43 protein-coding genes and 1 tRNA gene (2 of these 44 running past the window's edge) are annotated in these 57,671 nt (G+C 65.4%); 22 read left to right on the top strand and 22 right to left on the bottom strand.

Annotated elements, in window-relative coordinates; genetic code table 11:
• On the top strand, nt 1-433 hold the 3' end of the coding sequence (locus tag IPM18_05465) for a hypothetical protein (protein ID MBK9119040.1). Its footprint begins 1,163 nt before the window's first position; 433 of the gene's 1,596 nt are visible here — the last part of the coding sequence; its start codon lies off the left edge, out of view; its stop codon occupies nt 431-433.
• A 1,289-nt stretch (nt 434-1,722) separates the two neighbouring features.
• On the opposite strand, the gene IPM18_05460 is transcribed toward IPM18_05465, so the two are convergent.
• Complete coding sequence (locus tag IPM18_05460; protein ID MBK9119039.1) at nt 1,723-2,166, bottom strand: hypothetical protein; 444 nt, start codon at nt 2,164-2,166, stop codon at nt 1,723-1,725.
• A 231-nt stretch (nt 2,167-2,397) separates the two neighbouring features.
• Here IPM18_05460 and IPM18_05455 point away from each other — a divergent pair, with 231 nt between their 5' ends.
• The 3 genes from IPM18_05455 to IPM18_05445 all read left to right on the top strand — a co-directional run bounded on the left by IPM18_05455 (nt 2,398) and on the right by IPM18_05445 (nt 4,419).
• The gene (locus IPM18_05455) at nt 2,398-2,991 is read left to right on the top strand and encodes a DUF2703 domain-containing protein (GenBank protein ID MBK9119038.1); all 594 of its coding nucleotides are present in this window, start codon (nt 2,398-2,400) and stop codon (nt 2,989-2,991) included.
• A 72-nt stretch (nt 2,992-3,063) separates the two neighbouring features.
• The gene (locus IPM18_05450) at nt 3,064-3,564 is read left to right on the top strand and encodes a sigma-70 family RNA polymerase sigma factor (protein ID MBK9119037.1); all 501 of its coding nucleotides are present in this window, start codon (nt 3,064-3,066) and stop codon (nt 3,562-3,564) included.
• A 162-nt stretch (nt 3,565-3,726) separates the two neighbouring features.
• Nucleotides 3,727-4,419 carry a DNA alkylation repair protein gene (locus IPM18_05445; GenBank protein MBK9119036.1) on the top strand — a complete coding sequence of 231 codons (693 nt, stop codon included), beginning with the start codon at nt 3,727-3,729 and terminating at the stop codon, nt 4,417-4,419.
• A 35-nt stretch (nt 4,420-4,454) separates the two neighbouring features.
• Here IPM18_05445 and IPM18_05440 read toward each other — a convergent pair whose 3' ends face one another.
• From IPM18_05440 to IPM18_05430, 3 genes are all read right to left on the bottom strand, one after another.
• Nucleotides 4,455-5,399, bottom strand: a complete 945-nt coding sequence (locus tag IPM18_05440) for a TIGR01777 family protein (protein MBK9119035.1) — start codon at nt 5,397-5,399, stop codon at nt 4,455-4,457.
• A 249-nt stretch (nt 5,400-5,648) separates the two neighbouring features.
• Nucleotides 5,649-6,359 carry a hypothetical protein gene (locus tag IPM18_05435; protein MBK9119034.1) on the bottom strand — a complete coding sequence of 237 codons (711 nt, stop codon included), beginning with the start codon at nt 6,357-6,359 and terminating at the stop codon, nt 5,649-5,651.
• 71 nt (nt 6,360-6,430) lie between these two features.
• Nucleotides 6,431-7,315, bottom strand: a complete 885-nt coding sequence (locus tag IPM18_05430; GenBank protein MBK9119033.1) for a putative Ig domain-containing protein — start codon at nt 7,313-7,315, stop codon at nt 6,431-6,433.
• A gap of 216 nt (nt 7,316-7,531) precedes the next feature.
• Here IPM18_05430 and IPM18_05425 point away from each other — a divergent pair, with 216 nt between their 5' ends.
• Complete coding sequence (locus IPM18_05425) at nt 7,532-8,557, top strand: FAD:protein FMN transferase (protein ID MBK9119032.1); 1,026 nt, start codon at nt 7,532-7,534, stop codon at nt 8,555-8,557.
• A gap of 19 nt (nt 8,558-8,576) precedes the next feature.
• On the opposite strand, the gene IPM18_05420 is transcribed toward IPM18_05425, so the two are convergent.
• The 3 genes from IPM18_05420 to nikR form a co-directional block, all read right to left on the bottom strand.
• On the bottom strand, nt 8,577-11,282 hold the full coding sequence (locus IPM18_05420; protein ID MBK9119031.1) for a HEAT repeat domain-containing protein: 2,706 nt from the start codon (nt 11,280-11,282) through the stop codon (nt 8,577-8,579).
• Between the two features lie 20 nt (nt 11,283-11,302).
• A complete protein-coding gene (locus IPM18_05415; GenBank protein ID MBK9119030.1) occupies nt 11,303-12,571 on the bottom strand; it encodes a Gfo/Idh/MocA family oxidoreductase in 1,269 nt (422 codons plus the stop codon).
• A gap of 105 nt (nt 12,572-12,676) precedes the next feature.
• On the bottom strand, nt 12,677-13,099 hold the full coding sequence (gene nikR, locus IPM18_05410; protein ID MBK9119029.1) for a nickel-responsive transcriptional regulator NikR: 423 nt from the start codon (nt 13,097-13,099) through the stop codon (nt 12,677-12,679).
• A 277-nt stretch (nt 13,100-13,376) separates the two neighbouring features.
• Here nikR and IPM18_05405 point away from each other — a divergent pair, with 277 nt between their 5' ends.
• Both IPM18_05405 and IPM18_05400 read left to right on the top strand, forming a co-directional pair.
• Complete coding sequence (locus tag IPM18_05405) at nt 13,377-14,597, top strand: PLP-dependent transferase (GenBank protein MBK9119028.1); 1,221 nt, start codon at nt 13,377-13,379, stop codon at nt 14,595-14,597.
• A gap of 110 nt (nt 14,598-14,707) precedes the next feature.
• Nucleotides 14,708-15,769 carry a collagen-like protein gene (locus tag IPM18_05400; protein MBK9119027.1) on the top strand — a complete coding sequence of 354 codons (1,062 nt, stop codon included), beginning with the start codon at nt 14,708-14,710 and terminating at the stop codon, nt 15,767-15,769.
• 96 nt (nt 15,770-15,865) lie between these two features.
• Here the strand turns inward: IPM18_05400 and cysK are convergent, their stop codons facing one another.
• Nucleotides 15,866-16,810, bottom strand: coding sequence for a cysteine synthase A (gene cysK / locus IPM18_05395; protein MBK9119026.1), 945 nt, complete (start codon nt 16,808-16,810; stop codon nt 15,866-15,868).
• A 343-nt stretch (nt 16,811-17,153) separates the two neighbouring features.
• On the opposite strand from cysK, the gene IPM18_05390 reads away from it, so the two are divergent.
• Complete coding sequence (locus tag IPM18_05390) at nt 17,154-17,861, top strand: hypothetical protein (protein ID MBK9119025.1); 708 nt, start codon at nt 17,154-17,156, stop codon at nt 17,859-17,861.
• A 70-nt stretch (nt 17,862-17,931) separates the two neighbouring features.
• On the opposite strand, the gene IPM18_05385 is transcribed toward IPM18_05390, so the two are convergent.
• Nucleotides 17,932-18,984, bottom strand: a complete 1,053-nt coding sequence (locus IPM18_05385; protein ID MBK9119024.1) for a DUF89 family protein — start codon at nt 18,982-18,984, stop codon at nt 17,932-17,934.
• Between IPM18_05385 and IPM18_05380 the strand changes: the two genes are divergently transcribed.
• From IPM18_05380 to IPM18_05340, 9 genes are all read left to right on the top strand, one after another.
• A complete protein-coding gene (locus IPM18_05380; GenBank protein ID MBK9119023.1) occupies nt 18,983-20,035 on the top strand; it encodes a DHH family phosphoesterase in 1,053 nt (350 codons plus the stop codon). The two genes, IPM18_05385 and IPM18_05380, sit on opposite strands and share 2 nt — an antisense overlap.
• A gap of 237 nt (nt 20,036-20,272) precedes the next feature.
• On the top strand, nt 20,273-20,890 hold the full coding sequence (locus tag IPM18_05375; GenBank protein ID MBK9119022.1) for a peroxiredoxin: 618 nt from the start codon (nt 20,273-20,275) through the stop codon (nt 20,888-20,890).
• A 688-nt stretch (nt 20,891-21,578) separates the two neighbouring features.
• Nucleotides 21,579-22,304, top strand: coding sequence for a hypothetical protein (locus tag IPM18_05370; GenBank protein MBK9119021.1), 726 nt, complete (start codon nt 21,579-21,581; stop codon nt 22,302-22,304).
• Nucleotides 22,305-22,920: 616 nt separating this feature from the next.
• Nucleotides 22,921-23,688, top strand: a complete 768-nt coding sequence (locus IPM18_05365; GenBank protein MBK9119020.1) for a hypothetical protein — start codon at nt 22,921-22,923, stop codon at nt 23,686-23,688.
• A 253-nt stretch (nt 23,689-23,941) separates the two neighbouring features.
• Nucleotides 23,942-25,654, top strand: a complete 1,713-nt coding sequence (locus tag IPM18_05360) for a hypothetical protein (protein MBK9119019.1) — start codon at nt 23,942-23,944, stop codon at nt 25,652-25,654.
• Nucleotides 25,563-28,295 (top strand): tetratricopeptide repeat protein, encoded by a 2,733-nt coding sequence (locus tag IPM18_05355; protein ID MBK9119018.1) that lies wholly within the window; start codon nt 25,563-25,565, stop codon nt 28,293-28,295. The genes IPM18_05360 and IPM18_05355 overlap by 92 nt, the downstream gene beginning before the upstream one ends.
• Nucleotides 28,296-28,642: 347 nt before the next feature.
• Entirely contained in the window at nt 28,643-29,824 is a 1,182-nt protein-coding gene (locus IPM18_05350; GenBank protein MBK9119017.1) for a polysaccharide biosynthesis/export family protein, read from the top strand.
• A gap of 85 nt (nt 29,825-29,909) precedes the next feature.
• Nucleotides 29,910-31,151: a peptidylprolyl isomerase gene (locus IPM18_05345; GenBank protein MBK9119016.1), complete on the top strand. Its 1,242-nt coding sequence runs from the start codon at nt 29,910-29,912 to the stop codon at nt 31,149-31,151.
• Nucleotides 31,148-31,627: a peptidylprolyl isomerase gene (locus IPM18_05340; GenBank protein ID MBK9119015.1), complete on the top strand. Its 480-nt coding sequence runs from the start codon at nt 31,148-31,150 to the stop codon at nt 31,625-31,627. Before IPM18_05345 ends, IPM18_05340 begins: the two co-directional genes overlap by 4 nt.
• 54 nt (nt 31,628-31,681) lie before the next feature.
• Here the strand turns inward: IPM18_05340 and IPM18_05335 are convergent, their stop codons facing one another.
• The 7 genes from IPM18_05335 to IPM18_05305 all read right to left on the bottom strand — a co-directional run bounded on the left by IPM18_05335 (nt 31,682) and on the right by IPM18_05305 (nt 37,568).
• A complete protein-coding gene (locus IPM18_05335; protein ID MBK9119014.1) occupies nt 31,682-32,731 on the bottom strand; it encodes a hypothetical protein in 1,050 nt (349 codons plus the stop codon).
• Nucleotides 32,710-33,585: a hypothetical protein gene (locus tag IPM18_05330; protein MBK9119013.1), complete on the bottom strand. Its 876-nt coding sequence runs from the start codon at nt 33,583-33,585 to the stop codon at nt 32,710-32,712. Before IPM18_05330 ends, IPM18_05335 begins: the two co-directional genes overlap by 22 nt.
• A 38-nt stretch (nt 33,586-33,623) precedes the next feature.
• Nucleotides 33,624-34,601, bottom strand: a complete 978-nt coding sequence (locus tag IPM18_05325; GenBank protein ID MBK9119012.1) for a formylglycine-generating enzyme family protein — start codon at nt 34,599-34,601, stop codon at nt 33,624-33,626.
• Nucleotides 34,602-34,723: 122 nt separating this feature from the next.
• Nucleotides 34,724-35,728 (bottom strand): hypothetical protein, encoded by a 1,005-nt coding sequence (locus IPM18_05320; protein ID MBK9119011.1) that lies wholly within the window; start codon nt 35,726-35,728, stop codon nt 34,724-34,726.
• A complete protein-coding gene (locus tag IPM18_05315; protein ID MBK9119010.1) occupies nt 35,721-36,149 on the bottom strand; it encodes a hypothetical protein in 429 nt (142 codons plus the stop codon). Before IPM18_05315 ends, IPM18_05320 begins: the two co-directional genes overlap by 8 nt.
• 248 nt (nt 36,150-36,397) lie before the next feature.
• Nucleotides 36,398-36,471: transfer RNA gene (locus IPM18_05310), tRNA-Leu, on the bottom strand.
• Between the two features lie 38 nt (nt 36,472-36,509).
• A complete protein-coding gene (locus IPM18_05305; protein MBK9119009.1) occupies nt 36,510-37,568 on the bottom strand; it encodes a folate-binding protein YgfZ in 1,059 nt (352 codons plus the stop codon).
• Between the two features lie 131 nt (nt 37,569-37,699).
• Here IPM18_05305 and IPM18_05300 point away from each other — a divergent pair, with 131 nt between their 5' ends.
• Nucleotides 37,700-38,974: a competence/damage-inducible protein A gene (locus IPM18_05300; GenBank protein MBK9119008.1), complete on the top strand. Its 1,275-nt coding sequence runs from the start codon at nt 37,700-37,702 to the stop codon at nt 38,972-38,974.
• A gap of 193 nt (nt 38,975-39,167) precedes the next feature.
• Nucleotides 39,168-40,379 (top strand): tetratricopeptide repeat protein, encoded by a 1,212-nt coding sequence (locus IPM18_05295; GenBank protein ID MBK9119007.1) that lies wholly within the window; start codon nt 39,168-39,170, stop codon nt 40,377-40,379.
• A gap of 107 nt (nt 40,380-40,486) precedes the next feature.
• On the opposite strand, the gene IPM18_05290 is transcribed toward IPM18_05295, so the two are convergent.
• Nucleotides 40,487-45,340 (bottom strand): proprotein convertase P-domain-containing protein, encoded by a 4,854-nt coding sequence (locus tag IPM18_05290; protein ID MBK9119006.1) that lies wholly within the window; start codon nt 45,338-45,340, stop codon nt 40,487-40,489.
• A 450-nt stretch (nt 45,341-45,790) separates the two neighbouring features.
• On the opposite strand from IPM18_05290, the gene IPM18_05285 reads away from it, so the two are divergent.
• Nucleotides 45,791-50,995 carry a S8 family serine peptidase gene (locus IPM18_05285; GenBank protein MBK9119005.1) on the top strand — a complete coding sequence of 1,735 codons (5,205 nt, stop codon included), beginning with the start codon at nt 45,791-45,793 and terminating at the stop codon, nt 50,993-50,995.
• A 19-nt stretch (nt 50,996-51,014) separates the two neighbouring features.
• Here the strand turns inward: IPM18_05285 and IPM18_05280 are convergent, their stop codons facing one another.
• The 4 genes from IPM18_05280 to ald form a co-directional block, all read right to left on the bottom strand.
• The gene (locus IPM18_05280) at nt 51,015-52,136 is read right to left on the bottom strand and encodes an ABC transporter ATP-binding protein (protein MBK9119004.1); all 1,122 of its coding nucleotides are present in this window, start codon (nt 52,134-52,136) and stop codon (nt 51,015-51,017) included.
• 113 nt (nt 52,137-52,249) lie between these two features.
• Complete coding sequence (locus IPM18_05275; GenBank protein ID MBK9119003.1) at nt 52,250-52,456, bottom strand: hypothetical protein; 207 nt, start codon at nt 52,454-52,456, stop codon at nt 52,250-52,252.
• Between the two features lie 20 nt (nt 52,457-52,476).
• Nucleotides 52,477-53,655: a hypothetical protein gene (locus tag IPM18_05270; protein ID MBK9119002.1), complete on the bottom strand. Its 1,179-nt coding sequence runs from the start codon at nt 53,653-53,655 to the stop codon at nt 52,477-52,479.
• A gap of 140 nt (nt 53,656-53,795) precedes the next feature.
• A complete protein-coding gene (gene ald / locus IPM18_05265; protein MBK9119001.1) occupies nt 53,796-54,905 on the bottom strand; it encodes an alanine dehydrogenase in 1,110 nt (369 codons plus the stop codon).
• Between the two features lie 66 nt (nt 54,906-54,971).
• Between ald and IPM18_05260 the strand changes: the two genes are divergently transcribed.
• The gene (locus IPM18_05260) at nt 54,972-55,547 is read left to right on the top strand and encodes a hypothetical protein (GenBank protein MBK9119000.1); all 576 of its coding nucleotides are present in this window, start codon (nt 54,972-54,974) and stop codon (nt 55,545-55,547) included.
• 33 nt (nt 55,548-55,580) lie between these two features.
• On the opposite strand, the gene IPM18_05255 is transcribed toward IPM18_05260, so the two are convergent.
• The gene (locus IPM18_05255) at nt 55,581-56,621 is read right to left on the bottom strand and encodes a phosphotransferase (GenBank protein ID MBK9118999.1); all 1,041 of its coding nucleotides are present in this window, start codon (nt 56,619-56,621) and stop codon (nt 55,581-55,583) included.
• Between the two features lie 369 nt (nt 56,622-56,990).
• Between IPM18_05255 and IPM18_05250 the strand changes: the two genes are divergently transcribed.
• Nucleotides 56,991-57,671, top strand: the start of a protein-coding gene (locus IPM18_05250; protein ID MBK9118998.1) for a S8 family serine peptidase. Its footprint extends 3,126 nt past the window's final position; only the first 681 of its 3,807 coding nucleotides appear in the window; it begins with the start codon at nt 56,991-56,993; its stop codon lies beyond the right edge, outside the window.

Genomic DNA, 57,671 nt, shown 5'->3' with positions numbered 1-57,671 from the left:
TGGTGCAGGGCAGTGTGAGGGCACAGTTACGTATCGAGGCGGGTGCTATTGGACATCCGAGCTGAATTACTTGCTGTGGGGTCGGATGCGCCGGAAATGCGCCGATAGCCTAAATGTCAAGGATCCAATATTGCGTGTTGCCATGGGCATCCATGATATCAACGATGATATTACACTTCGGGGTAGTATTTCTCTAATGCAAGGATGGAGACTTACCACGATACACAGGATTGCAGAAACAGAATGCCAATACAAACGGCCTGGCTGGTTGGATCCCACGGTCGCCCGGGAGCGGATGATCAGAGCAGGCTGGGATTGGAACCTCTTTCTCATCGAAAGCACCAGGGTTTCGGGTTGCACACCTTGTCGCACGAAGTACAGTGGGACTCTGTGGGGCCATGTTGGCCGCTTGACCCTCAGCATAACAGAGTGAGTCATCGGAGTAATGCTGCCGCCGCATTCTCCCTGGAGGCTACGTGCGAAGCGCCAGTGTGGGGAGGTGTGTGGAGAGGCAGGATCGATCGATGTTTCATGGCGAAGATGAACGTGAGAGTCGTACGAGGGGCCGGCAGCAAGGCGCGCCGCCGACGGTGGTAGAGTGCCTCGTCTGCGCACTTAGCACCGTCCTTCTGCTCGATGCATTTAGTAGTCCAGGCGGCCTGTTCGCGCTAGGTTGGGGAGTATACCCTCTTTCGCCCATGCTCACGCTGATTATTCCACTCGGGCTTCTGACGAGCGTTACCGCATGGATGCTAAGGCTTCGTCGGAGACTGCGTGCTGGCCAAACGGAGCGGGCCAAGGGCGTGCCAGACGGGAACCCTTGCATCTGCGAAGGCGGAACGAATGGAGCGTCGCGCATCCAGAAGGATCAGCCGCGCGTCCATGCCAACGGTGTCGCTGTTCTGTGGACTTGGTGTGTTGCGCCAGTGTGCGCACTAACGCTGGCGGTAGCGGTTACGAATAGTTGGCTACTGAATAGCCGGTTCGAGCTCAGTCGTCGTGCGTTCGAAAGCTACGTGAATGATCTGGTGCAGTCGCCCGGTGCCGCAAGCGGACCCCAGCAGTATGACTGGGGGCTTCGTAGAATCGGTTTGTATCCTGTGCGCGGGATCCGTGTCTGGGGCCAGCCACGTCGGATAACCTTCTTCACAGGTGGGTTTATTATGGGTTCCTTCGGATTTGAGTACCGTGCCGACGAGGATGTTGCCGAAGTTGCCAGATGGGGTGTACAGGAGCCATGGAGTATTATGATCAGTGAAAAGTAGATTCTGCTACGTGAGCCGGGTAGGGTGGAATGCCATGAGGCTATCTCAAAACCGGGACACTTGTTGACTTTGTACAATGATGCATGTTGACACTCACGGATGAGCAATTGGATTGGCTGGCGGACAGGATTCCGGATCGGCCGAAGAGTCCGAAGGGCGGCCGGGCTGTTTGAGCCAGGTAGAATGGTGGGCGGCGGTACTCCGCTGCCCACCATTCAGCCGCAACGAGGTACAAGGGAGTGATGTCCGAATATCGACGGATGTTGCAACCCGGCGGCACGTTTTTCCTGACGCTGGTCACGTATCGCCGGGAGACGCTTTTTGCCGACTCGCAGTCCTCGTTCTACGCCTGGCGGCGGAAGTTGCGGGGTGCTACGGACTGCGCTGAGGTGCGGTTTACGCCAGCGGCGCATGCCCCGTCCGCGGCGATCCGGGGACAGGAGCGCGATCGGAGGCCTCAGCCCACGGCCGTAGGCGGCACCCGGGAGGTAGCAGCCCAGAACGCTACGTTCCGGCCGCCGCCAGCCACAGCGAGCGGCGACTGCTCGAGTTGCAATTCGTCCGCGGTGCAGACCAGCACGCGCGCGCTGGGGTCGCTGATCGGCCGCACCCGGCCGGGCAGCTCATCCGGCAGACTGGCGAAGTAGTAGCCATCGGCTCCCTGGCCGACGTGCAGCGGCTTGCCGCGGCGGACGACCAGCAGCCGGTCCGGCCGGCGCCAGACGCCCAGCAGCGCCAGGTCGCCCGCGACCTGGTCGGCCGCCCAGACGGCGCGGCGCGTGATCGTGCCCCGGCCGCGGGCCAGCAGCAGCGCGATAACCTCGCTGTCGCATTCGCTCTGCGGCCGCGGCGGCGCGGGCGGGAGGTGTGGCAACGGCGGTTCTGGGAGCACACGATCCATATATGGGACCGTACGTACGGGGGTGTGGGAGGCGGAGGCCGCAAGGCCCGCGCTTCCCGATTCTTATCGATCCACGATTCAATTCATCGCGGAATGACGGATTGCCTGCGTCCAACCGCGTGCTCGTCCGTCTTGAGTGGTGTCAAGGAGTTATGGATGCGATCACTGAGCTTCTTCGCGTTGCTGGCTCTCTGCGGCTGCAGCGCGGGTCACCTGGAAAGGAAGGGCACCATGAACATTGAAACCGCCTCCCGCAAACTCACCATCGAACTGCTCGCGCTTGATCTCCAGGCCTGCGGCCGCTGCACCGGCACCGGCGCGAACCTCGATTCCGCGATCGAGATCTGCGCCGCTGTGCTCCGCGAAGCCAATGTCGAGGTGGAGATTCACAAGACGGTCGTTACGTCGGCCCAACAGGCGGAACAACTCCGCTTCGAATCCTCTCCCACGATCCGAATCAACGGACGCGATATCGCGTTGGAATACCGTGAGAGCAACTGCGGCGATTGTGGGGACATCTGCGGTTGCGAGGGCCAGGTCGATTGCCGCGTGTGGGTCTGGCAGGGCCGGGAATACACGGAAGCGCCCCAAGCATTGATCGTGGATGCCATTCTGCGTGCCTACAGTCAAGCATGGGAGCCCGTGCCGCAGGCCAAGACCTTTCGATTGCCCGACAATCTCCGCAGGTTTTTCGAGGCCGCAACGGTGAAAGCCGCACAGGCGGACAAGGATTGCTGCGATCGCACCATGTGCTGCGATGAGAGCGTGCGGGGGGAGTGCTGCGGCGCGGGTGCGAAGCAAGAGGTTTGTGGGTGCAAGGGTTGAGTTGTGAGCACGAACACCGCGACATTATCGGCTGAGTTTCTCACCCGCTTCCGGACATTTGTCCGGAGGCGGGTGCGTTCGGAGCATGATGCCGAGGACATCGTACAGGATGTGCTCACCAAGCTCGTCGAGCACGATGAGTCCATCCACTCGGCATCTGTCTATGCCTGGATGTTCACCGTGGCACGGCGGGTAATCATCGACCGGTCGCGCGCCGTGTCCTGCCGCGATTCCGCCAAGATGCGCGACGGGCCGCCTGTCGATCTCCCGGATGATCCAGCGGTCTCCAGCGACCTCGCGCGTTGCATGGAGCCCATGCTCGATGTGCTTAGCCATGATGAGCGCATCCTCTTGCAACGCGTAGACATGCGCGGCGAATCGCAAGCCGATCTGGCGCGCGAAGCCGGGCTGTCGCTGTCCGGGCTCAAGTCGCGCGTGCAGCGTGCCCGGCAACGCTTGCGAGCCGCGCTGGAGGCCTGTTGCACGATCGAACGCGACCGGGCCGGCCAGCCCGCTGACTACCAGCGCAAGCCGGATCGTCTGTGCCCCTACGGTGATTGCGGTAGACTTTGAGGGACTTGAGGTCACTCTGCACTCGAGTATCCTGAGCCCCAAGCCGAGCGCCGAATCGTTTTCAACCAGGACCGCTAGGGCGTCTCCGGGCAGTCCAACCTGCCGTCGCCGCCCGAATGATCGAACGCAGGAATGAGTCAACCTTTCGGGAGGATCCCCACCATGACCGTCCAGGAAGTCCTCGCACAACTCGAGTCGCTCGGCGACGAAGCCCGCCGCAAGTACAACGCCAAGGTCGGACCCGATGGGATCCCCGGCGTCCCGCTCGACAAGCAGTTTGGCGTCAAGACCGGCGACCTCCGCAAGCTCGCGAAGAAGCTCAAGACCGATCACGAACTTGCGCTGCAGTTGTGGCGGACCGGCCACGGCGATGCGCAGATGCTGGCGATCCTCATCATGAAGCCGAAGGAGCTGTCGGCGCAGGAGCTGGACCAGATGGTGCGCGCGGCCCGCTTCGGGTGGGTGGCGGAGTGGCTGATGTCGTACATTGTCAAGGAGCAGCCCCCCGCCGAGAAGGAGGCGCTGCGCGTGAAGTGGCTGAAGGACAAGGACGGCTGGGCCGCCCGCGCGGGCTGGCATCTCACCGCCAGCCGCGTGAGCAAGGACGCTGACGGCCTCGACCTGGCCGCGCTGCTCGATCGCATCGAGAAGGAAATGCCGACGGCCGCGCCGGAGGTACGATGGACGATGAACAACACGCTCGGGGCGATCGGCATCCACCACGCCGCGCATCGCAAGCGCGCGGTCGCCATCGGCGAGAAGATCGGCCTGTACAAGGACTGGCCGGTGTCGAAGGGCTGCACGCCGCCGTACGTGCCGGTGTGGGTGGCGGCGATGGTGCAGCGGAAGGGGTGAGATGGGGCGCTAGTCTCCCCGCTGTGGCGCGCTGCTCACCCGGCGGGCCCCAGCAGCTCGGCCAGCGCCGCATCCAGCCGCGGGAACCGGAATTCGAAGCCCTCTTGGACCAGCCGATCCGGCACGACGTAGCGGCCGTACAGCGCCAGCTCCGGGTCCGTGCGCATGACCAGTGGAGCCCCGAGGCGGACCATCCACTCGAAAGCCGGCAGACCGATCGGCATCCGCATTGCGCGCCGCAGCGTGCGCATGAACTCGGCCTGTGAGACCGGGTGGGGCGCGGATGCGATGTACGCGCCGTGCATGCGCTCGTCGCGAATCGCGCGCTCGAAGATGCGGTTCATGTCGGCCTCGTGGATCCAGCTCATGCCCTGACGACCCGAGCCCACCCGGCCGCCGAGGCCGAAGCGGGCCAGCGTGCGGAGCCGCCTGAGCGCGCCTCCGCCCGCGCCGCGGTCGCGGCCGATCACGAAGCTCGTGCGCAGGATGACCCGGCGCTGCCCCGGGAGCGCGCCGGCGTCGAACGCGTCTTCCCAGGCCCGCCCCACGAACGGCGCCAGCCCATATCCGAACGGTGAATCCTCGGTACAGACCACGCTGGAGGGATCACCGTAGATGTGCGCCGTGCTCATCTGTACCCAGGTCTTTGGCGGCGAACCGACCGCGCGGACCGCCCGCCCGAGAACCTGCGTGGCTTCGACACGTGACCGGAGAATCTCATCCTGGTGGTCCGGCGTCTTCACACAATCGACCGAGCGCCCGACGAGGTTCACGAGGGCTCCGGCGCCGTCCAGCACACTTGCCCAAGCCCCGAGCGTGCGCGCATCCCACGATACGTGCCGCCATGCCCCCTGCGGCCGCGGCCGCGTGCGCGACAGGATGACGACGGGCATGCCACAGGCGCGGAGGTGGTTCGCCAGGGACACGCCCAGGAACCCGCTACCGCCCGCGATGATGACAGGTGCCGCTACGTCGGTCATGGCCGGGAACAATAATTACTCGAAGGTCTTCCAGCTACCGCCTCCGAGACGAGCTGGTTGCGATCGCACCCGCGCTCGGCATACGACTTGAGGGGGCTGACCTGCCCGACGCGGAAGCGGATGCGATCAACGCGGACCTGGAGGTGGACGCGGACTGTGGATAAAACGCATCGTCCGGCTGTGCCTCTTCGAGGCGGCCAGGTTGAGCATTACGCACCGCGCGGCGCTCCGTTCTCCTGCCACGGGCGGCTATGGCCGCGGAACTGCAATCCGCGTGGCCGTGCGACCGATCGTGATCTTGCCGCTGCTGAAGCCGCGCAGCCCGTCCGCCCGAACCAGCTTCGTGACCTCGATGAACAAGTCGGCACCCTGTGCGAACACGGCCAGATCGGCGGCGCTGAAGGTCACACTGCCCCCGTCTTCGAACGGGCCGAACGCACGCGACACCGGCACGCCGAAGACCGTCTGGGACAGCCGGAGTTCGACCTGCTGACCTGGGTCGGCACCGGTCCAGGTGACGGTGAAGCCGGAGAGCGAGGCCGGTCCACCCTGTCCCGGCGCCGTGATCTCAAAGGGGCCGGGCCCCGCGACCGTCGTCTGTTCGACCCCGCGCGTCGGTTCACGCACGGTGACCGTGTACGCCGCCGCAACCGGCACAGTCGTCGTGAACAGTCGAGCACTGTTCGGGCCGACCAGTTCCAGGGCGTTGATTTCGACGACTTGATTGCTGCGCAGTTGCAGTGTGCGGCCGCTCGCATCCACCAGCGTCGCACTGACGTTTACGGCCGCCGCGCCGACAATTTCCGCGATGACGATGTCCGCCCGGGCGCGATCGAGCGTCGTCTGCACGGTGCCACCAGGCCGTGGCGTATCCGGATCGGCGGGGCCGATCGTAATGGTGCAGGCGGCGAGCAGTCCGGCGAGCGCCACGCAGCCGAGCAAGGCGAAACGACGAAGCATGGTTGTATCTCCGTGCGAGATTCGTATGACCGTATGCGGCGGCGTCCGGGCGGCGGCACGACGTCCGCGCCTCAGGGTGCGATGCTGATCGTAAGTTCGGCCGTGGCCGTCGAGGCCGGGTTGTCGGCGTCGGTCACGGTGACTTCAATCGTGCTGGACACGGCCGCCGTCGTCGGCGTACCGCGAATTTCACCCGTCGCCAGTTCGAGCCGCAGACCATCCGGCAGGACGCCGCCACTGATCCGCCACTGGTACGGAGGCCGGCCGTCCGAGGCCGCGAGAAACGTGCTGTAGGCCTGCCCGATCGTGGCTGCCGGCAGCACCGCCGTCACGATGACCACGCCCGGTGGCTTCACAACGAGCGTCGCCGACGCGGTGGTGCTCTGTGCCGGTGTACCCGCATCGCCCACTTGTACTTCAATCCGTCGGCCGATGTCGCCGTTGACGGGCGTCCCGAAGATGCGACCGGTGGTGCGGTCGAAGTCGAGCCCGGCCGGCAGGCCCACCACCTGCACGGTGTAGCCGGGTACGCCGCCCACGATCGTAGGCAGCGCTTCGTACGGCACCCCCACGCGTGCGATCGGCAGCACGAGTGCGACCTCGAGTCGCGGAATCACGACGAGCGTATAAGCTCGCGTTCCGCTGCGGGCAGGCAAGCCGCGGCTGCTCGCTGCGAGGGTGAAGTCGTAGAAACCAGGGGTGGTCGGTCGTCCGGCGAGCGTACCGGTTGCAGCGTTCAGTGTCATCCCCGGTGGCAGCGTGCCTTCCACCAGCCGCCAGGTATCCTGCGCGACATCTGTTTGCAGCGTCACGCTGTAGTTCTGACCCTGCACGCCCTGGGGGAGCTCCTCCGGCAGCAGCGACAGCAGCGGACCAGTACAGCTTGCCGTGCCCAGCAGGAGAATCATCCCTGCCGTTGTCGCCAATCCGAAACGGAAGGAACTTCGTGGTATCAAGAGCAACCTCCGGTGTGTTCGGGCCGGGTGTGCTACGGTGCAGCCCGACCGCTTCCGCAGGGCGCACCACCGCAGCAGAGTGGTTCGCACCCGGCTGGCGCGCTCATTATAACTCTGTCGCGGAGGTTGCGAGGTGTCCGTGCGTGTGCCAGCGGTGGGATTCCGATCCTTCGCAGGGGGTCTACCCGGTCCGCACCGAGTGGTATCATCCGCGACATGTACACCAGAACATCGCTTGCCTGGGGCGCTCTGAGCGCGACCCTGTTTCTTTCGGGCTGCAGTCGTGATGTCCCCACGAAGCACACGCATGCCCAACTCGTCATGGGTACCGAGGCCCGTGTGACCGCCATCGCCCTGGGTGCGACGCGCGCACGGGCCGCCGTGAGTGCCGGCTATGCACTCATTGAGCAAGTCAACGCCCTGATGAGCGACTACATCGCTGAGAGCGAGGTCGGCCGCATCAATCGCCTTGCCGCCGAAGAGTCACTGGTCGTATCCCCACTGACGTTCTTCTGCCTCTACGAGGCTCGGAAGGTCTCCGAGCAAAGCGGTGGGGCATTCGACATTACCTGCCGGCCGCTTGTCTGGTTGTGGCGCGAGGCGGGTAAAACCCAGCAGTGGCCCGGTGAAGATGCCCTGTCCGCCGCGCGCGCCCGGGTCGGTTGGCAGAAACTCACGTTGGATCCGGCCACTCGTGCCGTGCGACCACTCGTGGCGGGCTTGCAGATCGACCTTGGCGGTATTGCAAAGGGCTACGCCCTTGATCTCGCTGCCGATGCAATGCGTGCTGCCGGCGCGACCGGCGGTCTTGTGGACATTGGAGGCGATGTGTTGGCCTTCGGGTCGCAGGCCAACGGCGAGCCATGGCGCATCGGTGTGCGCGATCCATTCGCGCCCGGGCGTGAAGTGCTCCTCACGCTCGCGGTGCAGGATCGCGCCGTCGCGACGTCCGGGGTGCAGGAGCGCTTCATCGAGATTGCCGGCGAGCGTTATTCGCACATCATCGACCCGCGCAGCGGACAGCCCGCGGCGCAGTCTCCCAGCGTGACGGTGATCGCGAAGGATGGTCTCACGGCCGATGCGTGGGCCACCGTGCTCAGCGTCATGAGTGTTGAGGAAGGACAGGAACTGCTGCGTCAACCGCACGCACCCGAGCTCGAGGTTTTGTGGTTTGTACGCACCGGCGACGAAGTACGGACCGAGCAGACGCAGGGCTTTGCGCAATTTCTCCAGGTGAAATGACCACAGCCACCGGCTGGAGTCAATCCGGCGTTGCTTCCACCGGTGGCACGGTCGCGTAATCCTCGCCCTCCAGGGGGCCGCCGTCAGGTTGTCGCACGGCGCACGAGAATGCCCAGCCACCCCCTTCCTGCGTGACCTTCAGCAACACGGTGTTCCATCCGGCCTGCAAGGTAACTGCGATCGCGTCTTCAAACGGCGTGTGGCCGCGTGTACCGCGGGTCTGGTGGATGGATGCCCTGTTCAGCCAGACATGCACCATGTCATCGCTGCCGACTTCGAGCCGCGCCGGCTGCGCTGTCGGTACATACACCGCGGTGCGCACATAGACGCACCGATGTTCGCCACCAAGGTGCGTAAGGTCGAAGTTCCAGGGTGCATTGCGATTGCGTACTTGCAGCGGCTCCCAGTGGACCGGCTCCGAAGCGGCCGGGTCCTCGGGTGCGAAAAGGTGTCCGGCGACTTCATTGGCCTTCAGCCCGTCGACCCAGTACGGCCCGGCGATTTCCCAGCGCGTGAGTCTCCCGGCCTGCTGATCGATCGTGGCCAGCGCCCGTTCCGCGCGCGCGCGGAGTTGGTCATCCGTCGCCGAATCCGCGAGCTGTCGCAGCACGTGCCGGGCGACACTCCGTTCAAGATGGCCGACGTTCTCCGCGGCCGTCACTGCGGCGGCCGTTGCTTCCCGCCCGAGTTGTGCATCGCCCAGCAGTCGCGCCACGAACGGCAACGTCCGCGGATCGAACACCCCCGCCAGGGCTGCCAGCACCTGCCGCCGCTCTTCAACGCGCTCGACGCGCTCGAAGGCCTCGGCGAGCGCTGCGAACTGCTCGGTTGTTGGGCGGGCGCGGTCCGTCGCGAGCAGCCGCACATAGCCCTGTTGGCACAGGATTCGATGGGTACGCGAGGCCCGCGGATGGGCATCGAATCCGAGTCGCCCCAGGGCATCGAGGGCGGTTGCCTCGCTCCACGCCGCCAGCACCCGAACGGCGGCGTCGAACACGGTTTCCTCCTCGTCCTCCAACGCGGCCTCGACGCGGGCGAGTGCGGTGTTGCCGCCCATCCGGCCGAGTACGCGCAATAACGTCACGCGCCCGGCGCTGTCCACGGTATCCCAAGCGACGAGCAGTGGTGTGGGGTCCGGGTCGTCTCCGCGACCGGTCAACGCAGCGAGTGTCTCCTCGCCGGCGTTGCGCTCGGCTTCGTCTGTCGTGGAGAGGACGTACGGGAGCAAGGTGGGCAGGTGATGGGTGTCAGCCAGCTCCGCCAGAGCGCGGCATGCTGCCATGCGCACCAGGTGTTCCGGACTCAGCGACACGGTTTCGAGCAGGATCGGCACAGCGCCAGCCGTCCGCCGGGCGGCCAGAGCGCGACAAACCGCCGCGTACGTCTCTGGTGCCAGAGGGGTGCTCATCTCGCCCGACAGAATGCCGAGCAACTGCTGATCAATCTGCGGATCGCGGATGCGCCCGAGCGCCCGATCGGCCGCCGCCTGTTCGTCACTGGGAGCGCCTGCCGCCAGCCGTAGCAGGTGCGACAGCGCTGCGACATCGCCGACTACGATCAGGGTATCGATCGCCGCGCGGCGCACCTGGGATGCAACACTCCGGAGCAGTTCGAGCACGGCCGGCTGTGCCATGGTGAGGCGCTGCGTCTCGATGGCAGCCAAGGCGAACGGTTGGACGCGTGCCGGAAGCTCGCCCAGCGTAGCGCACAACGCCGCGGGTCCCTCCGCATCCTCCAGTTCCGCCAACGTCTGCGCCACCGTCGCAGCCACCGCCGCAGCCACCTCGGGCTCCTGCAGCACGGCCAGCAAGGTTTCGATGGCGGCCGCGCGTCCGGCCTTCGCCAGGCCGCGGAGTCCGGCGCAGCGCAAGGCGGGGTCTGTCAGTCGCGGGTTCAGCGCAAGCAGGTGCGTGTACGCCGTCTCCGGATCCATGGTTGCAAGCTTCGTCGCTGCTTCCACATGGGCCGCATAGATCGCCCGGCGGCGCTCCGGCGGCACGAACTCCTCCAGCTCTGCCAGGGCCTCGCACGCTTCGCGCGTGCCGAGCGACCCGAGTGCCGCGACCGCCAGCTCCGCGAGCGTCGCATCTTCGGCCACGGCGAACACCCCGATCAGGTCCGCCGCCTCAAGGGCATCCGCTTCCGCGAGTGCTTGCAGTAGCGCGATTCGACAGGGAACGTCGGTGGCGGACATGAGCGCCTGAGCAAGCACGGCACGTGCGCCGCGGTTTGCTCCGCTGGTCAGGGCCCGCAGCGCGGCGGTCCGCACTTCGGGCTCGGAAGCGGCAAGCATGGTTGCCAGCGGCTGGTTGCTCTCGGCGCCCGCCACCCACTCGAGTTGTCGCAGCAGGGCAACGCGTACGGCCACCGGCCGATCGCTCGCCAGTTCGTGCAGGAGTGCCTGTATCCACACACCGCGCTGCTCGATCGCTCCCGGGCGGCCGGCTGACAACGTGATACGCTCCATGTGGTGCAGTGCGGCCTCCTGCTGAGCCGGATCCGTCTCGGTCAGCAGCGGAAGCAGCCGCGTGAGGGCCTCCGTGTACCGCTCCGCAAGCCCGGTCGCAGGTAGTTCTGTACCACTTAACTCTGCGACGAGTTCTTCGAGTGTACGCGCGTCGGGTGCCGTGGATGGAGCACTCCCCGGCGGTACTTGTGCCGCGAACAATAGGGCGGGCAACCCAAGCGTGGCAGCCAGTGTCAGTGCGAAAGAGAGAGGTTTCATGATACGGTGTCCGTGCAGATTTACAGGTGCCAGGGGGCTCGTCGCGGGCGCGCGAGCCAGCGGGCGGCGAGCGGATCGTTCAGTAGTGTACGTGTCCCGGGATTCCAGCGCAGCGTCCGGCCGAGCCACCAGGCGATATTGCCGAGGTGACAGACCACGACGGAACTGGCACCGATGGCCACGTCGCAGATTGGGCGGCGGCGCGAGCGCATGCATTGGAGCCAGTCCTGGATATGGCCGGGACTTTCATAGAGATGCTCTGCGTGCGCCCCGAACGGTGCCCGTGCGAGGGACTCGGGCTCCGTGCGCAGGTAGCCGCGATTAACTTCGACGACGCCCTCCGTTCCAGTAAACCGCACCCCATTGGCGCCACCGTGGTACATCTCCACGCCGTCGGCATAACGATAGGTCAGCGTGCCGCGTTCCGCCTCGTTGGGTGGGATGATCTCGACCGGCCCGGAGCCGTCCCTGCCAAGGCCCCACTGCGCAATGTCGAAGTGATGTGCCCCCCAATCGGTCATCAGCCCCCCGGAATAGTCCCGAATCGCGCGCCAGCCGCCGCCGCCCCATGTCCCACTGGCACGCTCGCTGCTGTACGGCTGCCACGGTGCCGGTCCCAGCCACCGATTCCAGTCGAAGCCCGCCGGCACCGGCTCGGCCGGCAAGACCTTGTCCGTGCTTGGACCGCCGATGCCGACGTGGACCGTCTGCACCGATCCGATCCGGCCGCTCCGCACCAGCGCGCAAGCCCGGCGGAAGTTCCCCTCGGACCGCTGTTGGCTGCCATTCTGAAAGACCCGGCCATAGCGGTGGGCGGCAGCTTCCATCGCGTACGCTTCATCGACCGTCAGCGAGAGCGGTTTCTCGCAATAGACGTCCTTACCAGCCCGGCAGGCGGCGATGGCGATCTGGGCATGCCAGTGATCGGGAGTTGCGACCAGCACCGCGTCGATATCACTGCGCGCGAGCAGGTGCTCGAATTCGTGGTAGGGCGTACAGCTTGCGTCCCCCGCACCCCCACGCCGCGCGTGGGCTTCCTGGACGATCCGAAGCGCACGTTCACGCAGGTCCGCATGGACGTCACACACCGCAGCCAACTGCACCTCGGGGTGGTTGGCGAGTGTGCCGACGTGCTGGACACCGATGTTCCCCAGCCCGATAAGCCCGATGTTGATGCGCTCGTTCGCGGCCGTCGCCCCGCGGGCGCGGCGCGTCAGGACATAGGGCGCGAGCGCCGTGGCCGCCATGGATTTCAGGAAGGTACGCCGGGAGGTGGAGGAGGTCGGCATGGGGGTACTGCTCCGTCGGGGCTGCGCCGTGGCGCGCGCCGGGTGACAGATTCTCCCCGCGCCCGCTGCAACCCGCAACCGCGTTCGGAACTGCTCTCACCCGCTTCAATGCAGTTCCGCCCCGGTTGAGCTCGTTGCCAGTGCCGCGTGCAGCACGCCGCGCTGCCGCCGCAGCGTGTCGGCGAGTAGACGGATGTGCTCGGCCTTGCCCCGCACCATGATCATTTCAGCGCACAGGTGTGCACTGAGGTGCACGTGGGTTGACGCCAGAATCGCTTCGTGGTGCTCATGCTGAATGTCGATCAGCCGGTCGGTCAACTGGCGGGCGTCGTGGTCGTATACCAGCGTGATCGTGCCCACGACCTCGGTGGCACTGGCCCACTCCACTTCGACCAGCCGTTCGCGGATCAGGTCACGAACGAACTCCGACCGATTCCCGTACTTGCTGCGCTGCACAAGCGCTTCGAGTTGATCGAAAAGCGGCTGCTCCAGGGAGATGCTTAGTCGAACCAGTTGGGATGATGTCATGCCACGCCTCGGTGAGATCGACTGCGATTTCGCGCTGAGTTGAACCAAGGAAGCGGGTGCCCGGTACGTGCGGCGGCGCTCGCCCGGCACTATAGCGTGGGCCGGGCAGGACAACAGGGGGTCAGACTTGAACGGGTTCAGCGTTTTCGCTGCGGTTGCCTACCCAGCGCGGTTGAATCATTCACGCGCAACGCGTACGCTCCAATCTGGAGTCGGCCGGGTCCGGCACGTTCGATCGCCGATCCCGCGATCTCTAGCCACCCACCAGAGACCACGCATGATCCCGCGCGATTTTGCTCTCGAAACTTTGGCGGTTCACGGCGGCGACGCGGACAATGCTCTGCGGCCCGTCGTCGTTCCGATCTACCAGACCTCCACTTTCGGCTTTCGCAACGCCGAGCACGGCGCGGCCCTCTTCGCGGGCGCGGAACACGGATACATCTACAGCCGCATGGGTAATCCCACCGTCGAAGCGCTTGAGCACGCCGTCGCCCTGCTCGAGGGCGGCTACCGCGGCCTGGCCTGCGGCAGCGGCATGGCGGCCGTCCACACGGTGCTCGGCGGCCTGCTCAAGACCGGGGAGCATGTCCTCTGCAGCGAGGCGGTCTACGGCCCGACCTGCACCCTCGTTTGCAAGATCCTGTCCGAATACGGCATCCAGGGCACGATGATCGACACGAGCGATGTGGCACGCGTCGCGGCGGCGATGCGGCCGAACACACGCGTGCTCTACATCGAAACGCCGGCCAACCCGACGCTCGCACTCACAGACCTCGCGGCGATGCGCGAGCTCGCAACGCGTCACAACGCACTGCTGGTGGTGGACAATACCTTCGCGAGTCCTTACCTCCAGCAGCCGTTCCGCTTCGGAGCCGACATCGTTCTGCACAGTCTGACGAAGTTTCTGAACGGGCATGCCGATGTCGTCGGCGGCATGATCGTCGTGAAGGATGAAGAGCTCTACTCCCGGCTCCGGCGGATGCTCAACCACTTCGGCGGCGTGTTGCCACCCATGGAATCGTTCCTCGTGCATCGCGGCATCAAGACGCTGCCGCTGCGGATGGAACGGCATTGCGCGAATGCACAGCGTATCGCGGAGTACCTCGAGCAGCATCCGCAGGTCGCATGGGTACGCTACCCGGGCTTGCCCAGTCACCCGCAGTACGAGTTGGCACGCCGCCAGATGCGCGGTCCCGGTGGGGTCATATCGTTCAGTCTGCGCGGCGGACTGCCTGCCGGGCGGGCGATGATGGACGCCGTCCGGCTGTGCGTCCTGGCGGTAAGTCTGGGCGGCGTGGAATCCCTGATTCAACATCCGGCCAGCATGACCCACGCCTCCATGGGGGCCGAAGCGCGGGCGCAGGCCCATATCGAAGACGGCCTCGTGCGACTTTCCGTGGGAATTGAGCATGTGGATGACATTCTTTCGGACTTGGAACAAGCCCTGAAAGCTGCGGCCGGGGCCACGGCAGTCACGCCAGAGCGGGCGGCGCGCTAACGCCCGCGGGTGGAATCAGGTTGGGTCTTGGCCTGAACCCCAGCCGGGCCATATACTTGAAGGCGTTCGGACCCCAATCCGAGACCATTCCGGGAGTTGGAGAAACGATCATGCGCATCAAGCAGAGACGAGCGCGGACCATGACGATGGTGTCGCTGGCGCTGGTGGGAGCGCTCGGCTTCGGCTGCGTGCCAGGCACGCTGCTGGAAAATCTCGTGGGCGGCTCGGGCAGCAACCTGACGCTCGATACGGCTGCACTCGTGGCTGCGCTGGCAGCCGCCAGCGTGACGCCTGCCGATTTGGGGCAGCTCAAAGGGGACCCAGGACCTCCGGGACCGCCGGGTCCGGCGGGCCCACCGGGTGCCGATGGTCAGTCCGGACAGGATGCCCCGGCGATCCCCGGTCCAGCCGGACCGGCGGGTCCGGCGGGGCCGCCGGGCTTGGCCGGGGAACCGGGTGCGCCGGGTCCCGCGGGCCAACCCGGAGCGCAGGGTCCTGCCGGTGTCCCTGGCGCACAGGGACCGCAGGGGCCCACGGGTGAACCTGGTGCCCAAGGTCCGGCGGGTGAACCGGGCGAGCAGGGTCCAGCCGGCCCGGTGTTTTTCGACTTGTGGGTCGACGAGTTCATGAGTGTGCCCCGAGATCCAAACGGGCTTGGTTCGGCTGCCGGGCTCTCGTCACAGGTCAGCCGTCCGACACTGGCGCAACCCGTGGGCTGGCAGATGGCACTGCCATATCGGTATTCCGGTGAGAACCCGGTAACGATGCGGGTGTTCCTGATGCTGAGACTGACCAGTCAAACGACGACCGAATGCGAGATTTTCCGACTCGCATCGGTGCGGCGCCCGGCGCGGCAGTTCGACATCCAGTTCCAGGAGAAGTACCTGCGCGTGCAAATCCCACCGATACCGCGCACCGAGTTTCTGACGATTCCGCTGGTGCTGGACATCCCGCTTAACAGTGTCGCCGGATTGAACGCGCACTGGGGCATGCAATCGGGTGACCTGCTCGCGTTCGGCCTGGAATGGGTCGATATCGAGTGCCGTTGGGGTGACAACTACTCGATTTGGGGTGTCGAATTCTACGAGACTCCCTCAGGTGAAGAGCAACTTGCGGGTGTCGAACTGCTCAGCGAAATGCCGGACGAGTGCTTCTGCCCGAATCCGGACTAGCACACTGCCAGCTTCAACCTACAACGCGGTGCGATCCCGGGTCTGACCCGTGGAGCGCACCGCGTTTCTCCAGGTCGGCTCGTTCCCGGCGGGGGATCAGTTTTCTTCGAACAGTGCGGTCGACAGGTAACGCTCGCCCGCCGAAGCGAGCACGACGACGATCAGTTTGCCCGTGTTCTCGCTGCGCTGGGCGACCTGGTTTGCAGCGCACAGTGCCGCCCCGGAGCTGATACCGCAGAGGATACCTTCTTCGCGCGCGGCCCGGCGTGCCCAGGCGAAGGCCTCGTCGTTGGAGACCTGCACAACCTCGTCGATGACGTCGAGGTTGAGAATGCCCGGGATAAAGCCCGCGCCGATGCCCTGGATCTTGTGCGGCCCGGGCTGCAGGTTCTCGCCGTTCCGCTTCTGGGTAATCACCGGAGAGTGTGTCGGTTCCACGGCGATGCAGCGGAATTCCGGCTTGCGACCCTTGATGACCTCGCCGACACCCGTGATCGTGCCGCCCGTACCTACGCCCGCGATGAGAATGTCAGCCGCCCCGTCGGTGTCGCCCCAGATCTCCTCCGCGGTGGTTTTACGGTGAACTTCGACGTTGGCGGGGTTTTCAAATTGCTGCGGCATGAACGCGTTCGGGGTTTTCTCGACCAGCTCGGTGGCCTTGTTGATGGCGCCGCGCATGCCCTCGGTCGCGGGGGTGAGGACGAGTTCCGCGCCCAATTGTCGCAGCACCTTGCGGCGTTCGACGCTCATGCTTTCGGGCATGGTAAGTGTGAGCTTCAGACCACGGGTGGCACACACGAAAGCGAGGCCGATGCCGGTGTTCCCAGAGGTTGGCTCGATGACGGTGGTGTCCGGCTTGATCTTTCCCCGGGCGAGACCGTCTGCGATCATGGCGACGCCAATGCGGTCCTTCACGCTTTTGAGCGGGTTGTAAAACTCCAGCTTCGCGTAGACGCGCGCGGGACCGGGGATGATGCGGTTGATGCGGACGAGGGGGGTTCGCCCCACGGCCTGGAGGGAGTTGTCGTAAAGATGGCCCATGCTGGATTCTCCTGTATGCACGCGGTCGATCGGAACAGGGTGAGCCCGAATGTCACGACCAGCGCTTCTGGCCCGAAGAGCGCTTCACGGCCGGAGATTGTACCGCACTCAGGATGCTGGAAAAGAGAATTCGAACCGTTTCAGTCGTGGTTGCTGGGGCTGTCGTGACAACTTAGGTCCCCGCACGTACCGCATTCCCGGTACGGTTTCGATGTTCTTGGACCGGTCTACAGGCCGTGGACTGGAGATTGGGACGCTTCGACGGCGCTTGGAACAGGCCGTCCCGCGCGATACGCTGCCTCTTGTGCCGGGGTGGTCATGCCCCGTGCCTCGGGAGGCGCTGATGAATACGGTGGGTCGATCTGTTACCGGGGGGATGATCGCGATGTTGTTCTGTATCTCGCCTGTGAACTCGGGGGTGTCACTTGAACTCGTGCGCGTCGGTCCCCCTGTCGAGCCCGGTGGCACGATCTACTACGAGCTTTGGCTGCACGTGCCGTGTGACGATCCCACCGCCCGCGCGACCGGATTCCAGGCCTTTCTATACTACCACCGCGCGCAGCTTGTTTTCGTCCGCGGACGTTACACGCCGTCGCCATTCGGCCAGCCGCTCCTGGCCATCGCTGCTCAGGACGGCACGCTTACGCTCGCCGCCGGCCTCAACGCCATGGCCGGCCAGCCGCCCGCGTGTGGTTCGCATCTACTCGCGGTACTGCGGTTCGAAGCGCTTGCGACCGAGGGCCCGTGCAGTGCACTGGCATTTCGACCGCACACACCTGCATCCAAGGTCGTCGGGCTCTGGGGGGCGGAACTGAGTCCGCTCGTACTCGTGTCTTCCGCGTTACCCATGCCGCCGCTCGATCTCGATGGCGACTGCCGCGTAACCGGCTGGGACGGCGTACAACTCGCCGCCTGCCTCGGCGGTCCGGCGCAGGACTGGCCATCGGCAGACTGCAATCCGCTCGTTTTCGCGGCCGGTGATCTCGATTTCGACGGCACCGTCGATCTTGCGGACGTCGCCGTGTTCCAGGCCCTGTTCGCCCCGGAGTGATGCGCGGATGGTAGTGGTTTGTCCCTGGTAATCAGTGGGGCCGGCCAGCCGTGAACCGGTCTTCCACGGATTACAGCGGCCGCACGAAGCGAAAGACGCAATCAAACAGATTGGCACCGCAGTAATCCGCGACGCTTTCATCCTTGATCATCGCGGTCCACACGGCGGGCACGCGAAACCGGGCCAACCGATTGCTCTCCACTGCGCGGCCCATGCCGTGCAGCCATACCAGATCGGCGGCTGCGACTGCCGTGACGAAATCCGCATCCAGCCGCGCCAGATCGATCAGCGGTGCGGCGTTGCCCGAGGCCCGCACCGTTAGCCGCCCGTTCGCGACCGCCGTGCCCAGTTCGGCGTCTCGGGCATGCACCTGCTCAAGCAATTCCACCAGTTCCGCCGCGAGCACATCGTTGAGCGCCGGTTCGCTGTTGGCGGCCAGTGTCACCTGGGCACCGCGCTGTATCAGCCAGCGCACCATCGGCAGTACCCCGAGCACGATGTCGCTTCCCGCGTTATCTACAAACCATAACACGTGCTGCGCCCCGCCCTGTTCCCAGTATTTCCAGAACGCGTTCAGGTCATCCACGAACCATGGCCGTGGTGGTAGTGCCTCCAACGCCGTATGGAAACCTGCGTGTCCGGCCGCATGTTTCGCAATGGTTGCCGCTGCGCCCAGGTCGAACATGTTCCCCGCCAATACGCCCTCGGCCAGCCACAGGCGCGCCTCGTTTTCCGGCGCCGCGTCGACCTTCGCCAACCAGGCGGGGAATTCCGCCAGTGCAGCCGCGGTCTCATGCCCCTTCACGCTGCGGAACGGGTCCGGGCACCCGTGCGATGCCAGCAGCGCGTGCCGCACCTCGTCCATCATCAGGATGTCAATCTGTGGAAAGCGTTCGGACGCCTGTTCGATCTGTTCAAAGAGGTCGTCGTACGCCCGTGTCAGCGCCACGAGCGACTCCACCGCCAGCGCGGGGTACTCGGTCCGTATCAGCGGTCGGAGCACTTCGTGAAAATGCCAGCGAAAATGCTGGCACCAGAGGGTCCGCCCGGCGACATCGTCACGCAGATTCCAGTCGCAGGCGCGATAGGGGCGGCTCGGATCGAGTTGCGCGAGTATAGCCATGACGCCTCGGGGTGGTCGCGGGGAGCCGTGGGGCTACAATGCCCGCCTGATGATCCCCCAGGAATCCTATCGTAATGCTCGGGACTGGCTTGCGTCACGGCGCCAACCCCTCCTCCTGACGCACCGTCGGCCCGACGGCGACGCGCTTGGAGCCATGGTTGGTCTGGCACTCGCGTCCCGCACACTCGGACTTGCCCCCCGGCCAACGTTGTTCGAGCCCTTGCCCGCCCGCTACGGTCTCTGGGCCGACGTGGTTTCGTGGGATCAGTGGCACCCCCAGGCCGGGCCGCCCGCTGGCTGCGATGCTGTTGTGATCCTCGACACCTGCGCCCGCGCCCAGCTCGAACCCGCGGCGGCGTTTCTCGAATCCGCCCCGCCGCTCCTGGTGATCGACCATCATGTCACGGGTGACGGCTACGGGCAGCGTCCGGACGACCTGCGGCTTATCGATCCGACGGCCGGTGCCGCGAGTTTGCTCGTTGCCGAGTGGGTTCGTGCTGCCGACATCCCGCTGACCATTCCCCTCGCCGAAGCCCTTTTCACCGGCATCGCCACCGATTGCGGCTGGTTTCGTTTCTCCAACACGGACGCCCGTTTACTGGGAGTTACGGCCGAACTCGTCGCGGCCGGCGCCGAGCCAAATCGACTCTTTGGACGCATCTTCGAACAGGAGCCCCTTGCCCGACTGCGACTGGTCAGCCGCGTGCTGGCCGGGCTGTCGCTTGAGCTCGGCGGCCGTGTGGCGGTGATGACCCTCCGCGACAGCGATTTCGAAGCGACCGGGGCCGACCGCACCATGACTGAGGACATCGTGAATGAAGCAGGCCGACTCGGTGGTGTCGAAGTATATGTGCTTCTCACTGAAGAGCCCGAAGGCGTGGTACGTGTCAACCTGCGTAGCCGGAACGTGGTGAATGTCGCCACTGTCGCGGCGGAATTCGGAGGCGGCGGGCATGCCCGCGCGGCCGGTGTGCGACTGACTGGGTCGCTGGAAGCTGCTCGGGCAACGGTCCTTACGGCCGTCGCGGGGCACCTTGATACGGGGGCGTGAATCCTTGGACCGGTTACGGTCCCGCAGGGTGTGGCAACCTGTTCGAGTGCGAAGCCCCGGTATACAATCGCCACATACGTGCCAAGCCACGCCCGCAGGTCCGCTCAGTCGAGCGGTTTCTCCGGTTGTGGGGCCGCGGAACACCGGTGCCTGGGGCGCCAACTTGTTCCGGCGGCACGTCTCGGGTTCACACGCAAAACTGGTTCACATTCAGCCCCATATGCACAGGAGCAACCGATGAGCATTCCCACCGCGACGACCCCCACTGCCTGTATCGGTAAGCCGGCCCCGGATTTCAAGGCCACCGCCGTCGTCGATGGACAGTTCAAGGAAATCAAACTCACGGATTACCGCGGCAAGAACGTGGTTCTGTTCTTCTGGCCGCTCGATTTCACGTTCGTCTGTCCGACCGAGATCGTGGCCTTTAGCGATTCGGCCGCGAAGTTCGCCGAGCGCAACACGCAACTGCTCGGCGTCTCGATCGACAGCCAGTTCACGCACCTCGCCTGGACGAAGCAGCCCCGTAATGAAGGGGGCCTTGGCAAGGTGGCCTTCCCGCTACTCGCCGACCTCACACACGACATCAGCCGCAAGTACGGCGTTCTCTGCGAGGAGGCGGGTGTGGCGTTCCGCGGCCTGTTCCTGATCGACAAGAACGGTCTGGTTCGTCACCTGCTTATCAACGATCTGCCACTCGGGCGCAGCGTGGACGAGGCCCTGCGCATGGTCGATGCGCTGACACACTTCGAGACGCATGGCGAGGTCTGCCCGGCGAACTGGAAGCCGGGCGACAAGGCCATGAAGGCCGATCCCGAGGGCTCGAAGAGCTACTTCGCAGCAGTCGGCAAGAAGTGAAGTAGAGGCGCACGGCCAAACACGCCGGGGGGCGCATGATCCCAGGAGCACGGCCGGTGGCCGTTCGTTCGGGGGGGAATTGCGCCCCCTCCGCGGTTTCGTCGGGGGATGAGCCAGCCGCTCTGCATGTAACTGGTACGGGGCGGTCATCGTCACCGGCACATGATCGGACATGAGGAGCGTGTTATCTCTCGCGGGTGAATTCAAACGATCGGCGCCACATCCCAGCGGGTCAACCAAAAGCATACTTTTATAGGTTTTAGGTAAAATGGGAAATCTGAGACGAGCTTTGATTTCGTCTGGTAATGGAAGATCGCTATCAGATTCCCGGATAGAGTAGATGCAAACCTCGTATAGATCTGAATTTAGAGCAGGTCCGGATTGATGTGAGCACGGTGCAACAGAAAATTACCGGGCAGGCAACAAAATTTCACTAGCGGAACAGCCCTCACGCGTCCTATACTAGATGGATTGCTGCGGTGTTCGCGGCCGCTTCCGATTCGAAACTTGTTGAGACGTACTGAATTCCTGGTTGGTTCCAGCTAGGGATGCAGGAACGGTTTCTGTGCAACAAGCGGTCCTGAATGCGAAGGGCACGGGAAGCGACGGTTTCCGAGAGAATGGGTCGAAGGAGCGTGGCGCGGGACGAAGAGTCGCCCCTGCGAGGGCCACGGGAGGTGAGATGGCAATGAGAAAACTGGTTGCATGGAGTGTGCTGTTTGCAGTCGCGGCCGCGGCGCCGGCTTGGGCTTCGTTTACCGGAGGTGCGTTCCGCTGGGCGCCGGGTGGTGCAGGCAGCAGCCCGGCTGTCGATTTGTACGCCCACACGCAAGTGAAGCTGCAGACGATCGGCGGCGGGGCATCTGGCGGTCCGTTCAACGTAGAGCTGGTGGGGAATGGTGACGGCCAGGTGCCGTTCTATCCCGGTTCGATCGGTGATTTTCTTTTCCGGACGTGGTGCATCGAAAGCCAGATCAACTTCACGCCGAACGTGGCCTACTGGATCAGCGTTGACAAGCGCGCTTATTCGGGCGGTGTCGCCGGTGTAGCTGGTGATCCGATCTCGGACGTGACCGAGTGGATTTACGACCAGTGGAATGCCGGCAATCTGAATGCTTATACGAATAACCAGATCAGCCGGGCCATCTGGTGGGCGGAAGGCGAAGCGACGGGTCAGAAGAATGCTGTTGCCGATGCTGCCCTCTTGGCGCTTGGCTACAACGTCCCGGCCCCTGGGCCGCTGGCGCTGGCGTCGCACACCTGGGCGCTGAACCTCTGGACAGGTTTCCAGCAGGTCAATGGCGTATGGTACGCGAATGATGTGCAGTCGCACCTGATTACCGTTCCGGTGCCGGCGGCGCTGCTGCTGGGTGTGGCCGGGCTGGGTCTGGTGATGCGTCGGACGCGGATCTAAGCACCCGCTCAATCTATTCGGACCTTGAGTAGATGGACCCGCCGAGAACTGCGAATGGCAGTTCCCGGCGGGTTCTTTATTGGGTTCACCAGAAGTTGCAGCACGCTCCATACCCGACTCGTGACGTGAAATTACCCCAGACTCCTATTCCGCTTTGGAGAGCAGTCAGAAGCACGATTATCGGCAGATTCCTTCTTCCCGAGCTTCTCCCGCAAGAGAGGGGAGGTACGGGGTTCGCTCTGTGTGCTCGCAAAGAAGGTCCAGGAGTCTTGAATGTGGTATTCGGGTGTTCCAAAGTGCAGTCAGGAGACAGAGAAATCTACCTCTTCGGTGAAGAATTCTGCGGTGGTGTCGTCTTATAACGGAGAGTGCGTGCTACTCTGGATGCGCCGCGAGACACATTACCGGTCAATCGCTAGCATTTCCGTAAGTATCTTTGTGGGGCTGGACTTCCGAACCGCAGGTCGGTAGAATGTGGGCATCGGTAGGGAGCGAGGGCTCCGAACATTACCACAAAGAGCACGGTCTCTTGCGTGCGTTTTCGGAAGAAGCAGCGCACGTGGTGGTGATTCCTGTGGGAATGAAGCGCCATAACCCATACGTTGAGGAGGCGGAAATGAAGGCATTGAAGACTTGGGGCGTCGTTCTGGCCGGGCTGATGCTGGCATCCCCGGCCATGGCGGCGTTCACCGGCGGTGTTTTCTGGTACAAGGATGCGAACAACAACGAAGTCCAGTTGTACGCTCCGACGAAAGTGCGGCTGCTGACGACTCCGGGCGGCGCTTCGGGCGGGCCGTTCATGGTTCAGAACCGTGGTGGCGGTCCGGTGGGACAATTGCCGCACCACCCGGGTCCGATCAACACGAACCTGTTCGGAACCTGGTGCATCGAGAGCCAGATCAACTTCACACCGAACAGTGATTATTGGGCGAGCGTGGATCGCAAGAGCTATTCGGGTGGTGGCCCGGTTGGCACCTTCGGCGATGCCCCCTCGGTCGTGTCGGAGTGGATCTACGACCAGTGGAAGGCCGGCACGCTGGCCGCATCCATGGCGGTCTACAGCTATGCGGCGCCGACCAACGCCCAGATCAGCCAGGCCATCTGGTGGGCGGAGCAGGAAGCCAGCGGTTCGAACAACAACGTCGTGAAGGCGGCCTTGCAGGCCCTCGGGCTCCCGCTGGCGACGCCCGCGGCGAACCTGGCCGATGCCAACCACACGTATGCCCTGAACCTGTGGACGGGCTTCACGTGGGATGCTGATCAGCAGCGCTGGTACGCTCAGGATGTCCAGAGCCACCTGATCACCGTACCGGTGCCGGGTGCGATGTTGCTGGGTCTGATGGGCCTCGGTGCGAGCGCGATCCTCAAGCGTCGGATGGCGTAACTCTCCAGTTTGGACTCCTCGTTGGCCACACGCGGCTAGCAGGACAGATCACATGAAAGGGCCGTCGAACCCCAAGGGTTCGGCGGCCCTTTTGCGTTGGTGCCGGCGTGGTGCGGCCGGTGCGGGGGCGTGCTATCATGCGGCGGTTATTCGGTCCTATGGCGAACCCGCGTCCGGCCGTCGCGTATGGGACAAGATACGGGCACCGCTGCGTGAGCCGCGGCGTGATCTTGGTCAGCGGGTGGAGACATCGATGCGACGCAATTCATTCCGGTCCTTCCGGGCAACCGGGGCACTCAACGTCAAACTGCTGATTATCGTGGCCGGCGTGGCCGCGCTGCTGGTGGTAGGTGCGTTCGTCACGCGGGAGATCCGCCGGAGCCAGTATGCCCAGCGGATGCTGAATGAGGGGACGGCGGCTTACAAGGCGGCCAAGTGGGAAGCGGCCGCGGTGGCACTGGGGCGCTACCTGGCGATGAAACCGGACGATCGTGATGCGCTGCGTCTTTTCGCCGAGGCGTGTCTCAAGGTGCGACCGATGACGACGCGGGCGCTCGGCCAGGCGACCACGGCCTACCGGCAGGTCTGGCGGCACGAGTCGAGCGACGCGGAAATGTTCCGTCGGTTACTGCTGCTCTATGAAGCTGGAGGGAATACGAACGAACTGGAGACGGTGGCGCAGCGGTGGCTCGAGGAGCACCCCCAAGACCCGCTGGCGGAATTGGCGGTGGCTCGCAGCCAGGCCCTGCGGCGGCGGCCGGCGGAGGCGCGGGCAACCCTGCAGCAGATCGTCGAGCGATATGAAAAGGTGGAGGGGCCGCGGCGTCCAGAGGTGGTTGAGGCGTGCCTGCTGCTGAGCACGCTGGCGCCGGAGGAGAATATCGCAGGGGCGCGCGAATGGACGCGGCAGTGGCTGAATCGGGCGGTGGAATACGATCCGGAGTCGGCGCTTGCCCGTGCCCAGCGCGCCAGTGTCATGCGGGAGTGGGCGGGGCAAGGGGCCGGGTCGCAGGGCGAGGCGCTGCTGGCGGCCGTGCGGGATGATCTTGCAGCGGTGGAGCGGGCGGAGCGGCAGGATCCGCGGGCGGTTGTACTGGCCGCCGAAGAATACACGGCACTGGGGGATTTCCAGCGGGCACAGGCGTTGCTGGAGGTGGCCCACGGATTGCCGGATGACGTAGTTCAGCAGGTCCTGATCGACCCCAGCGATTGGGTGCGCTTACGGTTCGAATTGGAGGCCAAACTGCTGGTGCTGATGGGGGCGGGAGACGAAGGTGCGGCGCTAGCGAAGCAGGTGCTGGCTGAGTTGGCAGACCGCCCGCAACGATTCGGGCTGCTGCCGGTCGCGGTGGAGTTGTACCTGGGTGTGGGCTGGATGGAAGATGCGAAGGTCGCGTTGGCGCAGTTTCGAGATGCGGTGCGGCTACGAGGTGCGACCACGTCATTCGAAGAACAGTTGGCGTATCTCGACGCGCTGGTCGCGCGGGCGCAGCAGGAACCATACGAGGTGATTCGACTGCTGGAGCCGCTGGTGGCGCGGCAGGGATCACGTCCGGTGTTACGGGCGCTGCTGGCGGAGGCGTTCGAACGAACCGGTCAGGCCAACCGGTTTCTTGATACGCTGGCGAGCGGCGGGCTGCAGGATGTGATGTCACCGGACCTGCGCAAGGTTGCGGCGCGGGCTTCGCTCTCGATGGGGCGGACGGCCGACGCGCGGGCGGCGCTGCGGCCGATGCGCGATCTGGGCACGATGGACATCGAGGGGCAACTGCTGTGGGCGGGGCTGGAACTGGCGGAAGCGACGACCGACGCGCAGGTGACGGCCGTACTGACGACCTTGGACGGGCTGGTCGCACAGTCCCCGGAGCGGGCGGATGCACGGCTGCTGCAGTGCGACCTTGCAGCAATTGGGACGCAGCGCGGAGGCGGAAGCGGAGCTACGAACCGCGATCGAATCGTCGGATAACCCGCTGGCAGCGCGATTGGCGCTGGCGCGGTTGCTCTCGCCGGGAAGGTCCACCGAGGCGGAGCGGGTGTTACGGGAGGCCTGTACGGCAGCGCCTAAGGAACCCGCGGCGTGGTTGGCGTTGGCTGAGTATCAACGGCGGGGCGGTGATGTATTCGGGGCCCGGGCCACATTGGAAGAAGCGCTCAGTGTGTTATCGGTGGAGGCGGCGCGACGTACGGTTCGGCTGCGGCTGGCGGGGATTGAGATGGGGGCTGGAGCGGCGGAGCAGGCCGTGGCTCGGCTGCGGGAGATGGCAGATGAAGATTCCTCGGACATCGAGGTCCGGGCGCTGCTACTGGTGCGGCCTGATCTTGCGGATGCCGAAGCGGCGCGGCTGTTAGAGGAGATCCGGGCGGTCGAAGGGGAGCGCGGCATCGTGTGGCGGTTCCACACGGCGCGGCTTGCCCTGAACCGGGCGGGTTGGCGCGAGAATTTCAGGCCGATCGAAGAACATCTGCAGTACTGCCTCCAGACCGATCCGCGGTGGCTTGCGCCGCTGTTGCTGCTGGGGGGGGCCTATGAGGAGTTGGGAGACTGGAATCGGGCGGAGCAGACGTATCGTGCCAGCGACTCGACCGAGGCGCTGGATCGTGTTCTGGGCCTGTTGCGACGTCAGAACCGATTCGATGAGGCCCGGCAATTATTGGCGCAGATGGACCAACGGCTCAACGATCGCGCGCAGGCGGAACGACGGGTTGCCATTGCGCTCGGACAGGGAGCCACGGATGAAGCGATCCGGCAGCTTGAAACGGCGAGCCAGGGTGATGGCGCGGCGCCACAGAACCTGATCCGGCTGGCAGCCCTGCGATTCGGGCGTGATCGAGATGTGGATGCGGCCCTTGCGTTGTTGCAACGCGCGGCCGATGCGGGCGGCGACCCTCTCCTGATCGTGGACTTCCGGGCGAACATCCTGGGTACTGCGGGGCGCGTGGACGAGGCGGAACAGGTTCTGAATACCCTGGTGGCGGATCAACCGAGTGCGGAGGCGCACTTTCTGCGCGCGTCTTTCCTGCTGCGTTCCGGGAAAGTAGACGCCGCCGAGGCCGATTACCGGGCGGTCGCGGAACTGGCGGGCAACGACGGGGGGCCGGCCATGCTGGGCGAGTTTTTTGCTCAAACCGATCGGCTTGATGCCGCCATCGCTGCTTGGGACGAGGGCCTGCAGAAGTTCCCGGATTCCGTGACGCTGCGGCGCGGGCTTGCCAAGGCCCTGCTGACGCGTGCGAACCCGGGTGACGGGGAGCGAGCTGCGCAACTCGCCGCGCGTCTGGTCGCGGATGCGCCGGACGAAACCGAGAACCTCTGGGTGCAGGCCGTATTGTTGGATCAGGCCGGCGATCGGGCTGGTCTGGAAGTCGTGCTGGCTCGCGCGGTGCGCGGGGCACCGGCGCAGGCGGCCGCGTACATCGGGCTTGCACGGGTAGCATTGGCCAGTGGACTGAGTTCGCAGGCCCGGGCCCTCGTGGCGCGAGGATTGCAACTTTACCCGAACCAGCTCGAACTGCGGGTGCAGCAGGCCGAGGTCGAGTTTGCACTACAGGAATTCGCCACGGCGCGGAATCTGGCGGAACAGGCCCTGGTGGATGCGGGGCGTAACGAGCGCGCATTGACGATCGTGCTGGCGGCGGCCGAGCAGCAGAAAGATCGGGCGGCACTGGTGCAGGGGCTGGAGATGCTCCAGACCTGGATCGGAGAGCAGCCGGACGCGGTGTCGCTGCGCCTGTTACGGGCGCGGGTACGTGCTGCGCTGGGGGAGCACGAAGCGGCCGCGGCCGAACTCGCGGCCTACGCGGTGCCGGCAGGTGACGGACAGAGCATCGACGTGCTGCTGATGCTCGCGGACTTGTATCGTCTGGCGGGGCAGGCGCCGGCCGCAGCGGCACAACTCGATGCTGCCGAGCGGCTGGCGCCCGGTGATCGGCGGGTCCTGGAGCTGCGCATGCAAGTGCTGGTAGCCGACCAGCAGTTTGACGCGGTGGCGGCACTGGCCGACGAGCGCGAGCGCAGCCCGGTGGAACTGATGGTGATTGCGGATGGACTGTCGCTCTCGCCGGCACATGCGAATCAGGCCTTGACGTTGTGCGAGCGAGCGCTGGTCTTGGATGCGAACTACGCCCCGGCACACGCGCGCATCGGTGAACTCCGCTATCGACAGGGTGACTTGAAAGGGGCCGCTGAGGCGTTCCGCGCGTTGCTGAAGCTCGATCCCGGACAGCTTGATGCCCAGAACAACCTGGCGTGGATGTTGGCCGAATCCGGCGAGAACGTGGCGGAGGCGGTCGAGTTGGCCCAGCGCGCGACGGACGCACGGCCGGGCGACGCGAATTTCCGCGATACGCTGGCATTCACCCTGCGACGGGCGGGTCGGCTGGAGGATGCGCGGCGCGAGTACGCCCGCAGTTTGGACACGGCGCCGCCGGGGGCGGCACGGGCCCGCACGCTGCTGCACCTTGCGGAGGTGTGCGGGGAACTGAACGACTGGCGGGGCCTGCGGCCCTTTGTGGCCGAGGCGGAACAGCTCGCGGGTGAAGCGGGTGCCGAGTACCTGAGCCCGGAGGAACGGGCTCTGCTGGGCCGGGCGGTTTCGCAGGGCCGATAGCGCGGTGGGTGTTTGCGGCGTGACCTGGGCTGGTTGATTTTTCCGCGTAGAGCGTGTCAGGGTTGATAAAAACCGCTCGCCAGCCGATGAATAGGGACAGCGTGTGGGCCGCGCGGTGTGCGCAGGGGCCCAACCGCAGTTGGTAGTGCATCATGGGACGCGCGGCGGGTGTCGCGCGGGCCCCGGGTGACGAACGGTCGCCGAATCTCCGTGTCGTCCCGCCGGCCTTTGGAGTCTGGCCGGAACCCGTTCGTAGCGCGTGTGCCGGCTCACAGGACTGCGCAATGGCTGCGCGGTCGGGAATCGTGGCTGCGCGCCCTTCAGCGCCGTGGTGGCAGGAGGCGTGTGTGCGTGCTGCTCTTCATCCGTGCGTACCCTGCAAAGGGCGGTATCTGTCGACCGGGCTGTTCCTCGCGGTGCTGGTGTGGTCGGCCGGGGGGTGCAAGGACAACCGCATCACAGTTGGCGAGATGAAGCAGATCGAGGCGCACCTGGCGCAGCGTGATCCGGTCGCGGTGGATCCGGCCCAGTTGGCCCTGACCGACATGCATCCGTACCGGATCCGGCCGGGTGATGTGCTGGCGGTGCGCATGGTGGGTTTACAGCAAGATCGTTACGCCATGACGCCCCTTCAGGTGCGGGTGTATGCGGACGGCAAGATCAGTCTGCCGGTGGTGGGAAATGTGCAGGTCGGCGGGCTCGAACTGGGTGCGGCAGAGCAGGCGATCATCGCCGCGCATGTGCCGAGTGTCGTGAAGGACATGTCGGTCTACATCGAGCTGACGGGACCGGAAGCAACGACCGTGTTCGTCACGGGGGCGGTGAACCAGCCGGGTATCCTGGCGTTGCGGCAGAACGAGCGCAACGTGATTTACGCGGTCGCCTTGTCGGGCGGCTTTACACCGGCCAGCTCGGGACGCATCAAGGTGACGCGTATCCGTCCGGAGCGCGGTGAAATACACCTGGACCTCTATGATCCGAACGATCTGCGGCGGGCGCTCTTGGGGCCGCCGCTGGAGCCGGGCGACATCGTGGACGTGGAGGCCGCCGAGGCGAGTGTGATTTACGTCACGGGCGTACTGAACGCGCCGGCGCCGTTGATGATTCCCCCGCGAACGGAACTGTCGCTGCTGCGGGTGCTGGCGGCGTCGGGTGGGTTGACGGACTTCATCGGTCCGAACGAAGCGACGCTGCGGCGGCGGCTCGCGAACGGGGATTTCGTGCAGGTCAAGCTCGATCTGGCGAAGATTCAACTCGGCGAGGCGGAAGACATCGCGCTGCGGGCCGGGGACATACTCGAAGTTCCGCACACGGTGGATTCGCGGCTGCGGCAGTGGTTCGCGGAGAACATTCGGGTGGGTCCGTTCGGCGTAACGGCGATCTACGATCCGGTGTCGGATTACCGGGCGCGCATCCTGCGGAATGATCGCAATGACGAAAGCGTGTTCCGTCGCACACTCCTGAACACTTTCGGGGTGGGACTCTCGGATCTGCTGGTGCCGCTGCCGGTTGCCCCGGTCGCGCCGTAAGCGGGAAGACTGCTGCGTGATAACAAGTCCAAGTGGAGGAGCGCTCGTGCGTGAGAAGCGGGCAGCACAACGAGGTGCGAGGCACATGATGCGCACCGCAGTGTATTTCGTGGGCGGTCTCCTGGCGGTGTTGTCACTCGGCGGCTGCCCACTCGACTACGAGGATGTGACCGCACCGGGGGTGCGGGTCCAGACCGCCGCGGGCGCGTTCACGATTCGGCTGTTGGTCGATGAGGCCCCCGTCACGGTGAGTGCGTTCCTGGAGAACCTGGAGAACGGTTACTATGACCGTGCGTTTCTGCATCGGGCGGTCGCGGGGGCCCTGGTCGAAGGCGGGGCACTTGCCCTGGCGCTTGAGCAGAAGGAGGCCGGTACACCGATCCGCAACGAGGCAGGCAATCCGCTCCGGAACGTGCGTGGCACGATCGCGCTGGTGCGCGGCGCCGATCCGGACAGCGGCGCGGCGCAATTCCGCATTAACGTGAGCGACCAGCCGGCCGCGGATCCGACCGAAGCGGACCCGGGGTTCGCGGTGTTCGGCCGCGTGATTCGCGGATTGGCCGTGGTGGATGCGCTGGCCGCGGAACCGACGGTGGATGACGGCCCGTTCCTCTCGCGCCCGGTGCAGCCGCTGGTGCTGGAGTCCGTCGCCCGGGTAGCCACGCAGATCGAAGCGTTCGCGGCGGTGGTGGTGCGCATCACGACCCGGCTCGGCAGTTTCGACGTGGAGTTGTTCGCACCGGATCGCCCGAACACGGTGGCGAACTTTCTGGCGTATGTGGACGACGGCTTCTATGACGGTACGGTGATTCATCGGACGGGGGCGGACTATTTGGAGGCGGGTGGATTCGACCTCCAGCTCACGGAGAAGTCAGCCCGAGAGCCGATTGCCAACGAAGGACGCCGCGGCCGGTCGAACGCCCTGAACACGATCGCAATGGCACGGACCGACGAGCCCGATTCGGCGACGTCGCAGTTCTATTTCAACCTCGCGGACAATACCGGGTTGGACCCGGAGGAAAATCCGCCGGGCTACACGGTGTTCGGTCGGGTCGTAGCCGGAGCGGAGATCGTCGCACGCATCGGTCAGCTTCCCACGCGGACGGAGGATGGACTCGAGGATGTGCCGCGCGAAGACGTGACGATTCGCGGTGTGGATGAAATAGTGCTGAATGTGGGGGAATTGGCGGTAGCGGGAGTGCGGATTCGCACCAACCTCGGAGCGGTGCTGATCGAGTTGTTTCCGGACACCGCGCCGGTGTCGGTCGAGAACTTCCTCGATTATGTGGCTCGGAGTTCTACGAGCACACGATCTTTCACCGGGTGATTGCCGACTTCGTGGTGCAGGGTGGTGGGTTCCAGCGCCGGGCACTGCAGCCACAGGCGGGGGGTGTAACTTACTTCAATGAGGGTAGCGCGCGCGCGCCTGTGCGCGGGACGGTCGCATTGCTGCCGGTGCCGGGCAGTGCAACGATCGGTCCGGCCTTTCGGATTCACCTCGCCGACGGAGCCGTGCGAACCGAAGATACCGGTCAGTCACTGCCGGTGTTCGGTGAGATCGTGGACGGCATCGCCGTGCTCGATGCGCTGGCGACGGAAGCCACCGAGACCCGCGGGACGGAGAGCGACATCCTGGTACGTACGGTACCCCTGGAAGGACTGCAACTGATCGCGGTTTCCACCGGTGAGCGGGCGCTTTCGGCGCAGGGCGAGTTCCAGCGGGCATCGCAGGAGTACCGCATACAACTCCTGATTCGGGACGCGCTTGTGCAGCTCCTGTCGGTCGGGATCAGCAGCTTTTAAGAACAGTGGGAGTGCGGGGCGCGCCGGGTGGCGGCGCCCCGCGCGGATGAGACCTCAGGGTTTCGTTTGCCGGGCCGCAAGGGTCGCAGCAAACTCGTCGTACAGTGTCGCCAGCAGGGGTGCCACAGGACGGGACTGGTTCAACCGGGCATGCAGTGCTGCCAGGGGTTCACCGACTGGGGCATCGGCGGCCGCATCAATGGCGTCCTGCCACTCGGCGGCGGCAGCGAGGATATCAGCAGTGATGGGGGCACTGGCCTGCTCACAGAGGCGTCGGACAGTCCAGGCGTCTCCGGTAGCCCAGCGGCGTGCGACGAATGCCAGCCAGGAGTCGAAGGGGGTGGCTGTCGTAACGGGCACGCCGCGCCACGGGTAAACGTGACAGCCCTGCTCAGCCGCGAAATGCAGACCACGGGCATCGGGGCGGTCCACCAGCATGATGTCGAAGCGACGGGCCGGGGCGAAGTGCAGACCGTGGGAAACACTGCACACCTGGCGGCGGGCGAGTGGCAGGCAGCCCCACAGGGCGCGCAGGACGGTCGGTGGGTCCGGGGCCTCCGTGACGAGAACCGGCTGCTGTGTGAGGACGGTCGTCGCGAGGGCGAGTACGCCGGCACGGAGCGGCGCCGGGGGCGCGGCGGCGCGCGGCGCCGGGGGCACGGCAAGCTGCAGCGTCGGCAGGTGCGCAGGGGGTTGAGCCGCGGGGGGAGCACTCGGGGGCAGTAAGGCCATGACGCGCAGCGGATCGGCACCCAGCGCCGTGTAATCGGCCGGGCTGAGAACGAAGATGCGGGTGTAGACCTGCAGCCCGCCGCGACTGGTCTTCTCACGACCGGCATGCTGGACATGGAAAAGGCACACACGTCCGGACCGCAGGTGGAATGCGGCGAAGCCGTGGGCCGCGGGGCCGGGGTCGCATAGACTCTCATGCGAGGGGGCGCGCTGGGTAATCTCGCGCTGTTCCTCGGTGCTGAGTCCGGGGCTGGCCGCCACAATGCGATATCCGGCGCCGTAGGCGTTGCGGATCGCGGTAAAAACGGCTTGATCCACGGTGCAATGAGTGCCGACGGGCGCCGGCGGAGCTACAACTGTGCAACCATCCATTCGAATGGCTCCATCACGCCGCGAAGCGACGTGTGCAGGGGGATTGGGGTGGCGGTGTCTTCGTTCTCGCTGGTCGCGTATCCGAGCGCGCCCACGACACTGCTCGCAAAGAATGCCAGGTTGTTGCAGCGGCTGGCGCACATGTGTGCGAAGCGGCTGAGATTGGCGCCGATGAACCGCTCGGGGTTGTCGAACGCCTCGGGAAAGTAGTCGGCCTTGGTCAGGACGACGGCAATCGGCATGTCGATCTTCTGGCGCCGTTTGCTGGAAAACATCGCGTCGATGTAGCTGAGCATCTTCAGTGCGAAGAAATCGGGCTGGGTCGAGCCGTTGCCAGCCAGGGCTGCGTCGACCAGCAGCAGGAGCCCGGCCGAGCGGTGGATCAAGCGCTCAATCACACGGAAGGTCGACGGTGAAGCGAGCTCGGCGGCGATGGCCTCGCCGGCCATGTCAGGCATGACGAGATCGACCCACTTCGGGTGCTTGCTGCGCTTGGTGACCTGGTAATAGGCCCAGTTCCAGTGGTGGGACTCCATCGGCGTCTTGGGCGGAAACATGCGGTAGGCCATGTGGCTGATGACGGTTTGCGGCAGGTCGAGCGAGTAGGCGCCCTTGGGGATGGCCTCGAAGTTGTTGGCGCGCTGGGCGAGCATGTCGAGCAGAAAGCCGAGAAAGACGGTCTTTCCGACATTGCTGTCACCGATGACGCTGACGATGCGCGGTTCGCGATCGGTGGCGGCCAGCACCAGCGACAAGGGGGCTGAGCACGATTCACAGATGGACGCGCCGGTACGGTTGGGCGTGTCACAGATCAGACACGTCAGAGCCGCGGCTTCGAGGAGTTCGGTCGCCACAATCAGTCCTCACACACCAATGCGGATCGCTGCGCACCCTAGTGGGCCAGCAGCTTCATGGCACACCGGAAGCCGACATTGTGCACGCGGGCGAGAGATTCGAGCCCGGTGCGAAACGCGGCGGTGGCCTGCCAGGCGAAGTAGGTATCGAACGCACCCCCGCGGATGCTTTTCATCACGCTGTTGCCGAAGACCATGCGCCCCTCACGATCCGCCGCGTGGAAATCCGAGTGCGTCCACTCCCAGACGTTGCCGACCAGTTGCAACGCGCCGTTGGGGGCGGCTCCGCGCGGGCAGGCATCGACGGGCAGAGTTTGTCCGTGGCCGGAAAGCCAGATGTTGCAGCGATCGAACTCCATACCGTCGCCCCAGGGGTAGCGGCGGTAAGTGTGAGCGGCGCTGCGGATGCGCCAACTGGCAGCCATCTGCCACTGGGCCTCGCTGGGGAGCCGGAAGCCGGCCCACTGGGCGTAAGCGGCGGCTTCGTAGTAACAGATGCCAACCACCGGGTGACGAGCGAGACGACGGTCGTGGCGGCCCTGGCTCCAGTAGCGGGGACCGTGCGCACCACTGATGTCCTTGAAATCGATCAGGTGTGGCCAGACTTCCTCGGGCCAGAGCTCGGGCTGCTCATAGGCGCGGGAGTCGACGAAACGCTGGAACTCCTCATTGGTGACGGTGTGACGGGCAAGGAGGAATGGCTCCGTCTCGCAATCGACTTCGGGCTGGCCGGGTTCGTCGTAGGTGGTGAGTGCGAGGGAGACGGTGCCCTCGGGCACAAAGGCGAAACGCTCATCGACGGCACGGACGGCGGTGGCGAAGGCCTGCTCATAATTGGGCAGGTCGGCCCACTCGGCGCGCTTGCCGAGGATCAGTCCCAGGCGCTCGGTGCGGAGGGCCTCGGTGACGGGATCCGTCGTCGCCGGGGGCAGTGCGCCGACCTCCGCCGCAGCGCGTCCGAACAGCGCGGAAGCATCGAGCGCCGCGCGGCCACGTGCGAACAGGCCTTTCAACATGACAAGACTACCTCACGCGCCGCCGGACCGCGGCGCACGCGCGCCGCTTCTTATCTGACAGGGCCACGCCGTGGGCCCGGCCGGGATCGGCCCGTTGCCGATCCGTGTCACTCCATCATGCGCTACACACCGAGGGCTTTTCGTTTGGCGTCGCGGCAGAGCTTCTGGAAACGTTCCAGGGAGCCGCGTTGCCGGCCGGTGCCGGGGCGGGGCAGGTCGTCGCCCTCGCCCGCTTCACCGTCGATCAGCCCGAACGTCTTGAGGACGTCTGATTTCTGGGTGGCGAGCTGCTGCAACTCACGTTCGAGCTGCGCCCGCAACCGGGTCAACTGTTCTTCGGCCGTGACCAGCCGGCCCTCGCGCTCGGCGCACTCGTCTTCCGAGGCCGCGAGCTGCGTCGCACGTTCATCGAGTGCGGCGGATTGCCGGGCGTGGGTCTGTTCCTGCTGTTCGAGATCCGCCTGACGCTCATCCAGTTCGGCTGCACGGGCGTCGAATGCTGCGACCTGCGCCGAGACCTCCGCGCTGCGCGCGGCCAGAACGGCTTCGCGTTCAGCGAGTGCGGCTTCGCGTTCCGCGACGTCATCGGCTACTTCGTTGGCACGACGCTCGAGAGCGGTAAGCCGCTCGCGCTCCTTGTTCAGCGCGGCGGACTGCTTTTCGACTTCGACGGCGCGGGCGGCCGCGCGGTGCTCCTGTTCGGCGGCGGCGGCGACGCGCTTCGCGACATCCGCTTCACGGGCCTGGAGCTGCTCGAGCCGCGGGGCGATCTCCGCCCGGGCGGCGTCGACCTCGGCCTGGGCCGTGGCGAGTTCCTCCCGCGTCGACGTGAGCAGTTGCTCGGATTGGGTGCAGTGCTCCTCGCGGGCCGTCAGGTCGGCCTCACGATTTTCGTACTGTTCGCACAGCTCCTGCGAGCGTTGGGAGAGCTCCTCTTCAGCGCGGTTCAGCTCTGCGTGGTACTCGACGAGTGCAGCGCGACAGGCATTCAGGGTAGTGAGGCGCTCCGCGAACAAGTCGCGGAGGGTGTGCATGGTTTCGACGACATCCCGCCCGAGATCCTCGAACCGTGTCACGTCGAACGGCGGGGCGTTCGCTGCGGCGGGTTTCCGGGTATCGTCATTCATCGCGTCGTCTCCACCAGCGGGGCTTCTTCTGCGCGGGCGCGGCCTCGGCCGCAGCCGGCGCCGGGGCGCTGCGCAATTCCTCCAGCAGATCACGTACACTCCTGCGTCCATGCGTCAGGCGGCGCTTCACGCGAATCGCGTTGGCCGTGTCCTCGTCGAGCGTCGCCAGCAGGGCTTCGCCATCGAGGGGCGGCGCGGCCGGCGAAGAGTCGGCGCGGGGCGTCATCGTGGGTGGCGCGGCGCTGTTGGCCGGCCGCGTCACCTGCAGGGCCGTGCCGCGGATCAGAGCGTCATGGGCAGCTCGGACGGCGGCGAGCCAGGCCGACATGCGTGTGTCGAGTTCGGCCAGACATTCGTCGAGCCGACGGTCATCGACCTGCAAAGCGGCGAGGCGTTCTTCATATGGTGCGCTGTTCATCATGTTTCTGATCGATCCGCGCGCATCCTTCCGTGCTTAGTGTTCGAAACGTGGTGGGGGGATGGGAAATTGGCCGGTCGTAAATCTGGGGAACTTGGCGGCGAGGAGTGTTCGAGCGCGGTTTTTCGTACAACTTTATCGGTGGTTTGGGACAGGAGTGTGAGGTTTTCCGGGGGCGGCGTGTGTGGATCGCCGATAACGGGGAGCGCGGATTTTGTGCCAACGTCCGAGTGCTGGCCGCGGCACGGCGATGGGTCAGACGGGATTCGAACCCGTACTGGACGGATTTTAAATCCGTTGCCTCTGCCAGTTGGGCTACTGACCCGTGTTGGCACCGCGCAGTGTAGCACTCGGTCGACGCGCTTACGAGATTATCAGGTGGATCGGATGTGCAGGCGCGCCGCAGTGTAATTTCGCCGCGGGATCGAGATTGGTTTTCACATACCCAAGACCGACGGATTGTGGCTGCTGCGGATGTGGTACGAGGGAAGTTACGCGGCCGACTTCGGTATCGCCCAGTCGCAGCGGCGTGGGCAGGGGCAGGGCGAGGGTGACGGGGGTCACCAGGCGCACGAGGCGCCGCGGCAGCGCCCCGCGCGACCGCATGCGTTCCATGATTTCGTACCCCAGGTAGCAGCCCTTGGTGTAACTGATGCCTTCTTCGACCAGGCCAGTCTCCGGTGGCAGGACACTCTCGTCGATGTCGTGGCCGTACACGGGTTGACCCGCCTCGATGCGCAAGGTGTCGAATGCGGCCGCACCGGCCGGTCTTGCGCCACTCTCCGCCAAGCGATCCCACCAGTGTGGTGCGGTGGCGAGCGGCGTCAGCAGCGTGAAGCCGGGTAGTGGGCCACAATCCTGCCGCACGAGGCGGGCGCCATCCGGGAGTGCGACGTGGCCTAGTGACGGAAGTGCAGTGAAATGTGCAACACCGAGTGCGCTGGCCAGCGTGGCGCTGTGCGGGCCGAGGCATGCGAGTGCGGTGTGTGTGTGTGAGCAGTCGGCCAGTGCAATGTCCTCGGTGATGTGGAAGCTATCGAGATGCTGGAGGGCACGAACCGCAAGACTGCGGCCGAGATCGAGCCAGAGCACATCGGGCAGACAGAGCACATGGAGGTCAAAGAGCGTGCGTCCCTTCACGTTGACGGCAAAGGCGTAGTTGCCGGCGCCCTCGTCAAGCGTAGCGACGGAGTTTGTGAGCAGGTTGTGCAGCCACTTCGCGCGGTCCCGACCGCCGACGCGGAGCAGGCCGCGATCGTTGCGATCGAACAGCGCGGCGGTCGCATGTGCGGCCTGGTACTCAGCGGCGACATTGCCAAAGTCGTGCGGCAGTGGTACCCCGGCGAAGGGGTAGCGGCCACGGGGCTGGTAGTGCCTCGCAGTGGCGAAAGGCGATTCGATCAGGGGTGGAATTGCAGACATCGGCGAGCACTTATCCTGTGGTCTGAGTGTCCGATCGACCGGAGTGCCGCGACGGTAGCGGAGGTCAGTCCCGGGCGGCCGGTTACAATGAGGGTAGGTCATGTGCGGGGGGCTGTCCAAGGGAGACCGCTGTGCAAACCGCGTGCATCCTATCGATCGGAACCGAGCTGACTCTCGGGCAGACGGTAGACACGAATGGAGCGTGGTTGGCAGCCGAGCTGGCCGCGCTGGGTGTACGGACTGTGCTGCACATGACGGTTGCAGATGAACTGGAGCCGCTGGGGCAGGCGCTGCGCACGGTAGCGGAGCGCGCGGAGGTAGTGGTGGCCACCGGTGGCCTGGGGCCGACGGACGACGACCTGACGCGGGCGGCGATGGCTCGGGTGCTCGGCGCGGAGTTGGTGAGCGATCCGGACAGTCTGGACCAGATTCGGGCGTTCTTTGCGGCCCGCGGGCGCTTGATGCCGGCGCAAAATGCGGTGCAGGCGCTGATCCCGGAGGGTGCGCGGGCACTGCCCAATACATGCGGTACGGCGCCGGGGTTGGCCGCGGTGGTGGGCCGGACGGCGGTGTACTGCCTGCCCGGGGTACCATTTGAGATGCGGGCTATGTTCCGACGGGAAGTGGCGCCGGCGATTCAGCGCGCCGCAGCCGGCGCGGTGATCCTGTCCAGTACGCTGCGCACGACTGGGCTGCCGGAGTCCGAGGTCGGTGCACGGTTGCAGGATCTGATGGTGCGGGGGCGCAATCCGGAAGTGGGCACGACGGCTGCTTTGGGCATCATCGGCGTACGGATCAACGCGACGGGGCGCACAATCGCCGAAGCCGAAGCGTTGCGTGACGCAGTGGAAGCGGAGGTGCGGGTGCGGCTGGGTGACGCGGTGTTTGGCCGGAATGAGGAGACCCTGGCGGATGCGGTCGGAGAGTTGTTGCGGGTTCGGCGCGCGACGGTGAGCGTCGCGGAATCATGCACGGGGGGGCTGATTGGGGCCTTGTTGACGGACGTGCCGGGAAGCAGTGCGTACTTTCGCGGCGGTGTGATTGCGTACGCGAATCACGTCAAGGTCGATGTTCTGGGCGTGCCAGAGGGTTTGCTGGCGGCGGAGGGAGCGGTCAGTGCAACCGTGGCCGAGGCGCTTGCCAGGGGTGCGGCCCGAGTCCTCCAGAGCGATTACGCGGTGTCGGTGACCGGGGTGGCCGGACCGGGTGGGGGCTCGGTAGAGAAGCCCGTCGGCCTTGTGTACACAGGGCTGCATACGCCCGAAGCGACGGTAGCGGAGCGGCACCAGTTCGGCTCGGACGCGCCCCGGGATGCGATACGGCAGCGGGCGGCGTGGGTGGCACTGGACCGGCTCCGGCGGGCGCTGCGCCCCGGGTTGGGGCAGCCGGCGGCCACGGGTGGTTAGTCAGAACTAAGGGGGGCCTTCGTGGTGACGGCCCCGGCTCATTTCGTGCGGCTTCACGGCGACCTTGGCGGTGGCCGATAATGAGGGACGGCGATAGTCTATCAGGCCCACTCCGCACGCAGTCGTCCGCGGGGCCGCGGTGGTACGTGCGTGGCGGGTCGATCGTCCCGGTCGCGCGAGAGGAGTCTTTCGCATGCCCAGCAGAATGGTGGCCGCTGGCCTGTTACTTCTCGGGATCTCCGCGGGTGTGCTGGCACAGGCGCCGTCGCCGGTGGCGCCGGAATTGCGCAGCCCGGACGAAATCATTCGTGAGGCGAATCGATACTGGCTGGAAGCGCAAGATGCGACCGACCAGACGATGCGTGGCGAGGCCTTTCGCCGGGCGAGCGAATTGGTGGATCGGGCGCTGGCACTGGAGCCGGGGCACGTCGGGGCGAACGTGCTGGCGGGCGACTTGTTTGTAACGACCAATCGGTTTGATCAGGCGCGGACGGCGTTTCAGCGCGTGCTGGAGCGGGAGCCCAGCAATTACCGGGCGAACCTGGGGCTGGGGCGGATCTGGCTGGCCGCGCGCTCCCCACGGCAGGCGCTGAATTTTCTACAAGCGGCCGACAACGTGGCCAGCGGGCGTGAGCGGGCCGAGGTGAAGCGCCTGCTCGCCAGCGCTTACCTCGCGTTGCGGCGGACGAACGACGCCGTGACTGCGGCCGAGGAAGCCGTGCGGATTGACGCGGACGCACTGGAAGGGCGTGAGATTCTGGTCGAAGTGCTGACCGCTGCGGCGGAGACCGTCGGCGGGGTGGATGTGCAGCGGGTCAACCGGGCACTTGACGCCTCAAACGCGCTGATCGCACGGGCCGTGGAGATCGCGGCGGCAGCGCCGTGGGACCGGGGACGCCTGGCGCGGATCGATGCGGCGTACCAGAAGCAACTCGTGATCCTGCAAATGCTGCACAATTCGTTCTATGAGCGTAATTTCCGCAATGAGGCCATGGAAGTGCTGCGGGCCGGAACGGGGCCGGAAGCAGCGCAGGCATTGAGTCGCATGGGGGCGCTATATCGGCGGCAGGCGTTGTTGCGCATGGTGCTGACGGAGCATGATGCGCTGCTGTTGGCCGAAACGGCGGTGGGCGACCAGTATGATCCGCGCAACGTGGAGTATTTGCAGAATCTGGCGAGTGCGCACCTGCAACTGCGGGATTTGACCAGCCGACTGCTCGGGCGGGACCTGTCGCAGGATGAGGTGATGCGGAAACAGTTGGGAGAGATCTGCGGAAAGATTCTGGCAGTGGAACCGCACAACCGGTTTGCGGTCGCGCTGCTGGAGCAGATGGGGTTGGCGGTGCCCGGCCCGGCTGAGCCGTCGGACGAAACCGATACGGAGGCGGTTGGCGAACAAGGTTGAAGGGGCGGGGCCCGCGGCAGAAGGTGTGTGGCAGGACAAACGAGAAGCCCCGGCCGGAGCGGTCGGGGCTTCTTCGTTAGGACGTGCGGATGCGGGCGTCTCCGGAGTTACGGCTGAACCTGGGCCTGGAAGAGCGCGAGGTCGGCCAGGTCGACGTCACCATCGAAATCGAAGTCGCCCACTCGGCGCGGGTCGCAGGGTTCAAAGCCGCCGAAGTCCGGCCCGGTGAAGCTGGTACTGAAACCGCCGAAGTCGGCCGGCGTCACGGCACTGTCGCCGTTGAAGTCGCCCAGGAGGGGGGGAATCGCGGGCTGCAGGCAGATCGGCACAACACAGAAGTTGCCGGCACAGTCGCTGACGAGCACCGTACCGAGTCCGGGCAGCCGTGGGTTGGCCAGCGCGACCGAGTAGCGGACGATGGCAGCGCCGGGTTCGAACGGGTCGACGTGCAGGGCGAGGTTTTGGGCGTCCGCCGCAAGCTCGATCGTACACAACCCGGTCGCCCACTGTTCGCTGTCCTCGGCCCGGCCGTCGTAGCGTTCCGGGAAGGTCGGCGAGGTGATGGTCACGGACCAACTGTCGAAGGTGCCGCGGTTGAAAACACGGGTGTCCGCGATATTCAGCGTGTAGGTGCCGGCCGCGGGGTTGCCGTCGAGGATGCTGAGGGTTGCGGGGGCCTGGGGCCGCCAATGGCCGGTAAAGGGGGCCGTGCCCGCGTTGATCGCCAACGGTGCTTCGTCATCAAGCGTGGTGTCGATGAAATCGTTTCCGGTGCTGCCGATACCGTTGAACAGCGTGATGAACGCCGGGCTCAACAGGGTGGCGCGAATGTCGCCGTCGAATCCGTGGGTGATGTTGAGTGTCAGATCGAGATCGGTCACCTGGTCGACATCCGGGACGACGATGTCGGAATTCACACCGCCGGTGTCGTTGTCGGGGATCGTCAGGGGGCCATGAGTGCTGATGTAGCGCTTCGTATGACCGATGGAGCCGGTGCAGACCGGCGCTGTCGCATCGATATGCACGAGCATGTGGCGGCGGAAGCCGATGGCATCGCGGACACGCACGTAGCCGCGACCGTTGGCGTTGGGATCCGGACGGCCGACGACGAAGTGGGCATTACCCTGGCCATCGGGAGTAACGCTCAGAAGCTGCAGGTTGCTGGACCAGGGGGCCAGCTCGACGGCGGCGATGTTGGAGTCGCTCGGGGCATCATCGCTGGCGAACCCCTCGAAGAGCTGGGTGACGGGGTTCACGACACCGGTCACCACCGGCGGATTCTGATCGGCTGTCTGCGGGGCGAGGGTCAGTGGGATGGCGCGGACGTTACCGGCGCAGTCGACCAATTCGAACGTACCGGAGCCGGGCTGGGTGGGGTCGGCCAGAGTAATGACGTAGTCGACCTCCGCGGCGCCGGGGGCGAAGTTCGCCTGGGCCAGCAGGTTGGTGCTGCCCGGGCCGATGCGAACTTCGCAGATGCCGGCCTGCGGATAGCGCTCTCGGGCGGTGCCGACGTAACGCTCGGGAGCGCCAGGGGTGATCAGGGTGGCCGTCCAACGGCGGAAGATGGAACGCGTGGTCCCCTGTTCGCGGTAGTCGCCGACATGCAGCTCCCAGAGGCCGGCGGAGGGCCGGCCTTCGAAGACAAAGAGCATGTTGTCGCGTGGGTCGGACGAGATGCCGTCGCCGATGTAATCACCGCGGCCGTCCGGTTGATGCAGTCCGAAGAACTCGATCGAGCCGAGCGCCGGTTCGAGGTGGGCGTCATCCTCAACCGGGGCATTGTCATCGAGCAGCACCCAGATGTTGTCCTTGGTGAGGCCGACACTGCCCCGCTCGGTCATGCCGACGCGGTTGAGCAGGGCGGCCATGGCGTCGTCGTGGGTAAGGGTGGCGGCGAGACGGCCGATGTCACGCGTGTTGATCATGAGATCTACGATGACCTCGGAAACGGCCATGTTGTCGGAGACGTTGACGAGGGAGGGGACGCCGATGGGATCGAACGATCCGACCTCGAGCTGGACTTCGGCGCCGAGCGTGATGTCACGTGTGACGCGACCATCATTCTCGGGCACTTCGTTGTCGGGCAGACCCGTGAGCGAGACCGGCGTTTCGCAGGTGTTTTGAGACAGATCGGTCACGATGATCGTGCCCGATCCATTCTGGGACGGGTTCACGAGCCGGACGAAGTACGCGACGGATGTGTCGCCGGGCTGGAAGTCTGCAGACAGTTCCAGCACGACATTGTCGGCATTGTTCAACTGAATCGAGGCAAGGCCGGTATTGTCCTCGGCGAAGCCGGCGAAGTACTCGGGGTTCGGGAAGCCGGCGTCGATGTCGAGTGACCAGCGAATCAGGTTGCTGCCGCCGGTGTTGCTGTTGGTGCTGTCGATGACGTTCAGCAGCCAGGTGCCGAAGACTTCGCGTCCGTTGAGCAGCGCGAGGCCGCCGGCCTCCTGCGGTCTCCAGCGGCCGGTGTAGGGCTCATCGCCGCTCAAGATGGAGAGTATGGCGGCGGCATCGTCGTCGAAGGTTGCGTCGGTCAAATTGAAAGCACTGCTGCTGCCGCGGTTGATGGTGAGCGCGATGGGTGTGCCGTCGGGATGGATGAGGTAGCAGCGCACATCGGGCACGCGCGAGGTTTCCACGGTGACGGTGACATCGACGTCCTGAATCAGGCCGGTGGCGTTGATGCGGAGATCTCCGCTGACGCCAGGGCCCGCGGGCTGGTTGTCCGGCGCGTGCAGCGGCGGGTGGCTGCTGAAGAAGGTCCGGCGGCCGGAGATCTGCACGGCGCCCCCGCAGGCGGGCTGGTCAGCGTCGATCGCGACCGCGGCGCTGGCGGTGTTGCCGGCGCAATCGGTGATGATTAGCTTGCCCGCGCCGGAGATGCTGGGGTCGAGCAGACCGATCTGGAAGACGGACGTGGGGTCGCCGGGGGACAAGTTCACGTTGAGTAGGGTGAGGTTCACGCTGCCGGCGGCTAGCGTGATGGAGCACAGGCCGCTGTCGCCCGCTGCGTTATCCGAAGCGGTGACGGTGAGCGTATCGTTGAAGAAGTCGGTCATGATGGACAGGATGACCGGATCGCGCTCCTCGAGCAGGGCGGGCGCCGCGTCATCACGGAAGATCGCGAGCTCGTAGGTGCGCCCGGGGCCGAACATGTTCGCCCGGGCACCGTAGACCTGTACGACGTAGGTGCCACTGGCGGGCGCCGTGAAAACCAGGCCCTCGGCGGGATAGTCGGGGGCCTGGCCGGGTTTCACCAGGCCAGTGTCATTGTGGCTGCTGATGAGCACATCGCCGTCAACATCGAAGACGCGCAGGCCGGCATCGGTGGCGAGCGGATGGGTCGGATCGGCCCCGCCACTGTCGCGCTCGGGGTCGCCGTCGAGCGCGAGGTAAATGCGTTCGCCGGCCTCGGCATGGAAGGCGTAGTGGTCGAGATCCCCGTTGGTCAGGAGGGTGCCGCGGAAGTAGTCCTTGCCGCTGGCGTCGGCGAAGTTGAGCGTGTCGTTCGGTTCGCATTCCAGCGCGGGGCTGCGGCCGGCCGGCTGCACGCCGTAGTGCAAACCGTAGCGGGCGAGCGTCTGGCCGGTGGCGGTGGCGACCTGCAGATAATGAGGACCGTCGACTTGCGCACTCACGCCGGCGACCGCGGAGGCGAAGGAAGACGTGCGGAAGTTGAGTGTGGCGATGGGGGAGACAGAGCCCTCGCCATCATCGTCGTCGAACTCGAGCACGCCACCGAACGGATCGAGAATCGTGAGAGTGCCCTCGATGTTGCTCAGTGCGGCGTTGCCAACGTCGAAGAGGGCATAGAGCCGGTCCCCCGCCAGGAGCGGCACTGTCCACACGTCGATGTCACCGGGGCCGACGAGCTGCCCGCCGTTGAGCAGGCCGGGGAGCAGCGGGGAGGCCTCGAACGGGAAGTTGTTCGGCTCCACCTCGGTGATCCCCCAGTTCGAGGCGTGATCGACGAGCAGCGTGTACTTGGCGTCGGGGAGCGACAGGGTGCCGCTGTCCACGACCACGTAATAGGTGGTGTCGAAATCGAGCGTTACGACGATGGTTTCGGATTGGCGCAGCGTGCTGGAAGTGTGGCTCGCAGCGCCGAGGCAGCCGAACGGGAAGAACGGGGGGCACGAATCGACGATGTAGAGCAGGCCGTTCCAGGCCTGCCCATGGGGCACCAGCGAGAATAGGTAGTCGCCGGCATCGGAAGGATTGGGACCGGTGGTGAAGGTATAGACGTGGTCGGGACCGGGCAGGAACGTAGGGCCTGTGTCGACGATGGCGCAGCGCCCGGTACCAGGTACGAAGGTGATGTTGTTACTGGCACCTGTCAGCGTGCCGACAACCGCCGTAGGCAACGTGTTCGGAATGAAGCCCGGAGCGGCGCAATGGTACGGCCCGGCGCTGGGCGCCTGGGTTACGACCAGCGTGAACTCGAATTCCTGGGCTCGCGGAGCAATCTCGGCGCTGTCGACGACAATCAGGTATTCGACACCCGCGGTGAGCGTGGCGACGACCGTATCGGCGACGTCACGGCTGTTGGCATCGGACCCGGCGATAAAGATGCCGCTGCCGGCCTCGAGTACGTAGACGCACAGGTTGGGTATCGGAACCGTCCCGCCCGAACTGGCGTACACGGGCACCTCGACCCACGGAATCATGGTGATCCAGTGGTTGCCGGTGGTGGTTGGGGTGAAACGGTAGAAGACATCCGGGCCAGGCACCGACGGCAGGTTGCCGAGGGTCGTTGTGCCGATCGAATTGGTGCCGCGGACATTGGAGCCCGTGACAATCACCGGCGCAGCGCCGAGAATCTCAGCGGTGGCGGCCGTGTCGTTCGGGGGTGGTGGGTAAGCCGCGAACGCGCTGATACCGGTGGTGGCAAGGAGAACGAGCGCGGCGGTCACGACACCGACGCGCGCACGACGCGCTGTGCTGACGAGCATGAAATGGCTCCTTCCTCTGTAGCGGGCTCAACGGGGCGCGCGACATGCGGGCGAATCCTGCGAGTTCGTGTGGAACCGGTACCCCACCGGCCGTATGCACGTGCCTCGCGATGCCTGGTGTTGGCGGTGTGCCCGTGCCTGACGTCGCCTCCTCGACGCCCGTTCCCATTCGCAGTAGACCAGATGCGCCGGCGTGAGTCAACGCGAAACCACCAAGGTTTTGATTGAAGCCCGGGTGCGCCGGAAGTACACTGCGACGTGGAGGAGTGGCAGACAGAGAGGCGCGACGCGCGGGTGGCGGGGCAGTATGCGAATTGCAAGCACCGCTGAGCGGGTGGCGTGCCGTTCGGGACGCCAAGGGTAGCCATGTCCGATAGTTCGGGACCGCAAAGTGCCTGCGGCTCGGTGACGACTACCGTACCCGACCGAGGTAACGATGGAGATCACAGCATGAGCAGTGGAGTTTGGCCTGCACGGTGCGCCCCGACGGGGCTCTTGTCTTGGGTGCTGGGGGTGGTCTGCACGGCGGTGTTTGCTGGCGCCCCGGTTCATGCTTCCGACGCTGCGGTTCCGCCTGAAACGGGCTTGTTCTTCCACGATGTTCACGGTGTCTGGCATGTCACGCCCGCCGGTGATGAGGTGCTGGTCGCGCTGCGGCCGGGGACGTGGGTGCGAAATCAACGGCCAGCGTTTCTTGGGCAGCGCACGGCGGCCGAAGATCTGCCTGAACATGTCGCGGAATTGGAACTAGGGATGGAGCAGCGCGGGCTGTTCGTGGTGCGTGGTCCGCTAGCGTCACAGGATTGGGCGCGACATCGCGAGGTGGCGTGGGTGCTGCCGGTGCTGTACCCGAGCGAGGGTGGGGTGCCATTTTACTTGACGAATGAGGTGGTGGCCGGTTTCCGCCCCCAGGTGACAGAGGACGAGGTCCGGGCACTGGCAGACGAGCTGGGCTGCGATGTGAAGCCCCTGGCGCGCGGCAACCACCGCTATCTGTTGGTGGTGCGCGACACGCAGGCGGTCTTTCCACTGGACGTGGCAAACGCGGTGCACGCCCGTGAGGATCTTGCGCTGTATGCGCATCCCGATTTCTTCGTACCGAAGGTCCGCTTCGGCAGTGGCCCGATTCTGGACCCGCTGTATGCGCTCCAGTGGCACCTCGACGGAGACGAATTCAAGGGGGCGGCGGCCGGCAGTGATATCAACGCGGAAGTGGCCTGGGACAGTGGGAACGGCCCGTTCGCGCTAGGGCGGCCGGAGGTGCGCGTCGCGATCATCGACGACGCGGTCCAGAGAATGCATCCGGACCTGTTCCCGAACTGGGCGACAGGGCTGAACCTCGACGTCGATCCACCCACGGACGATCCCAGCCCGAACTCGGGCCAGAGCCACGGGACGGCTTGCGCGGGCGTCGCGGTAGCCGCAGCGAATGCGCTCGGTGTGCGCGGGGCCGCGCCGCACTGCGGGCTGATCGGCATCAAGTTCTTCAGCGCGCCGCTGAGTGCGACGGCCGATGCGTACTACTTCGCGATCGATCCGAACAATGACGGCGATCACAGTGATGGCGCCACGGTGTTGAGCAACTCCTGGGGCTTCGCCAGTGGGACGTTCGCACCGGCCGACATCGTGACGGCGATTCACACGGCCGCGAGCACCGGCCGCAACGGCAAGGGGGCGCTGGTATTGTTTGCGGCGGCAAACAGCGCGCACACGGTGAACGGAGTCTCGGCGCTGGCGCAGCTGCCGAGTGTGCTGGCGATTGGCGGCTCGAACAGTCATGCGGAGCACACGGAATTCAGCGATGTGGGGCCGGAGGTGGCGGTGGTCGCGCCGACGAATGATCGCGGCACGGACGGCGTGCGGCGCCCCTGGCTCGACATCACGACGACCGACCTGATGGGCAGTTCGGGCTATAACGGGTTGCCGGACCTGGACTACACGAACGCGTTCGGCGGAACGAGCTCGGCCACGCCACTGGCTGCGGGCGTGTTTGCGCTGGTGGTTTCGCAGGATCTAACCATGTCCGCGGCGCAGGCCCGGGCGATCGTGCAGCGGACGGCAGTGCGGCTGGACGAACCCTACGGGCGATTCGACGGAATCACCGGCCACAGCCACCGCTTCGGGTTCGGCAAGGTGGACGCGGGGGCCGCGGTGCATGCGGCGCTGGCGGGGATCCGTTGGCCGGACCGCATTCGGGCGCTGACGGCGTCGGCCGCGGGCAGCGCGAATAGTCTGGTATGGACGTCGCCGTCCAACGACTACGCCGGTAGTCTGTTGGTGCGGTCGAGCGTCCCCTTCGCGTGGATGCCGACGGATGGCGAGACGTATGAGGTGGGAGCGGAGGTGGCACCGGGTGTGACGGTGATCTACAGCGCGCCCGGAGGAGCGTATGTGGATGCCGGGGCGGACAGCGGGGGTTTCTTCTACGGCGTGTACCCTTACAGCGCCACCGCACGCTATGGCTTTGGAGCCCGGGCCCACGTGCTGCGGGATGCCGTCACGCTTTTCGCCGACAACAGTGAGATTCCCGACCCGGGTTGGACCACGGGCGGAGCGCAAAACGAGTGGACCCGCGGTATTCCCACGTCGTCGCAGGGAGTATTTACGCAGGCGATTCTCGGCAGCGGCCCGCTGGCCGGGCTGAACGGACTGCGTGCGATCGGTGGGAACAATTGCTGGGGTACGGATCGCGCCGCCAATTACAACGCCAATGCGAATGCCTGGCTGCAGACGCCGCTCATGAACTTGACGGGGGTGACCCGGCCGGTGTTCCTCGAGTACTGGGACTGGTGCCTGCTCGAGACTCCGTACGACACCTGCTTCGTGGAAGTGGTCGATGCGGATGACCAACTGCTGGGCGTGCTCGATGCGGACACCGGCGGGGACTACGACTGGACGCTGCGGGTGTACGATCTGACACCCTTCGCCGGTCAGCCGGTCAAGGTGCGGTTCCGGCTGCAGGCGGACGAGCTTCTGCAGCGTGACGGGTGGTTCATCGACGATGTGCGCATCGTGGTGGCGGGCAGCGGGGAATTGCCGCCGGTGGCGCGACCACTCTACCGCGAGACGCCTGCCCAGACGGAGGTTGCAACGCTGCTGCGGGCGAGCGACCCCAATCCGGGTGATGTGCTGACGTATGAGATCACGCAGTTGCCCGCGCATGGGCAGTTGCGCGATCCGAACGCCGGCCCCATTACGAGCGTTCCGTATACGCTTTCAGCGGGTGGAGCGATCGTGGCATACACTCCGGCGACGGGGTATGAAGGCCCGGATGTGTTCCTGTACCGGGCCTTCGATGGCGGGCTGCATTCGAATGCGGCGCCGGTGCGGGTTTCCGTCGGCACGCCGCAGGTGGCGTACGACTTCCCGCTCCAGACGAATCCGGGCTGGCTCACGGAGGGCCTGTGGGCCTACGGCCAGCCGCAGGGGAATGCCGGCGATCCGGTCACCGGGTACACCGGTGCGCGGGTCTATGGTTACAACCTCGCCGGTGCGTATACGAACGACATGCCCCCACGGAGTCTGACGACTCTGCCGCTGAATTGCACGGGTTTATCACGGGTGTCGCTGCGTTTCGCGCGCTGGTTGACGGTGGAATCGGCCAGTGCGGACGGTGCGAGCATCGAGGTTACCCACGACGGCGTCCACTGGCACACGGTCTGGAACAACCCGACCGGCAACCTGATCGACACAAGCTGGAACGTTGTAGAGTACAACATCGCGGCGGTGGCCGACGAGCAGTCGTTCGTGCAGGTGCGTTGGGTGATGGGGCCGACGAACCGGACGAACGTATTCGGCGGCTGGAACGTGGATGATGTGCAGGTTCTCGCGATCGGAACGCCACAGGAGAACCAGGCCCCGTTTGCGCAGGCGGTTCACGTCTCCACGCCGCGCGACGTGGAGGTGTCGGTCGCGCTGGCTGCGATCGACGCGAACCAAGATCCGCTGGTCTATGAGCTAGTGTCGCTGCCGACCGTGGGTATGTTGCGGGAGCCGGGCGGCCCACCGCTCGAGGTGGCCCCGGTGAACCTGGCAGGGGCGGCGCTGCTCTATACACCGGAGCCGGGCTTTGTGGGGGATGCGACTTTCACCTACCGCGCGCGTGATGGATTGCTGGACTCCAACATCGCGACGGTGACGGTCCAGGTGCTGGCCGCGGCCCCCTTCCCGTTCGAGGAGGATTTCGAGGCGGGCCCGCCCTTCGCACCGTATTGGTATCCGGTGAGCACGGCGACCGGGCGCATTCGACTGACGACGCTGGACGGTCCGCTCGGCAACTACCATGCGACCATGGACACTTCGTACGCGGGCACTTTCAGTCTGAATGAGCTGACGCTGGTGGTCGATCTGTCCGGCGCATCATTTGTACGGCTGGCCTACGACTGGAAGAACTTCGCCGACGAAGTGCACCCGTTGCCCGCCACGTGGACGGGGTCGTTCGAAGGGGATGGCGTTGCGATCAGTGCCGACGGGAATACGTGGTACCGTATCGCGGATTTCACGGGTGCGACGAACTTCGTCTGGAACACGACGCTGATCGACCTCGACCAGGCCGCGGCGGCCGCGGGGCTGGTGTACCACGACACGTTCCGTATTCGCTTCCAGCAATACGACAACCAGCCGATCCCGTCGGATGGAATCGCGCTTGACAACATCCGGCTGATCCAGGGGACCAGCGATCCGGTCATCAGCACGGCGACGCTGCCGCCGGCGCGCTTGGACCTCCCGTACGGGCCGGTCGCGGTCGAGGTGCTGGGCGGCGACCCGCCCCTGGCATTCGAGGTGCGCCCGATCTACGTGGAGGAACCGCTCGGGGCGAATCTGTTTACACCTTCAGGTGTGCCGCAGGGCTGGATCGGCGGCAACGAGGTGTTCGACTACACGCTGCCTTTCGCCTTCCCGTTCTACGGTTTCTGGTACACGGAAGTGAAGATCGCGATCGACGGTTGGATCAACTTCGGCCCGTTCGTTGGATCGGCGTTCAACAACAGCACGGCGCTGCTGGCGGCAAATCGGAGAATCGCGCCGTTGTGGGACAATTTGCGCACCGATCAGGGCGGTGATATCTACATCGATGAGAGCGTGCCTGACCAGGTGACGATCACATGGGTGGCGGTCACGCACACGGGCTTCTTCCCGTGCGAGTTCAGTGCGACGCTGTACGCGGACGGCCGTATCCGCTTCGACTATGCGGCCGGCAATTCCAACCTGACACCGACGATTGGCGTATCCGCCGGTGACAACGCGCGGTATGCGTTGTCGGCGTACGACGGTGCGGCGGCACTGTCGGCGGTCGACTCCGTTGAGTTTGACCTGTCACGTCTGCCATCGGGCGTGAGTTTGTTACCGGATGGCACGCTGTTTGGAACACCCACGGAAACGGGGCGCTTCAAGCCGCTGTTACGGGTCACGGACAACTCGGGTCGAACGGATGCGCGGTTGCTCGTTCTGCGGGTGGTTCCCGACTTGTTCGGTGACGCGGACACCGATGGGGATGTGGATTTCGACGACTTCGAGTTGCTCGTATTTTGCATGGATGCCGCCCCGCGACCGCCGTGGTGCATCGAGTTTTTCGACGGTGACGGTAACGGCACGGTGGACTTGGCGGACTTCGCCCTTTTCCAGGTGGGCTATACGGGGCCGTTGCTGCCCTAATGCCACTTGCGGAGGCGGTTCAGCCGTCGAAGCCGAGACGGTTACGCAGAATGGCGACGACCGCCAGTGCGACGGGTACGCCCAGTGCGAGCGTTCCGCAGACCAGCCCCGTCAGGGCGCGCCCGGCCCCGCGCCAGGGTCCGGGGTCGCGTCGGATCGTGCGGCGTGCGCGCCGGGCAAGCACGATCGCACTGAGGGCGAGGATGACCGCTGTGGCCATCGCGCCTAGCGCGGCGAAGCCCGCGTAGGCGGCGGCGGCCGGCGCCGGTTTGTCCGGACCGAAGGACGCCACATCAAAATTGGCGCTGAGCCATGCGAGTAGAGCCAGCACGGCCGCCCAGGCGACCAGACTGCCGAGCCCGCAACCCATGGCACCCGTAGCGCCCGGCATGGGGCGTGGGTGCTCCGCCGCCGTGGTGGCGGAAATCTGTGGGTTGGACAGAACAAGGTTTTCCGCCCTTGCATCGGGGATGGGTGGTGCGACCTCACCCGGGCTGTCCGCGTCCGGGGTAACGGGCCGGTCGGACACGATCTTGCCATCGCGCATCTGGATGATGCGGCGCGTCTGTTGGGCGATGTCGGGCTCGTGGGTGACGATCACGACGGTCACGCCCAGACGATTCAGCTCGTGGAAGATCGCCATGATCTGTTCGCCGGTGCGTGTATCGAGGTTGCCAGTGGGTTCGTCCGCGAGGAGCAGGGGTGGATCGTTGACAATGGCGCGAGCGATGGCGACGCGTTGGCGCTCGCCGCCGGAGAGCTCGTTGGGTTTGTGCGTGGCCCGATGCGTGAGACCCACCCGCTCGAGGGCCCGCCGGGCGGGTTCACGGGTACTGCCGAGCCGCGCGTAGAAGAGCGGGACGGTCACATTCTCCAGGGCGGTGGTGCGGTTGATCAGGTTGAACGTCTGGAAGACGAAACCGATCTCACGGTTGCGCACCTTGGCAAGTTCGCGGTCGGAGAGGCGGCTGACATCACGGCCATTGAGCACATAGCGGCCGGAGTTGGGTCGATCGAGGCAGCCGAGCAAGTGCATCATGGTGCTCTTGCCGCTGCCAGAGGCCCCGGTGATGGCGACAAACTCACCGCGCCGGATCGTGAGGTCGACCCCGTCCAGCGCGCGGACGATGGTATCACCCATCCGATACAGCTTCGTCAGGCCGCGCACTTCGATCAGGTTCAAGCCGCCGCGCTCCTGGGTCTGCCCGCCCGGGGCCGTTGCTGCTGCCGATTGGGATGCGGTCACCGTCGGCATCACCGATCGGCCGCCCGCCGCGGCAGCCGGGTGTAAATCTCGGTATCAGGTTCGAGGGGGAAATCACTGAGCACTTCGAGCACCTCCGTGAACTCGCCGTCGGTGATGCCGAAGCGGCAGGGGACAAACTTCTCCTGCCAGCGCTCGCCGGAGCCCTGCTCGCCGGGAACCTTCACATACACGCCCCGCTGCGTCTCGAGCGTCATCACCGCTTCGGCGGGGACCTTCAAAGCGTCGCGCACGAACTCGACGGTGAACTCGACCTGGGCCTGTGCGCCGAGGGCAACTTGAAGCGTTGCGCATCGGTGATTTCGACATGCACGTCGAATTGAATGACGGACGAGCCCGGATTCAAGCGTCCCTGCGGCTCGACCCGGATGATGCGGCCTTCGAAGATCTCGTCGGGGAAGGCATCCACCGTGATCTGCACGGTACCGCTGCGGGTGGTCATTTGGGCGGCATTCTGTTCCGCGGCGTTGCGCAGGTTGGGCATCTCGGGCAGGGCTTCGGTCGGTGACACGTTCAGCACGCGGCCGTAGTGGGCCTCATCCAGTTTGGCAACGACTTTCTTGGTGGACACATCCGCATAACGGAGCAGCACCGTTCCGCCCGTGAAGCCCTGCGTGGCGGACTGTACCAGCATGCCGGTCTTGACGTAGACATCGGTGACGATCCCCGAGCCCGCGGCGAGGACGGTGGTCTTGCGCACGCGCTCCTCCGCGTCTTCCCAGGATTTGCGGGCGGATTCGACCAGGGCTTCCTGCGACAGTACGGCCGCCCGCGTATCTTCCAGGGACAGCTCTGCGGAACGTACGGCGACTTCCGCGCGTTTGACCTGCGCCTGGCTCATTTCGTCCCGGGCGCGGAGATCGTTCTGTTCGCGCATGCTGTAAGCCGGACGGGCGCGGTCGTCACCCGCAGCCGCCCGGCGCTCGGCGGCCGCGACGTTCTCTTCCATCTCGTCGCGGGCAAACTTCGCGACGCGCGCCTGTGCGACCAACTCGGCAAGCTGGTGGCGCGCCGTCTCGATATTGGCTTCGGCCTGCTGCACGGCGACGCGGGCCTGTTTCAGGATGGCGTCGGCGCGGTCGAGATCGGCCTTGGCCCGGTCACGCATACGCTCTTCATCAGCCGGATCGAGCACGACGAGGGGCTGATCCTCCTGTACGAAGCGTCCCTCAACGACGGTGACGTCGATAATGCGGCCAGAGGCCTCCGACTTCACCTCGATGATTTGTGCGGGCTGGATCAGGCCGGGTGCCCCGATGGGTACCTGGATGTCACCGCGCTCGACCTTGGCGAACTTCGGCTGCGCCCACACCGGGGTCAGAGTCTGCTGGCGCGCCACATACCACACGCCGCCGACCAGCGCCAGCACCATCACGAGCCCGAGCCACTTGTTCATATCAGCTCAACTCTCAAGCTTGGCATGTTCCCTTGCACGGTGCCAACCAGGCATCCACACGGTGGGGATGCCGGCCGCGGGGGCTGCCAGACGGATAGGCGGCGTGAGCGCGGTCATCCGCGGCGCCGCCGCCCCTGATCCTAATTCGCCCGGTAGGGCACGAAGGGCAAATCGAACGCCTCGGCGACCGGTGCGTAGGTGATCTTGCCCTGTACGATGTTCAAACCCGCTGCCAGTCCCGGATCGGCGGTGCAGGCCGCTTCCCAGCCACGATTCGCGAGGCGGGTAAGGTATGGGATGGTAGCGTTCGTCAGGCCGAACGTGCTCGTGCGTCCGACGGCACCCGGCATGTTCGCCACGCAGTAGTGGACGACGCCATCGACGATGAAGATCGGATCCTTGTGGGTGGTTGGGCGGGTGGTTTCACAGCATCCCCCCTGGTCGACACTGACGTCAACAAGCACGGAGCCGTTCTTCATCGTCCGCAGGTATTCGCGTTTGACGAGATACGGTGCCTTGGCGCCCGGGATGAGCACCGCGCCGATGACGAGATCCGCCATGACCAAGTGGCGCCGGACGGCTTCGTCCGTGCTGAATACAGGTGTCACGTTCGCCGGCATCACGTCGTCGAGATAACGCAGCCGGTAGAGATCGATATCGAGAATGACCACGTTCGCGCCCAGCCCGGAAGCGAGCTTCGCTGCGCAGGTTCCCACGATCCCACCACCCAACACGAGCACATTGGCGGGTTCCACCCCTGGAATCCCACCGAGCAGGATACCTTGGCCCTCCATCGGCTTTTCAAGGAACTTGGCCCCTTCCTGAATGCTCATTTTCCCGGCGACTTCGCTCATCGGAGCGAGCAAGGGCAGCCGCCCCTGGCGATCCTCGATCGTCTCGTAAGCGATCGCGATACACCCGGAATCGCGCACGCCCTCTGTCAGTGCGCGGCTGGCCGCGAAGTGAAAGTAGGTGAACACGACCTGGTTCGGGCGAATCCGGGGAATCTCCTCCGCGAGGGGTTCCTTGACTTTGCAGATCAAGTCACTGCGCTGCCAGACCTCAGCCGCCGAGGACACGAGCTCAGCCCCGTACTTCCGGTAATCCTCATCAGGGATACCCGAACCGACCCCCGCGCCCTGTTCAATCACGACGGTGTGCCCCCCTTTTTTCAATTGCTCGACGCCGGCCGGAACCACCGCGACGCGATACTCGTCCGCCTTAATCTCTTTGGGTACGCCGATGATCATTCGGGCAACTCCTGCAAGGGCATGATCCGGTCGATAGTTCTCACGATCTGTGGAGCCGCAACCTTCATGACATTACGGACACTCGGGTTCGCCCGCAAGCAACGCCGTGCAACGCCTGTCGAAACGTGTGGTCCGCGGCGCGTGACGCTGGGGTGCGCCGCGGTGGTCACGCTTGTGGTGGCCGGCTGTGCCGCGCCCCCCACCCGTACCGTCGCGCTGGGAACACTCCGCGCGGCGCCCGCGCAGCCCTGTGAGAACCGGTTCGCCGTGGCGTCCGACCCGGTGGGGTTGCGGGCCCTGTGCCGGCCGCTGGGAGAGCGATTTGGGGTCTTCGAGATCCGCTCGCGCCAGGATTGGAATGCCCTGTTGCGTGTGGTGCCCGAACTCGGGCTGCGGTTGCCGTGGTCGCGTGAGGCCGTGGTCGCAATTGCTTGCTGGGACGGCACACCGCTCGATGGGGGTTGGCCGGTGGAATTGCGATCCTTCCGTCTGCACGAAGGGCTGGGGCTGGTGTCGGCCCAGTTCCACGGAGGCACATTTATGCCGGACGGTACGGCCCGCGTGGTGGTGGCGCCGGTGCCGGGGCTACGGCGCCTGCTGGCTGTCGAGGTCGGCGGGACGGTCTACGCGACCACGCCCTGATCAGGAAGGTGGGTTTCGGCCTCTTCGTCCGGTCTACTCGGCCAGCCACGCGCGCATGCGGTCGGCGTTGTCGATCAACCAGCGGACTTTCCGCTCGATCATCGTCAGGATGCCGAAACCGGGCAGCCGGCCGAAGGAACCCGTCACCGCGATCGGCAGGGCGGCCTCAGCGATCAGGGCTTCGATCATCAGTTCGGGCAGAATGCGGCGCGGTTCGCGCGGAACGTGCAGGATGGATTGATAACCGGCGAGGAAACGCCGCATGCGCGATTCATCAAAGAAATCCGGCCAATCCTGCGGTGGGGTGGTGCCGCGCAGGATCGAAAACTGCAACATGCCATACGCCAGGTCGATGAGTGGCGGCTGCAGGCGGGCGGCGTCGAAGTCGAGCACCGCTACGACGCGTCCGTGACGAAAAAGCATGTTCCCCGGATGCCAATCCCCGTGGATGATGGTCGGTGGCCACTTGGCGAAACCCGCCGCGACGACCACGTCAGACGCGATATCGTAGTGTTCGTAGAGGCGCTGCGTCATCCCGAGCAGTTCGGCTTCGTGGCCCATGACGGAATCGTGGCCGCTGGTGACCGTGGGAATGGCGTTCAGGCCGGCCCGGACATTGGGGGCGTCGTGGTAACTGCCGGCCGGGGGCTTCCAGGTGGTTTCGAAATCGGTGACCGCGCGATGGTAGCGGGCGAGCGTGTGACCGGCCCGCTGGGTTTGCTCGAGCGAGTTGTCGCAGCGCTCGCCCTCGACGAACTCGAAGAGCTCGTAGACGTAGCCGCGAAGCTGGAGCAGAGAGTTGTGTTCATCGCAGGTGCCGACCAGGGCCGGGACCGGAAACTGGCCGGCGTGCAGATGCCCGATCAGGGCATGGGCAAAGGCCACCTTGAAGGGATCGTCGCGGCCGTGGGCCCGGCGTTTGAGCAGATAGCGGCCGCGGGGGGTTTCGAGCAGGAGCTTGGGGGATTTTCGCGAGCCGCGGCTGAATTCCTTGGCACTGCGGATCACGCCGACGTTGTAGTGGCTGAGCACCTCGGCGAGTTCGTCGTGAGCGAAACGTTCACGTTCAGACATGCGATGGTTCAATCATTCGGTACATTGCGGTTGGGACCGGCCGGCAGCCGGCGGCACCATGTAAGTCCGGACAGGTGCCACGTTACGCACAGTGTAGCGGTTCAACCGCTCGACTACCCAGCCACCCGACCTGCGAACGGTGGCGGGCGGACCTTCGCATGCGTACAGTGGCCGCGGCAGCACCGGCGCGCGATCCCTGTTCAGGACTTGGGGATCGATTATAGCAAGACGGCCGCAAGGGAGCTGGCGTGTGCAGCGAGCGGCGAACCGGCGCCAGCGCGGGTACACTGTCCTGGTTGGCCCGATCGACACATCGACCCGTCGAACAGCCGTAGGATCCAACTGCCCAAACGAGAAAGCGAGGCGTGCATGAGCCGCTTGCAGCGCGGAATGATCGTGGTTGTCACCGGAGTGCTGGCCGTGGGGTGGGCGGAGGCACAGTCGCGGAGTGGAGCATTCCCCGGCTACGGCATTCTTCCCAAGGAGGACACGGGTGCCCTGCGGTTTCTGCAGCAGCATCCGGAGTATGACGGGCGCGGCGTGGTGGTGGCCATATTCGATACGGGCATCGACCCCGGGGCGCCCGGCCTGCAGACGACGCCGGACGGGCGGCCCAAGATCGTCGATGTGGTGGACGGGTCCGGCAGTGGGGACGTGGCGACCACCAAGGTTGTGCGGGCCGAGGGCGGCTTCATCACGGGGCTAAGTGGCCGCAAGCTGAAGGTGGGTGCGGACTGGGTGAACCCGAGCGGGGAGTACCGCGTGGGTCTGAAGGCCGGCTACGAGTTGTTTCCGCGCGAGCTGGTCGGGCGGCTGAAGGCGGAGCGCCGCAAGACCTGGGATGAGCGGCAGCGCGCGTTGGTCACGGCGCTGCGGCGCGAGATCGAAGCGTGGAAAAACGCCAACCCCAGTCCGACGGCCGAGCAGGCGAAGGAACGTGACGATCTCGAACTGCGTCTCAGCCAGTTACAGGAGGTCCAGCAGGGATACGAGGATCCGGGGCCGGTCTACGACTGCGTGGTATTCCACGATGGCAGCGTGTGGCGGGCG

It is taken from the genome of Phycisphaerales bacterium (assembly GCA_016716475.1).
In the GTDB taxonomy this organism is placed as follows: domain Bacteria; phylum Planctomycetota; class Phycisphaerae; order UBA1845; family Fen-1342; genus JADJWG01.
Note: the sequence above shows the minus strand (reverse complement) of the source record. Positions and strands in the feature narration are given on the sequence as shown.

Bases quoted from the DNA above. Each gene is read 5' to 3' on its own strand.
- IPM18_05390 (MBK9119025.1), top strand. From the start codon at position 17,154: ATGAATACGGTGGGTCGATCTGTTACCGGGGGGATGATCGCGATGTTG.
- IPM18_05400 (MBK9119027.1), top strand. From the start codon at position 14,708: ATGCGCATCAAGCAGAGACGAGCGCGGACCATGACGATGGTGTCGCTG.
- IPM18_05285 (MBK9119005.1), top strand. From the start codon at position 45,791: ATGAGCAGTGGAGTTTGGCCTGCACGGTGCGCCCCGACGGGGCTCTTG.
- IPM18_05380 (MBK9119023.1), top strand. From the start codon at position 18,983: ATGACGCCTCGGGGTGGTCGCGGGGAGCCGTGGGGCTACAATGCCCGC.
- IPM18_05425 (MBK9119032.1), top strand. From the start codon at position 7,532: ATGTACACCAGAACATCGCTTGCCTGGGGCGCTCTGAGCGCGACCCTG.
- IPM18_05280 (MBK9119004.1), bottom strand. From the start codon at position 52,136: ATGGGTGATACCATCGTCCGCGCGCTGGACGGGGTCGACCTCACGATC.
- IPM18_05355 (MBK9119018.1), top strand. From the start codon at position 25,563: ATGCACGGCTGCTGCAGTGCGACCTTGCAGCAATTGGGACGCAGCGCG.
- IPM18_05375 (MBK9119022.1), top strand. From the start codon at position 20,273: ATGAGCATTCCCACCGCGACGACCCCCACTGCCTGTATCGGTAAGCCG.
- IPM18_05435 (MBK9119034.1), bottom strand. From the start codon at position 6,359: ATGCTTCGTCGTTTCGCCTTGCTCGGCTGCGTGGCGCTCGCCGGACTG.
- IPM18_05345 (MBK9119016.1), top strand. From the start codon at position 29,910: ATGATGCGCACCGCAGTGTATTTCGTGGGCGGTCTCCTGGCGGTGTTG.
- IPM18_05460 (MBK9119039.1), bottom strand. From the start codon at position 2,166: ATGGATCGTGTGCTCCCAGAACCGCCGTTGCCACACCTCCCGCCCGCG.
- IPM18_05415 (MBK9119030.1), bottom strand. From the start codon at position 12,571: ATGCCGACCTCCTCCACCTCCCGGCGTACCTTCCTGAAATCCATGGCG.
- IPM18_05315 (MBK9119010.1), bottom strand. From the start codon at position 36,149: ATGATGAACAGCGCACCATATGAAGAACGCCTCGCCGCTTTGCAGGTC.
- IPM18_05290 (MBK9119006.1), bottom strand. From the start codon at position 45,340: ATGCTCGTCAGCACAGCGCGTCGTGCGCGCGTCGGTGTCGTGACCGCC.
- IPM18_05320 (MBK9119011.1), bottom strand. From the start codon at position 35,728: ATGAATGACGATACCCGGAAACCCGCCGCAGCGAACGCCCCGCCGTTC.
- IPM18_05255 (MBK9118999.1), bottom strand. From the start codon at position 56,621: ATGTCTGAACGTGAACGTTTCGCTCACGACGAACTCGCCGAGGTGCTC.
- IPM18_05440 (MBK9119035.1), bottom strand. From the start codon at position 5,399: ATGACCGACGTAGCGGCACCTGTCATCATCGCGGGCGGTAGCGGGTTC.
- IPM18_05305 (MBK9119009.1), bottom strand. From the start codon at position 37,568: ATGTCTGCAATTCCACCCCTGATCGAATCGCCTTTCGCCACTGCGAGG.
- IPM18_05370 (MBK9119021.1), top strand. From the start codon at position 21,579: ATGAGAAAACTGGTTGCATGGAGTGTGCTGTTTGCAGTCGCGGCCGCG.
- IPM18_05325 (MBK9119012.1), bottom strand. From the start codon at position 34,601: ATGTTGAAAGGCCTGTTCGCACGTGGCCGCGCGGCGCTCGATGCTTCC.
- IPM18_05260 (MBK9119000.1), top strand. From the start codon at position 54,972: ATGACATTACGGACACTCGGGTTCGCCCGCAAGCAACGCCGTGCAACG.
- IPM18_05360 (MBK9119019.1), top strand. From the start codon at position 23,942: ATGCGACGCAATTCATTCCGGTCCTTCCGGGCAACCGGGGCACTCAAC.
- ald (MBK9119001.1), bottom strand. From the start codon at position 54,905: ATGATCATCGGCGTACCCAAAGAGATTAAGGCGGACGAGTATCGCGTC.
- IPM18_05270 (MBK9119002.1), bottom strand. From the start codon at position 53,655: ATGAACAAGTGGCTCGGGCTCGTGATGGTGCTGGCGCTGGTCGGCGGC.
- IPM18_05275 (MBK9119003.1), bottom strand. From the start codon at position 52,456: ATGACGCTCGAGACGCAGCGGGGCGTGTATGTGAAGGTTCCCGGCGAG.
- IPM18_05420 (MBK9119031.1), bottom strand. From the start codon at position 11,282: ATGAAACCTCTCTCTTTCGCACTGACACTGGCTGCCACGCTTGGGTTG.
- IPM18_05295 (MBK9119007.1), top strand. From the start codon at position 39,168: ATGCCCAGCAGAATGGTGGCCGCTGGCCTGTTACTTCTCGGGATCTCC.
- nikR (MBK9119029.1), bottom strand. From the start codon at position 13,099: ATGACATCATCCCAACTGGTTCGACTAAGCATCTCCCTGGAGCAGCCG.
- IPM18_05405 (MBK9119028.1), top strand. From the start codon at position 13,377: ATGATCCCGCGCGATTTTGCTCTCGAAACTTTGGCGGTTCACGGCGGC.
- IPM18_05385 (MBK9119024.1), bottom strand. From the start codon at position 18,984: ATGGCTATACTCGCGCAACTCGATCCGAGCCGCCCCTATCGCGCCTGC.
- cysK (MBK9119026.1), bottom strand. From the start codon at position 16,810: ATGGGCCATCTTTACGACAACTCCCTCCAGGCCGTGGGGCGAACCCCC.
- IPM18_05335 (MBK9119014.1), bottom strand. From the start codon at position 32,731: ATGGATGGTTGCACAGTTGTAGCTCCGCCGGCGCCCGTCGGCACTCAT.
- IPM18_05365 (MBK9119020.1), top strand. From the start codon at position 22,921: ATGAAGGCATTGAAGACTTGGGGCGTCGTTCTGGCCGGGCTGATGCTG.
- IPM18_05445 (MBK9119036.1), top strand. From the start codon at position 3,727: ATGACCGTCCAGGAAGTCCTCGCACAACTCGAGTCGCTCGGCGACGAA.
- IPM18_05455 (MBK9119038.1), top strand. From the start codon at position 2,398: ATGAACATTGAAACCGCCTCCCGCAAACTCACCATCGAACTGCTCGCG.